The organism is Microbacterium sp. NPDC080005 (genome assembly GCF_040702445.1).
GTDB lineage: Bacteria > Actinomycetota > Actinomycetes > Actinomycetales > Microbacteriaceae > Microbacterium > Microbacterium oleivorans_D.
Window position 1 is genome coordinate 737,628 of the sequence record NZ_JBFBLD010000002.1, and the last position, 55,998, is coordinate 793,625.

Below are 55,998 nucleotides of genomic sequence, written 5' to 3' on the forward strand. Positions count from 1 at the left end.
AGACGCACCTCAACACCGTGTTCAACGGCAGCGGTGTGCAGGGCAGCGCCGAGGACGTCATCGCACGCCGGTTCCGACACCCGAACGCGCAGTGGCTCGCCGACAACTACTTCCACGATCCGCAGCAGTCGACCTGGTGGCAGGACGTCGAGCAGCTCGTCTCGCTGCGGCGCCGGGGTCTGCTGCCCCCACGCTTCGTGCCGACCGCGCGCGGAGGTGCACTCCACGAGGCGTGGCAGCGCAAGGCGGTGCTCGGTCGCGAGGACCGTTCGCTCGTGGGCGCCGTCGCACTCGTGGTCGGGGCTCCCCTGGTGTGGGGCATCCTCACCGCGCGCAAACTGCTCGGTCGCCGCGGTGCCGGCAGCTGGTTCGACGACCAGACCGACATCACCGTCACGCCGGCGCGCTACCAGGACCCCATCGTCCGGCCGCGGCGCGCAGCGCTCGTCGCGATCGACTGACGCGAGCGGCTCAGCCCGCCCGGCCGGCGAGCATGTCGGCGGCCGCGGCGGTCTCGTCGCGCAGCGCCTCGGCGAGGGCGGCGACGGCGGGGATCCGCAGCGACTCGGGCCGCACGATCATCCAGTACGGCAGCCGCTCGTCGAACCGGTCGGGCAGCAGGCGTACGAGGTCGTCGTGCCGGTCCGCGACGAAGCAGGGCAGCAGCCCGATCCCCGCACCGGCACGCGTGGCCTCGACGTGCACGAACACGTTCGTCGAACTCAGTCCGTCGCGCATCTCCGGCACGAGCCGTCGCGGCAGGTCGAGCGCGTCGACCTGCAGGATCGCGTCGACGAAGTAGACGAGCGGATGCCGCATGAGCTCGGCGGCGTCCCGCGGCATCCCCTCCCGTTCCAGGTACGCGCGCGAGGCGTACATCCCGAGTGTGTAGGCGCCGAGCTCGACGCCCTGCGTGCGCCGGGACTGCGGCGCGCCGACGACGACCTCGATGTCGAGTCCGGGGCGGTGGGCTGCGGCACGACGGGTGGCCGTGACGATCTCGACGCTCAGGCGCGGATGCCGGCGTCGCAGCCGGGCCACCGCGGGGGCGGCGATGAAGGCGCTGAAGCCGTCGGTCGCCGACATCCGCACCACCCCGGCGATGGGGTCGTGGTCCTCGCCGGCCCCGGCGAGCTGCGTCAGCGCGGACTCGATCCGCCCGGCCGTGTCGACCGCCTGGCGTCCGAGCGCCGTGAGCTCCCAGCCGCCGCCGGCCTGAGCGACCAGGCGCCCGCCGACGGCGTCCTCGAGGGCGGCGATGCGTCGCGCGACGGTGGTGTGGTCGACGCCGAGGGCGCTCGCGGCGGTGGTGTACCGACCGGACCGCGCAACGGCGAGCAGAACGAGCAGATCATCGGCGCGGAGGCGACCACGGGCATCCATGTGTGCAATTGTGCACATCCGAGGTGCAGGACTGGGCATTGATCTACATCGAGCCCGCTCCGCAGACTGTGGGGCGGACGCCACCGCGTCCCGTGTCAGAGCAGACCACCCCGGATGTCATCGACGACATCGATCGGAGAGACCATGTCAGCCCCCACCCGCGCCGCCGACCCCGCGGCATCCGCCACCCCGTCCGGCCTGCGCCGTGTCGTCGCCGCCTCGATGGCGGGCACCGTCGTCGAGTGGTACGAGTTCTTCCTGTACGCCACCGCGGCCAGCCTCGTCTTCGGCACCTACTTCTTCCCGCAGACCGGCTCATCGCTCGACGGGATCATCGCCGCCTTCGTCACCTACGCCGTCGGCTTCATCGCGCGGCCTCTCGGCGGCGTCGTCTTCGGCCAGATCGGCGACCGCTTCGGCCGCAAGCCCACGCTGCAGGCGACGATCATCATCGTCGGCGTCGCCACGTTCCTCATGGGTTGCCTCCCCGGCTTCGTCGAGATCGGCTACTGGGCGCCCGCGCTCCTGGTGGCGCTGCGCTTCCTGCAGGGCTTCGCCGTCGGCGGTGAGTGGGGCGGTGCCGTGCTCCTCGTCGCCGAGCAGAGCCCGAACCGCTCGCGCGCGTTCTGGTCGAGCTGGCCGCAGGCCGCCGTCCCCGTCGGCAACCTGCTCGCGACGCTCGTCCTGCTGATCACGTCGTGGGTCCTCAGCTCCGAGGACTTCCTCGGCTGGGGATGGCGTATCGCGTTCTGGCTGTCGGCCGTCATCGTCCTCGTCGGGTTCTACATCCGGCGTCACGTCGAGGAGGCGCCCATCTTCCTCGAGGCCAAGGCGCAGGTCGAGGCCGAGAAGGCCGTGTCGTACGGCGTCGTCGAGGTGCTGCGTCGTTACCCGGTCGGCGTGCTGCAGGCCATGGGTGTCCGCTTCGCGGAGAACATCGTCTACTACATCGTCGTCAGCTTCTCGATCGTCTACTTGAAGACCGTGCACGAGTACGACACCAGCCAGCTGCTGCTCGCGCTCCTGATCGCGCACGTCGTGCACTTCCTCGTCATCCCGCAGGTGGGACGCCTCGCCGACCGGTTCGGGCGACGGCCGGTCGCTCTGACCGGCGCGATCCTCAGCGCGACGTGGGCGTTCTTCGCCTTCCCGCTGTTCGACACCCTGAACCCCGTGCTCATCGTGCTCGCCGTGACCGTCGGCTTGACGTTCCACGCGTTCCTGTACGCACCGCAGCCCGCGATCATGGCCGAGCTGTTCCCCACCCGCATGCGGTACTCGGGCGTCTCGCTGGGCGCCCAGGTCACGGCGATCGCGGCCGGCTCGCTCGCCCCGATCCTCGCGACGCAGTGGCTGCGCGACTTCGGCTCGTGGACCCCGGTCTCGATCTACATCGCGATCGCCTGCCTCATCACCGGGACCACGATCGTCCTCATGCGCGAGACGAAGGGTGCCTCGCTGCAGGCGATCGACGACGCGGATGCCGCCCGTACAGCCGAACTGCTCCGCGAGAAGGAGCGCGCATGACCGATCTCACCGGTCGGACGGCTCTCGTCACGGGTGGCGCGAGCGGCATCGGGGCGGCGTGCGCCTCGGCGCTCGCCGCCGCCGGTGCCCGGGTGACCGTCGCAGACGTCGACGCCGACGGCGCGCAGCGGATCGCTGCCGCCGTCGGCGGTCAGGCGTGGGCCGTGGACCTGAGCGACACGGCCGCACTCGCCGACCTGCGGCTGGACGTCGACATCCTCGTCAACAACGCCGGCATCCAGCACGTGCGCCCCATCGAGGAGTTCGAGCCCGAGCGGTTCTCGTTCATGATGCGGCTCATGCTCGAGGCGCCGTTCCTCCTCATCCGCGCGGCGCTCCCCGCCATGTACGAACGCGGCTTCGGCCGCATCCTGAACATGTCGAGCGTGCACGGACTCGTGGCATCTCCTTACAAGTCGGCCTATGTCGCGGCCAAACACGGTCTCGAGGGACTGTCGAAGGCGACGGCGCTCGAGGGCGGCGCGCACGGCGTCACGAGCAACTGCATCAACCCGGGCTATGTGCGCTCGCCGCTGGTCAAGAAGCAGATCGCCGACCAGGCGAAGCTCCACGGCATCGGCGAGGACGAGGTGCTGTCGCAGGTGCTGCTGGCCGAAGCGGCGGTCAAGCGTCTCGTCGAACCGGAGGAGGTCGCCGCCCTCGCGGTCTGGCTCGCGGGACCGGATGCCGGCATGGTCAGCGGGGCGAGCTACACGATGGACGGCGGCTGGTCCGCGCGCTGACCCCGGTGCGTTCGCTCAGCGGAAGATGGCGTCGAGCAGTCCGCTCTGCATCGCGAAGACACCGAGGACGAAGAGGCCGCCGATGATGATCGCGGGCCACGAGACGCCCCCCTTGAGGCGGCGTCCCTGCGGCGCGACGCCGGGCGGCGGGCGCAGCGTGCCGCGCGGCGGCGCGAACGGCAGCGAGTCCGCCGTCGCACCGGGCGCCACTGCGGGCCGCGTCAGCCGATCGTCGCGCCAGCGCTCCCACTGCGCGAGCTTGTCGAGCAGGGCGCCGACGGCCGAGAACAGCCATGCCCACGTGTTCGGGTCGAGCGTGGACAGGTCACGCTTGGCGTAGAGGAACAGCCAGTCGTCCACGATCTCGACGTCGAGCTGTGCGGCGTGGTCGATGAAGCGGGCCATGATGTCGGGCGTGAAGAGGTAAAGCGCGTCCTGCTCGTAGCCCTCGGGGCAGTAGAGGGCGAAGTGCTGGTCGAAGTCGCCCTCGAGGCTGAGCCGCTGATCCTTGTCGAACGCCTGCGGCAGATTCGACCCGAACAGTCCGTTGTTGCCCGTCGCGTCGAGGACGATGTGCGGCAGCGGCGTCGCGAGGCGGATCGCGACGTAGCCCCAGCGGTGGGTGGTCTGGTTCTTGCCCGAGCCCGTCGTGTAGCGGTAATTCGCGAACTCGACGAACCGGGGGCGTTCGCCGCGCAGGATGTCGCTCGATCTGCGCGAGTGGCCGCGCGAGAAGATCATGCCCGGCAGCGGTGGAGCGGATGCCTGGGCGTACCAGGTCAGTCCGTTCGCCCGCGCGAAGCGGTCGAGCCGGTAGATCCGCTCGTGCGATCCTGCGAACCCGCGGATGATGAGGGCCACGATCCCGATCGCGAAGATCGCCACCACGACGACGAACCCGACCGCGAGCGGGTTGCGGTCGGAGCCGCTGAGGAACGCGCCGAACACCGTGGCGAAGACACTCGAGATGAAGAAGCCGACGAAGACGAACACCGCGACGGCGATGACGATGCCCCAGACGGTGCCGCCCGAGGGCAGCCGTCCGGCGGCGCGCAGCTCCTTGCGGTGCGCGGCGATGGCCGCACGCTCGACCGGCTCGGTCAGCGGCGTCGGATCGAAGGTCGATGTGCTCATCGGTTCACCTCGTCGGAGTGCATGACCGCCACGGTACCGGCCGGCGGCGCCGCCGAGCGGGACGGATGCGGCGACGCACCGGCATCCGTCCCTTCGGGCCTCAGGCCCGGCCGATCACGCCGGCTGCGGGGCGCGGACGTCGACGACCCAGGTCACTCCGAACCGGTCGGTGAGCATCCCGAAGCCCGCGCTCCACGCCGAGGCGGCGAGCGGTTCGACGACGGTCGCGCCCTCGGCGAGGGCGTCCCATCGCGCGGTGACCTCGTCGAGGCTGTCGCCCTGCAGCGAGACGAAGAAGGCGCGATCGGTGATCGTCACGCCGTTCTGACGCGTGGTCGTCCCGGAGACCGCTTCCGCGCCGGCGTCCTGCCCGGGGACGTCGTACGCCATGAGGCGGAACCCGTCGGCCCCGATGAGGATGCCGAAGACGATCCTGTCCGCGCCGGGTGCGTCGGCGGGCATTCCGAGGTCGGCGTAGGTGGTCGTCATCGCCTGGCCGTCGAAGACGCGGGCGTAGAACTCCAGGGCCTCGCGCGCGGTGCCGCGGAAGTTCAGGTGGGTGGTGGTGGTGAGGGTCATGATGCGTCCTTCGGTTTGGGGGTGGGTTTCGGTGTGATGACCACGCTCCTCTTCGTAGAGGTCGGATCCTGTCCTCTTCTCCCGCAGGATGGAACCATGACCTCGCCGTCGCATCGGATGCTGAACCTGCTGTCGGTCCTGCAGTCGCGACGAGACTGGGGCGGTCAGGAGCTCGCCGACCGGCTCGGCGTCACCGTCCGCACCGTTCGCCGCGACGTCGACCGGTTGCGTGAGCTCGGGTATGCGATCACGGCTGCCAAGGGCCCCTACGGCGGTTACCGCCTCGCGCCGGGCGAGGAGCTGCCGCCTCTCCTGTTCGACGACGAGCAGGCCGTCGCGATCGCGGTGGCGCTGCAGTCGGCATCCGGTGTCGACATCGCGGATGCCGCCGCCCGGGCCCTGGGCACGATGCGGCAGGTCATGCCGTCGCACCTGCGTCACCGGATCGACGCCATCCGGTTCGAGACCGAAGCGCCGGCTGATCAGGCCGCGCCGGATGTGCTCGAGGCGGTGAGCGCCGCTGCGCGCGGCCGCCGCACACTGCGCGTCGACTACGGCGCCGACGGCCGCAGTCGTCGGATCGAGCCGCATGCCGTCGTCGCGCGCGACGGGCGCTGGTACGCCGTCGCCTGGGACCTGGATGCCGAGGACTGGCGCATCCTGAGGCTCGACCGCGTGCGCCTCCGGCAGGGTGGCGGGGTCCCGTTCGAGCCGCGCGAGATCCCCAATGGCGATGCGCGTACGTACCTCGCGGCCCGATTCAAGGGTGCGTCGGACACGGATCGCTGGCCCGTCACGGCCGACCTCATCCTCTCCGTGCCCGCGCGACGGGTCGTCCCGTTCGCCGGAGACGCGGAGATCGAGGACCTGGGAGACGGACGGACGCGTGTGCAGGTGGGGTCCTGGTCGTGGGCGGGAGCGCTCGCCTGGGCGCTGCGGTTCGACGCGTCGTTCGAGGTGGTCGGGCCGCCGGAACTGGCGGATGCGGCGGCCGCGCTCGCGGTGCGACTGACCGATTCCGCGGCAGGGCCGGGCATCCGCTAGACTGTTGTGGTTGTCCGTCTGCGCTCGCGCGCGGAATCACCGGACACGTGCATCAACCCTCCTGATGCCGGGAAACGCCCGGCATCCGTTCTAGTCCGAAGGAGGTGGGTTAGTGACGCACATCCACCAGTACGAACTCATGGTGATTCTCGACCCCGAGGTCGACGAGCGCCAGGTCGCTCCCAAGCTCGACGGGTTCCTGAAGGTCATCACCGCTGATGGTGGCTCGATCGACAACGTCGACGTGTGGGGCAAGCGCCGTCTCGCCTACGAGATCCAGAAGAAGAACGAGGGCATCTACGCCGTCGTCAACTTCACCGCCACGAGCGAGGCCACGCAGGAGCTCGACCGTCAGCTCAAGCTGAACGAGCAGATCATGCGCACCAAGGTCCTCCGCGCCGAGGAGGCGATCGCTCAGGTCGCCGCCGAGAAGGAGCGCGCCGAGGCCAAGGCCGCCCGCAAGGCTGCGAAGGCCTGACGCTCATGGCCGGCGAGACCATCATCACGGTCGTGGGTAACCTCACGGCGGACCCCGAGCTGCGCTACACGCAGAACGGCCTTCCCGTCGCGAACTTCACGATCGCATCGACGCCGCGCAGCTTCGACCGCCAAGCCAACGAGTGGAAGGACGGCGAAGCGCTGTTCATGCGCGCGTCGGTCTGGCGCGAGTTCGCTGAGCACGTCGCAGGCTCGCTCACCAAGGGCATGCGGGTCGTCGCGACCGGCCGCCTGAAGCAGCGCTCCTACCAGGACCGCGAAGGCAACAACCGCACGGCGATCGAGCTGGAGGTCGACGAGATCGGCCCCTCGCTCCGCTACGCCACTGCCCAGGTCACCCGGGCCGCCTCCAACGGCGGCGGCGGTGGCGGCGGCAGCTTCGGCGGCGGTCAGCAGTCGCGTCCGCAGGTGCAGCAGGACGAGCCCTGGGCCACGCCCGGGTCCTCGGCTCCTGACGCCTGGAGCGCGCCCGGGACGAGCTACGGCGACGACACCCCGTTCTGATTCGAATTGCGGATGCCGCGGGTCGCGGCATCCATCTCTCTTAAGGAAGACACATGGCTGGAAAGGCAACCGGCGATCGCCGCAAGCCGCGGAAGGGCGCGAAGAACGCCGCTCCCGCGAAGGCGATCCGCGTCGGCGTCATCGACTACAAGGACGTCGCGACGCTTCGCAAGTTCATCTCGGAGCGTGGGAAGATCCGCGCCCGTCGTATCACCGGAGTCTCGGTGCAGGAGCAGCGTCTGATCGCTAAGGCGATCAAGAACGCCCGTGAAATGGCTCTCCTGCCCTACGCCGGCGCTGGCCGGTAAGGAGTACCGACATGGCAAAGCTGATTCTCACGAACGAGGTCGCCGGGCTCGGTAGCGCCGGTGACGTCATCGAGGTCAAGAACGGGTACGCCCGCAACTACCTCATCCCCCAGGGCTTCGCTGTGGCCTGGACCCGCGGTGGCGAGAAGCAGGTGGCGTCGATCCGCGCCGCTCGCGAGTCCCGCGCGATCCACGACCACGAAGAGGCCGTGGCGCTCAAGAACACGCTCGAGTCCAACACGGTCAAGCTGACCGTCAAGGCCGGTGCTGAGGGTCGCCTGTTCGGTTCGGTCAAGACCGCCGACGTGGCCGACGCCGTCAAGGCCGCCGGTCTGGGTGACCTCGACAAGCGCAAGATCCACATCACCTCGCCGATCAAGGCCGTGGGCGAGCACGAGGCGACCGTTCGCCTCGGCGACGAGCTCACCGCCGTGATCACCCTGCAGGTGGTCGCCGCCAAGTAATCCTGGCGTGCGGTTCGGATGCCGCGGTCCCTTCCCTCACGGGTCGAAACCGCGGCATCCGTCGTTTCCGGGTGGTATCGGTGTTCACGGATGCAATGGCTCGCGGCCGACACGCCGTGTCGTGGAGTGTGGATGCCGCGTGTCGCCGCACATCCATTGCATCGACGCACATCAAGGGAGGCCGCGCTTCATCGATTGGCGAAAATCCGTAGGAACCTGACGGAGACGTCACGGCTGTGTCCGCGGCCGGGGTGAACCCCGCGGACGCGATGCACCGCACCAATGGGGCGTTCGGGACGGCGCCGCCGTTCATCCTCGGCTGACACGTCTCGGGGACGGTGGCGGCGATCGGTCCGGGAGCGACCATCTGGGAGATCGGCGATGAGGTGTTCACGTTCCCCCGCGGGGCCGGTGCCTCTGCCGAGTTCGCCGTCGGTCCCGCTCGCGCCGTCGCCCGGAAGCCGCCGGCGCCGTCCCACCCCGAGACGGCCGCCCTGCCTCTGGCCGGACTCACGGCCTGGCAGGCGCGCTCTCTCTCGCAGGCTGCGTCGACGCACGCCGAGGGCGGATGCCGCAGGTGGGGGCCTGCGGCATCCGCCTTTCGGGGGAGGTGTCCGCGGATGCGACGGATCGCGGCCGGCGCGCCGGCACTGGGGATGGGGATCCGGCGTGTCGGGCCGGATCCGTCGCATCCGCGAGGGGGATGGGTGGATGCCACGGGTGGGGGCCTGGGGCATCCACCCCTTTGGGGGAGCGGGTCAGACGGTGCGGCGACGCAGCGTGAGCATGGCTCCGGCGGCGATCAGGGTGATCGCGGCCAGGGGAAGCCACGGGGTCGCCACGCCTCCGGTCTGGGCCAGTGCCTGCGGCATCTCGCCACCGCTGGCCTGGGGGGCCATCGGAGCGGGGCTGCCACCGGGGATCTGACCGTCCGTGCCGTCACCGGGGACCGTGGGCTCGACCGGGGTGGTCGGGTCCGTGGGGTCCGTGGGGTTCACCGGGGTGGTGGGGTCCGTCGGGTCGACCGGGGTGGTCGGGTCCGTCGGGTCCGTGGGGTCCACCGGGGTGGTCGGGTCCGTCGGGTCCGTGGGGTCCACCGGGGTGGTCGGGTCCGTGGGGTCCGTGGGGTCGACCGGGTCCGTGGGGTCGGTCGGGTCGACCGGGTCCGTGGGGTCCGTGGGATCCGTCGGGGTGCCCGGGTCGGTCACCTCGCTGTCGCCGATGATCGAGACCGCGGTGTCACCGACGGTGACCGGGATGTCGATGGGAAGCACGATCTGCGTCCCGCTTCCGACACCTCCCTCGCCCGAGGTGACGGGTCCCGCCGACGTTCCGGTTCCCGGCGTGCCGGCGGAGCCGCCGCCGATCACCGAGCTGTCCCCGATGACCGAGACCGCGGTGTCGTCGACCGTGACCGGGATGCCGATCGGGGCGACGACCTGCGTGCCCGAGCCGACACCGTCGGTGCCGTCGGTGGACGGACCGCCGGTGGTTCCGGTCGCCGGGGCGGCCGGGGCTCCGGCGTCGGTGGAGTCGCTTGAGCTGTCACCGATCACCGAGACCGCCGTGTCGTCGACCGTCACGGGGACCGTGATGGGAGCGACGACCTGGGTTCCGGAGCCGATGCCGTCCGAGCCGCCCGTGGTGGGGGCCGTGGAGGTGCCGCCCGAGACCGGCGCCGTGGATCCCGACGTGCTCTCGCTCGAGCTGTCGCCGATGACCGAGACGGCGGTGTCGCCGACGGTCACGGGGACCGTGATGGGAGCGACGACCTGCGTTCCGGAGCCGATGCCGTCCGAGCCGCCCGTGGTGGGGGCCGCGGAGGTGCCGCCCGAGACCGGCGCCGTGGATCCTGACGTGCTCTCACTCGAGCTGTCACCGATGACCGAGACGGCGGTGTCGTCGACGGTCACGGGGACCGTGATCGGAGCGACGACCTGCGTTCCGGAGCCGATGCCGTCCGAGCCGCCCGTCGTGGGGGCCGTGGAGGTGCCACCCGAGACCGGCGCTGTGGATCCCGACGTGCTCTCGGTCGAGCTGTCGCCGATCACCGAGACTGCCGCGTCGTCGACCGTGACCGGGATACCGATCGGGGCGACGACCTGCGTGCCGGAGCCGATGCCGTCGGTGCCGTCTGTGGACGGCGCCTCAGCGGGCTCGGTCGGCTGAGCCGGTGCGGTCGGAGCTGCGGCATCCGTCGACTCGGTCGAGCTGTCGCCGATGACCGAGACGGCGGTGTCGCCGACGGTGACCGGGGCGGTGACGGGGGCGACGACCTGCGTGCCGGAGCCGATGCCATCCGTGCCGTCGGTGGACGGTGCAGAGGCGGACTCGGCCGGCTCGGCGGGCGCTGCGGCATCCTCCGACTCGGTGGTGCTGTCGCCGACGACCGAGATCGCCGTGTCCTCGACCGTCACGGGGACGGTGATCGGGGCGACGACCTGAGTGCCGGATGCGGCGCCGTCGGTACCGTCGGTCGACGGTTCCGCGGCGGGCTCGGCCGGTTCGGCAGGCTCGGCGGGTGCCGCGGCATCCTCCGACTCGGTAGTGCTGTCGCCGACGACCGAGATCGCGGTGTCCTTCACCGTGATCGGGACGTTGACGTCGACCAGCGCCTGCGACCCGGATGCGGCGCCGTCGGCACCGCTCGTGGACGCGGACGAGGTCGTCGACGGCTTCGCCGGCTCGGCCTCATCCTTCGACGAGCTGGACGAGTCACCGACGACCGAGACGGCGGTGTCGCCGACGGTGATCGGGACGTCGACGTTCAGGACGGCCTGGGTGCCCGAAAGCAGCCCATCCTCCCCGGACGTCGTCGGTTCTGCGGCCTGCGCGGCCGCCGCGCCGAAGAGCGTGATGCCCCCGGCCACGAGCGTGCCCAGCAGGACACGCGACAACGTGGAATTCATTTCATCTCTCCTCAGAAATCGACAGGGAATGGCGCCGTGGCGCCGGCACGCAGGGCGTGCGGATGCATGCCGCGAGCAAGCGCGGCGCGATCCCCGTCAGTCGGGAGAGACGTCGGTGTCGAAGAAGGGCGCAGGGAGGCCCTGCTCGTCGGTCGGACGGCCCCGTCGCGCCCAGGCACGGTGCGCGGCGGGGATCCCGAGCGGGAGCAGGGCGATCAGCCCGGCAGCTCCTCCGGTGGAGGTGGAAGTCAGGGAACCGGACTCCGACGCGGGCGCACTCGGCGCGGGCACGAGGGGGTCGGTGAAGACGAGCGGATGCTGCGCGACCGCAGCGGCATCAGCGGCAGGAACCTGCGCCACGGCCGCCGAGAAGAGGGTCTCGATCTGCACGGGCGTGTGCTCGCGGAGCGGGTCCGGAGTGACCGAGGAGCGCGTCGGGGCGGTGACGATCTGTGCGTCGACGGCAGGCTCGGACGGGATCGACTCACCCTCGGACGCTGCCGGCCCGGACGGGGCGGGCACGCCGGGGTGCACGTTCGAACCGGGGACCTCGACCGGGCTGAGCGGGAGATCAGGGGCGATCGGATCCACAACCGGATCGACGGCGCCGACGATTGGCGGAATCGCCGGCGAGACCGCGTCCACCACCGGGTCGGTGACGGGGCTGACGGCGTCGATCACGGGCGGGACGACGGCCTCCACCACAGGGGTGACGACGGCGTCCGTCACGGGTGCGACCACCTCGACCACCGGGTCCACGACGGCGTCGGCGACGGGCGTCAGGGCGTCCGTCACGGGCTTCACGGCGTCGGTGACGGGCGTGACGACCGGCGCGATCACGGTCTCGGTGACCGGCTTGACGACCTTGTCGGTGACGGGGGTGACGATCGGGGCGACAACGGTCTCGGTGACGGGCTTGACGACCTTGTCGGCGACGGGCTTGACGACCTTGTCCGTGACCGGCTTCACGATCTTGTCCGTGACCGGCTTGACGGCCTTGTCGGTGACGGGCTTGAAGACCTTCTCGGTGACCGGCTTGACGACCTTCTCGGTGACGGGCTTGGCGACCTTGCCGGTGGGCTTGGCGACCTTCTCGACAGTCTTGGCCGCAGGCGCGACGACGTTCGCGACGGGCTCAGCGACCTTCTGCGCCGTCGGCTTGGCGATCTTTTCGGCGACAGGCTCGACGACCTTCTCGACAACCGGGTCGGTGATCTCTCCGACCGCCTTGGACACCCCGCTCAGCAGCCCGTCCTCTGCGCGGTCGGACGCGCGTGCGTCCGATGCGGAAAGAACGGCGGCGACGGCGACCCAGAGCAGCGCCATCCCGAGACCGATCGCGGCCAGGAGACCGAAGCGCGCGAAAGCGCGGAGCGTTGTGTGCACAGGTCACCTCCACGATGGATCATCGGGACGCATGCCGAGAAGGCCGCGTCTGCGGGGTGCCTGGACCCAACAACGTACGCCGTCCCTATGGATTGCGCAAGAGATTTCTGGGGCGCGAAATCGACCCGAAAACGGCCCGCTTTCTCATTTGACAAAAGGCCGATTCTGCACATGGGGTGGGGATAACGCCCAACCTTCAAGCGGCGCTTGAGGTCGGATATCCATCCACAACCTGTGGGGAAGGAAAGTCCAGGCCAAAGATAACTTCGCGCGACCGAATCTCTTGCGATCCCCCGGTTCTCCACAGGCTCTCTGCACAGGGTGGGCGGCGTTTCCCGCATCCTGTCCACACAGTTATCCACAGGCTGGTTTGCGTGTGTCCGAACCCCTCCCTAGCGTGTGCGAGGGCCTTCCAGCGGGCCCGGAAGAGGGGCGTGCATGTCGATCGCGGATCTGTCGGACGACCGAATCGGCGGCTCCCGCGGCCCCGAGCGGACTCCGCCGCACGACATGCTCGCGGAGCAGAGCACCCTCGGCGGAATGCTCCTGTCAGGTGACGCGGTCGCCGACGTCATCGAGGCGCTCCGCGGGACCGACTTCTACGTGCCCAAGCACGAGCTGATCTTCGAGGCCGTCCTCTCCCTGTATTCGCACGGCGAGCCGACCGACGTGGTCGCCGTCACCGATGAGCTCATCAAGACGGGTGACCTCCAGCGCGCCGGTGGTGCGGACTACCTCCACTCGCTGACCTCGATCGTCCCCACCGCGGCGAACGCTGCGTACTACGCGTCGATCGTCCGCGAGCGGGCCCTTCTGCGTCGCCTCGTCGAGGCCGGCACCCGGATCGTCCAGATGGGCTACAACGGCCAGGGCGAGGCGCTGGACCTCGTCAACAACGCCCAGGCAGAGATCTACTCGGTCACCGGCGCGGAGCAGTCCGAGGACTACGTCCCCCTCCAAGTCGCCGTCGACGCAGCCGTCGAGGAGATCGAGGCCGCCCGCGGTCGCGACGGTCAGATGACCGGCATCCCCACCGGGTTCGCCGGTCTCGACCAGCTCACCAACGGTCTTCACGGTGGGCAGATGATCGTCGTCGCCGCGCGACCTGCGATGGGTAAGTCCACCCTCGCGCTCGACTTCGCCCGCGCCGCCGCGATCAAGCACAACCGTCCGACGGTCTTCTTCTCGCTCGAGATGGGGCGCAGTGAGATCGCGATGCGCCTGATGAGCGCCGAGGGCTCGGTGCCGCTGCAGAGCATGCGCAAAGGCATGCTCGACAGCCGCGACTGGACGACCATCGCCTCGACCCGTGGTCGTATCAACGACGCACCCCTCTATATAGATGACAGCCCCAACATGACGCTCGTCGAGATCCGCGCGAAGTGCCGCAAGCTCAAGCAGCGCGTCGGTCTCGAGATGGTCGTGATCGACTATCTGCAGCTCATGACGAGCGGTAAGCGCGTCGAGTCGCGTCAGCAGGAGGTCTCAGAGTTCTCGCGTGCGCTCAAGCTCCTCGCGAAGGAACTGCAGGTGCCGGTCATCGCGCTGTCGCAGCTGAACCGTGGTCCCGAGCAGCGTGCCGACAAGAAGCCCGCGATCAGCGACCTGCGTGAGTCGGGCTCGATCGAGCAGGATGCCGACATGGTGATCCTGCTGCACCGCGAAGCCGCCTATGAGAAGGACAGCCCTCGCGCGGGTGAGGCCGACCTGATCGTCGCCAAGCATCGTAACGGTCCGACCGACACGGTCGTCGTCGCGTTCCAGGGACACTTCTCCCGATTCACCGACATGGCCGTCGGGATGGACTGAGTTCCTTCCGTGCGTAGTTCTACAGCGCTTCGACTGCCTCTCGGCATCTGTCGCTGCGGAGCATGGTGAGGGCACCGAGCAGCATGCCAGCCCCGTACTTCTCGTAGTCGAAGTCGACATCGCGCACGACTGAGTTGTACAGCGCCCAATGCCCCCATTTGACCAGGGTGCCGATGCCGGACAGGTAGAGCCGGGCGAGTTGCCCCTCCGTCGGTGTCGTGCCGGCGTACTGCTCGAACAGTGAGCTCTGGAGAGCATCCGGGATGCCCATGATCGTGAGATACGCGCCGAGCTCGTAGTAGCGGTCGGTGTTGGCGGCGTAGTCGAAGTCGATGAGCATCATCGGCGCTCCCGCCTTCACCATGAAATTGGGCGGGTTGGGGTCGTTGTGACCGGGAACGATCTCGAGCCCGGCGCCGATGTAACGCTCCTGAATCGGTTGCCACCGCTCCTGCACCTCCAGCTGATATGGCTGGAGGTCGCGTCCGACCTCAGCGATCTGCATCCGATGTTCGTCGATCATGTCGAACAGCGTCTTGGTGACGGACAGCTGCTGGCCGGCGTGAAGCCGACGGTACAGCCGCATGACCTCTGACATGCCCGTCGGGGAGAGCAGGTCCCCTGCGGTCGATGACCGGTACCCGGTCAGGAACGCGCAGACCTCGATGCCCGAAGAAGGATCGAGGTAGAGCACCTCGGGTCCGACGCCCGTGGACGCGGCGACGACGGCAGCCTCGTGTGCGACCGCGCGGTTCACGAACGCCTCAGCTCCGAGCCCCGGCACCTTGAGGAAGTAGACGCCGTCGGGCGTGATCATCCGCCAGTTGACATTGGTCGTCCCGGACGAGATCCGCTCCATGCGCAGCTCGTCTCCGAAGCGCCAGCCGGCCAGGGCGGGCAGAGCGGACGCCAACGCGTCGGCTCCGAGGCCGTGCCATCCGATCGTGCTCATTCCCAGCCCATCCCCGCCTGTGCGACAAGGATGTCGATCTCGCCGGTGAGCACCGGATGCTCGGCGTGCCAGGTGCGGAACATCAGGTACCCCACGTAGCCGACCTCAGACTCCGGGTCCAGCGCGTGGGCCCGCATCGCCCGCAGCAGCACCCAGAGGTCTGCGATCACTCCCCAGAGCCTGGCGCGAGCGAACGCCCCGGGGTGCGCGCTGTCCCACAGCACGGGAAACGCCTCCTCGGCAGGCAGGACCGTCGGAGACAGCTCAGTGAGCAGAGCGCCCACATCCGCGAGAGGGTCGGCGAAGCCGGCGGTCGTGCCACCCGTCAGGAGCACCTCCCCGCCGGGTCCGAGTTGGATGTCGGATGCCTCGGACGAGAGCCACGCGGGCACCGCATCCGGACCGTCAGCGACAGCGTCACGGAGACGAGGCAGGACGGCAGCCACCGCGACCACCGAGGAAGGCAGTGACGCGCCCGCGGCGGCGAATGCGTCGAGCATCGCCTGGGCCTCCGCGCCGAGATCACGAACGGGAAGCGTCGCGCCCGACGCGTGAAACGCCCGACGCGCGGCGGCCACGGCGTGGAGTGCGCCGGGGGTCCGCTGCAATCGCAGACCTGTCGCCACGCGCCATCCGTCGCCGAGGGCCGCTTCGACAGTCACCCCGGAGGCAAGGTCGAGGGCCAAGATTTCCGGGCCGACACCCGCATCCGCCGCTGCGGCTCGAGCAACAGCCGCTGCGCTCTCGACGGCGTGAGGCCGCGGCGCCTTCGCGATGACGCGGGTCCCATCGTCCGTCACGGCGTGCCAACTCTCGTGAGAGGCGCCCTGCCAGCTGAGCAGACCGGCGCCGATGCCCGTCGGCACCCAATCGAGGGCGGCCCAGTCAGCGGGCAGTCCGCGCAGTCGGTCGATCATTCTCCTGCTGTCTCCGGGAACGGAAAGGCGGGATCGAACGCGCGCTCCGTCTCGAGAAGCGCCAGGACGTCGAGCACACCCGCGTCGTCGAACCGTCGGCCTCCGACCTGCACACCGATGGGCATGCCCGACGCCGACATCGCGACGGGGACGGTGCCCGCCGGCATGCTCGTCAGGTTGTACGGCGACGTGAAGACCATGTGGTCGAGGGAGTAGTCGTTGCGGACCGGGGTCACGTTCTCCGCCGGGAACGACACGACCGGGGTGACCGGTGAAAGGACGTAGTCGTAGGCGGTGAGGATGCTGGAGATCTTCGCCCGTACGCTTTCGAGCCTCTTCTCGTTGGTCACGTGCTGCACCGCGGTGAGGTCGGTCCGGCTCAACAGCTGAGAGAGCAACTGGGGCGGCAGGAGCGGCCACATCTCCTCCGGCACCGCGAGCAGCTCCGGCAGTCCCCGCGTCGAAAGGACCGTCATGAAGCTCTCGCGCTCGGCGGCCGTCCAGAGCGGACCGTCGATGTCGACGACCGTTGCACCGTGGGCCGATAGGATCGCGGCCTGGGCGCGGACCGCATCGACCACCTCCTCGTCGACGCCGCCCGGAACATCCGTCTCGAGGAGGACACCGACGGTGACACCGACGAGGGAGGACACCGCGAAGCCGTCCATCTCGAAGGAGCCCGGGAGGCTGAGGTGATCGGTCGGATCGGGCTTGCCGACGACACGCAGGAGGGTGGCGATGTCAGCCACCGTTCGTCCCATCGGTCCGGCGCTGCCGATGAGCTTGGGCGGGTCGTACGCGATGCGTCCCTGGGTGGGCTTGAGCCCGGCGAGACCGCACAGGGCGGCGGGAAGCCGCACGGACCCGCCCATGTCCGTCCCGATCGACAGCGGACCCGCGCCGAGGGCGACGAGGGCGCCCGACCCGCTGGAGGAGCCCCCCGGGTTCATAGCCGGGTTCCACGGATTGCGGATGATCCCGAACTGGGAGCTCACGCCGGCCCCGATCAGCCCGAAGTCGGGCATCGAGGTCTTCGCGAAGAGGGTCGCGCCGGCCTCGCGAAGCCGTCGAACCGGTGCGCCGTCGTGCGCGGAGGCCGGCGCGGTGTCGTTGAGCTTGCTGCCGTGCCAGCGAGGCAGACCCGTCATCGGGAAGCTGTCCTTGACCGACACGGGGACGCCGTCGAGCTCGCTGAGGGGGGTGCCGGCGGCCCAGCGCTCGGCGCTCTCCGCCGCCACTTCGAGTGACTGCTCGACATTCATCACGGCTACCGCGTTGAGCTCCATGCCGGCAGTGGTGGCGACGTCGATCGCCGCCTGGGTCGCGTCGACGGGAGAGATGGTCCCGTCGCGATAGCCGGCGACGAGGTCAGCGGCGGTGGCGCTGAGGAGCGCGTGAGTCGAGATGGATGCGGTCATCGTTCCTCCGGGTATGAGGTGGTGGATGTGAGGTCGGCGGACTCCGGCCGGCTCATCGAGGCGCGACCTCGTCGAGGACGCCCCCGAGGGTGTCGAGCAGGAGGTCGGCTTCGGGCTCCGCGAACACCAGCGGCGGCCGGATCTTCAGCACGTTGTTCCCCGGGCCAGCGACGCTGATGAGCACGTTCCGCTGACGGAGCGCATTCACGAGCTCGAGCGCCGTCACGGAGTCGGGGGTCTTCGTCTCGGGGTCCGTCACGATGTCGACGCCGATGTAGAGACCGGAACCACGCACGTCGCCGATGAGGGGGCGCCCCGCCGCGAGCGAGCGGATGCCTTCACGGATGAGGGAGCCGGTGCGGTCGACCGATCGGATGAGATCCGTCGACTGGATCACGTCGAGGACAGCCTGGGCGGCGGCGATGGAGACGGAGTTGCCGCCGAAGGTGTTGAAGTAGGGCACTTCTTGGCCGAACCGGGCGAGGATGTCGGCGCGGCCGGCGAGCGCGGCGACCGGGATGCCGTTGCCCATCGGTTTGCCCATCGACACGAGGTCGGCCTCGACGCCGTGACGTTCGAAGCCCCAGAATGTCTGTCCGGTGCGGACGAAGCCCGGTTGCACTTCATCGGCGATGAAGAGCGCGCCGTACTCGTGGACCACATCGATGGCGGGGGCGAGGAACCCTCGCGGATCGGGGAAGATGCCGTCCGAAGAGAAGATCGAGTCGGCGAGCAATGCGGCGGGGCGGATGCCGTGGTTCAGCAGGTCGTCGAATGCTTCTCGCACGCGATCGGCGAACCATGCCCCGATGTCGTCGGTCTCCACGCGGTAGGAGTCCGGGGCGGGGATGATGCGCACTGCGGCGTCATCAGGGAAGCCACCGGAGATCGCCGGCGACATCCGGCTCAGGAGTTCGGTCGTCCCGTGGTACGCCTCCGCGGTGACGACGATGCCCTGCCCTCCGGTCCACAGGCGAGCGACCCGGATGGCGAGGTCGTTCGACTCCGATCCGGAGTTGGTGAACATGATGGACCCGATGTGGTCGGGAAGCGTGGCCAGCAGCTGCTCGGAATAGGAGACGATCCCGTCCTGGAGGTACCGCGTGTGGGTGTTCAGCGTGCGCATCTGGCTGGCGACGGCATCCGCCACTGCGGGATGGGCGTGACCGACGCTGGGGACATTGTTGTAGGCGTCGAGGATCCGGGTGCCGTCGGCGTCGTAGATGTAGGCACCCGACCCGGACACCGCGTGGACGGGTTGCCGGTAGAACAGCCGATAGCTCGGTCCGAGGCTCGCCTGCCGTCGAAGGACGAGCTGTCGGGAGGCGGGCGGAAGTCCGTCGAGGTCGGCGATGCGAAAGCTGTTGCCGTCCATGATCGAAGAGAGCGAGACGGGCGCGTCAGTGGTCATGGGGTGGGTCCTTGTGGTTCGCGGGGAGTGACGGCGGGGAGTGATCAGCTGCGGACGGGTTCGGCGGTCTCGGTAGGGGCCTCCTCTGTGAGAGGGGTTCGCTCCGCAGTGCGCTCTTTCGCCAAGCGGTTCCATGCCGACTTCAGGACGCGCTGCAGGGTCTCGTCCAGGGAGATCGCGACGACGAGCGTGAGGCCGACGATCATGGTCTGCAGGAACTGGCTGACCCCGAGGATGACGAGGCCGTTCCGCAGCACACCGACGAACAGCAGTCCGGCGATGACGCCACTGATGCGGCCGGCGCCGCCGGCGACGGCGACGCCGCCGAGGAGGACGACCGTCAGCGCGCTGAACTCGAGCCCTTGCCCGGTCGTGGGGGAGCCCGCCTGCAGCTTCAGAGTCATCAGCGCGCCGGCGAACGCCGCGGCGACACCCGTCAGCATGAACAGGCGGAGTCGGACCGACCGCACGTTGATGCCCATGAGGAAGGCAGCGCGCTGATTGCCACCCGACGCGAGCAGCTGTCGACCGAACGGGCGGTGGTTGAGAACCCACCACGCGGCGACGGTGACGATCAGGAGCAGGAGCATCGGCAGGGGCACGACGCCGAACAGGGCGAAGCCGGCGATGGACCGCGACTCGGTCGGAAGACCCGTGATCGTCCGACCGTTCGTGAGGAACAGGGCGAGGCCGGCCCACACGTTGAGCAGGCCCAGGGTCACGACGAGCGGGTTCAGTCGCAGGTACTCGACCAGCACCCCGGTGACGATGCCCGTGACGACACCCGCTGCAGTGCCCGCGAGGATGCCGAGCCAGATGCTCCCGCTCGTCGTGGCCACCAACCCGCACGCCACGGAGCCGAGGCTGGCGACTGATCCGACGGAGAGGTCGATGGAGCCGCTCATGACGAGGTAGGCGAGTGGGATGGCGATGATGCCTACCTCCGCCATCGACAGCACGATCGTGATCAGGTTGCCCGGCTGAACGAACCGCGGGTTGAGCATCGTGAAGACGAGCACCAACAGGATCAGCGCGACGATCGCGCCGTTCTTGGCGAGCAGGATCTTCAGCTGGGTGATGTTCATGCGAACGCGCCCTTCGTGGGGATGAGGTCGAGGAGGGTCTGGAGGAGTGCGGAGTCGAAGTCAGGCGTTCGCGGAAGCTCAGCCATGCCTGCGCCGGAGAGCACATAGCTGCGATCGCACAGCCCGGCGATCTCATCGCTCTCGGCGCTGGCGACCAGCACGGTCGCGCCGTCGGCCGCTGCTTGTCGCACAGCGCGGCGGATGTCTGCTTTCGCCCCCACGTCGACACCCTGGGTCGGCTGCGCCAGCAGCAGCACCTTGGGGGCCGCCGGGTACAGCCACGCCGCCAGCAGGTGCTTCTGGCGGTTGCCGCCCGAGAACGCGGCGATCGGCGAGTCGGCGCCGGGACCGACGATGCCCAGCTGTCGCCGGGCATCGGCATAGCCGGCATTGCGTGCGCGATGCGTTGGCGCAACCTTCCGACCGTTCGCGCGCCTTCCCTGCCAGGGGAGATACACGTTGTCGCGGGCGGAGAGGCCGGCGATGAGGCCGTCGCGGTCGCGGTCCGCGACGACGAGATGCACACCCTGACGAATCGCCTCGAGACGTGCGGGCGCGGTAGTCGGAACCATCCAGGATCGCGGTGACGCCGCCGGCACCATGGAGGGCGTTGAGCAGCTCGAACTGCTCTCCGGCCGCGACCCCGAAGAGTCCGACGACCTCGCCCGCGTGGAAGCTCATGCGGTGAGGGCTCGTGATCTCCAGGACGAGCTCACCGACTGCCGCCGGGACATGGTCGGCGGTCTGGAGATCGGGGACGAGCGCGGTCGCGAGGGCGTCGGCGGTGAGGCCGGTGACGGGGAGTTCTCCGGCGACCTTTCCCTCGCGGAGGATCGCGACGCGGTCGCAGACCTCGATGATGTCCGGGAGACGGTGCGAGACGTAGATGACGGTGGTCCCTGATGCCGCGAGTCGACGGATGAGCCCGTGGAGGGCGTCTGTTTCCGCCTGACCGAGGGCGGCCGTGGGCTCATCGAGAAGGAGCACCTTCATCGCCCCGTGAAGCAGTCCGCGAGCCAGATCGACGACCTGGCGCTGGCCGAGCTCGAGTGTCGAGACCATCCTGTCGAGTGTGAGGTCATCGCCGCCCACCTCAACAAGTGCCGCGCGTGCGGCATCGCGGTCGGCTCTGGATCGTCCCGTGCGCCCTCGTCCGAGGTAGAGGTTGTCGAGGACGGTCAGGTTGCCCACGAGTGCCGGGGTCTGGTGGATGACGGTGATCCCGAGCTCCGCCGCCTGTCGAGGGGTGTCGGCGGTGACGTGCTCGCCGTCGATCAGCATCCGACCGCCTGTGGCTCGAACGGCGCCGGTCGCCACGTTCACGAGCGTCGACTTTCCGGCGCCGTTATGTCCGAGCAGGCCGACGATCTCGCCGGGGGCGAAGGTCAGGTGGACGCTGTCGAGCGCGCGGGTGACGCCGAAATCGACGGTGACGTCGTCGAAGGCGAGACGTGGCGTGGTCATGCGGAGCTCCTCATCTGGAAAGGGACGGGGCGGGGGCGACGTGCGGCGCCGCCCCCGGGGCTCGAGGTCAGCCGACGTAGTAGTCGTCGGCGTCCTCGGCGGTCACGAGGACGCCGGGCACGACGATGTCGCCGGTGTCCTTGCCCTCCGCGCCGTCGATGAGCAGCTGTGCGTTCGCCTCTGCGAGGTCCTGCGCCGGGACGACGAGCGAGGTCCGGTAGATGGATCCGTCGATCTTGATGAGGTCGAGCGTCTCGTTGGTGGCGTCTCGGCTCGCGAGGTAGAAGTCCGGATCGTCCGGCGAGACTCCGTCCTCGATCAGTGCCTGGTAGACCCCGAGGATCGTGTCATTGGACGCGCCCAGCCACACGTGGCTCTCCGGGTCGGCCGTCATCTGCGCTTTGGTGATGTTGTAGCCCTCTTCACGCGTGATCGCGGTCTGCTCGACGATCGAGGCGTCCGGTAGGACGGAGGTGAAGCCCTCGGACAGCCCGTCCATCGCCTCGGCCGAGAAGTCGCTGTCGCGGCTGCCGACCAGGACGACGGTGAGGTCGTCGTCGGCGCCGGCATCCTTCAGCTCGGTCGCGGCGTTGGCGGCGAGCTGGTATCCGCCGTCGTAGGAGTCGACGACCGTCGTGCCGGCGGTGCCCTCCCATCCGACGAGGTAGCCGAACACCGGGATGCCGGCTGCGGCGGCCTGCTGAGTGACCGGCACCATGGCGTCCGGCGTGACGGGGTAGCCCGCGATCGCCTTCACGTCTCCACGGTTGATCCATGCTTGCCAGCTCGAGACCTGTCGGTTCACGTCCCACTGGGGATCGTCTGTGAGGAACTCGTATCCGGCCGCTTCCACGATCGGGCGCATGATCTCCAGCTGGTCGTTCCAGATGGTGATGTCGGCTCCGGCGAACCCCATCGCGACGGCGCCTTTCGTCTCGGCCGCGCCACTGCCGGCGGCGGCGTCGGCGGTAGTGCTGCAGGCGGTCAGGCCCAGCGCGGCGATGGCGACGCCGGTTGCCAGGATCCGCTTGGTGACAGTGCTGTTCACGCGAAACTCCTCGGGAGGGATGGGGCTGCTCGGGTGTGCAGCCGGGAGTGGCTCTTCGAGGTCAAGGTTCGACGAGGACCATTTCTGGTCCGGCGGGGGGCTGTGAACGCCGTGTTAACGATGTCGCGGCCGGAGCGGCGACCATTTCTGGTCGTCGCTCAACGGAGCGGATCAGCGATCGCCGACGGCCGTTCGCACGATGAGACGCGTGAGTTCCGGGCGGAACAGATCGATGGATGCCTCGACCGGTGAACCGTCCGCGCGTCGGCTGACGCGGCGGAGTGCGAGCACGGGCGCCCACGGTTTGACGTCGAGGAGGTCGGCGACCTGCCGGGACGCCTGGACGACCTCGACCTGTTCTTCGGCGGTCGTCACTGTCACGCCGTAACGCGCGGCGAGGAGGGCGTACAGCGAGCCGATCGGGCTGTGCGAGAGCAGATCGGGGAACAGTTCCGCGTCGAGGAACATGCGCTCCAAGGACAGCGGCCGCGCGTCTGCCAATCGCAATCGAAGGAGGGATATCACGGGAGCGCCCGGGGCGAGGCTCAGTGCTGCGGCGATGCCGGGGGTCGCCTCCTCGACGGACTCGGAGAGGACGCGCGTGCTCGCCTCGAAACCTTGCTCGGCGAGCATCTGCGGGATCCCCTTGATGGCGTTGAGGTCCCGCTCGAGCTTGCGCTCATGCGCATCGAACAGTGTGGAGGACACAGGCGCGGACTCGGTCACGGCGGTGATGAAGGCCCCGCCGCTGCGCCCTTGGGACCGGACTACGGCGCCCTCCTTCTCGAGGACCTCGAGCGCGCGCCGCACCATGTTGCGGGAGATGCCCAATCGGTCAGCCAGCACCCGCTCGGCGGGGAGCTTTTCGAGACCCTGGGTGACGGCCGTGTCGACGAGGGCTCGCAGCGAATCGGCGGCTCTGACGAGCTCGGGGGTCTGCATCTGGTGGACTCACCCCCGGCCGGTCTCTTCCTGTCCTGCCTCGACGCTAATCGGTCGGCGTTTCGCTCGTGTTTCTCCCTGCCTGAGTGAACCTGTGGCGGGCAGGAATACGCCATGACCTCGCGCTCTTATGGTTGACTGAGCACAACTTTCTCCGCCGGTTCATCGGCGTCTCCCGCTGCGCGGGCCCTTCGGCGCGGCATCCCCATCGGCCTCTTCTGCCCTCCGAGGAATCGTGACCACTGCCACCTTGTCGACCCCGACCACCCGAAGCACGCCGGTCATGACCCACCGCCAGATCCTGTTCGTCATCTTCGGGCTCATGGCGGGCATGTTCCTGTCCGCGCTCGATCAGACCGTCGTCGGCACGGCGATCCGCACGATCGGCGACGACCTCAATGGTCTGAGTCAGCAGGCCTGGGTGACGACGGCCTACCTGATCGTGTCGACGATCTCGACTCCCATCTACGGGAAGCTCTCCGACATCTTCGGTCGACGGCCCCTCTTCCTCATCGCGATCGCCATCTTCATCGTCGGCTCCGTCGCCGCGAGCTTCTCGACGTCGATGGCCGAGCTCTCGGCTTTCCGTGCCATCCAGGGTCTCGGCGCCGGCGGCCTCATGTCGATGCCGCTCGCGATCATGGGCGACATCCTCGCCCCGCGGGAGCGCGCCAAGTATCAGGGGTACTTCCTCGCGGTCTTCGGCATCTCCTCGGTCATCGGACCGCTTGTCGGCGGTCTGTTCGCCGGCTCGGGCGAGATCCTCTTCATCGCAGGGTGGCGTTGGGTCTTCCTGATCAACGTCCCGATCGGTCTCATCGCGCTCGCGGTCGTCCTACGGTTCCTGCACATCCCGCGCCACCCGCACGGCGCGGTGCGGATCGACTGGTTCGGGGCTGCTGCGGTCATCATCGCCCTCGTTCCGCTGCTGCTCATCGCGGAACAGGGTCGCGAGTGGGGCTGGACCTCGCCCATCGCCATCGCCTGCTACGTCATCGGGGTGATCGGCATCATCGCCTTCATCCTCATCGAACGCGGCATGAAGGATGACGCGCTCATCCCGCTGAAGCTCTTCCGGTCGTCGACGTTCTCGATGGCGACCGTGATCGGCGTGTTCGTCGGCTTCGCGATGTTCGGCGCGATGCTCACGCTGCCGCTCTACCTGCAGCTCGTACTCGGCTCGACACCGACGGAGAGCGGCATCCAGCTGCTGCCGATGATCCTGGGCCTCATGATCTCGTCCATCGTCAGCGGTCAGATCATCGCCCGCACGGGGCACTACCGGATCTTCCCGACCATCGGCACCGCCCTCATGGCGCTCGGGTTCCTCACGCTGACCTTCGTCCGATTCGACACGTCGTACTGGCAGATCGCCGGATCGATGCTGCTGATCGGCCTCGGTCTCGGCCAGCTCATGCAGACGCTGACGATCGCCTCGCAGAACTCGGTCGGCCCGCGGGACATCGGCGTCGCGACCTCGGGTTCGACGTTCTTCCGTCAGATCGGCGGAACGCTCGGAACGGCCGTGCTCCTGTCGCTCCTGTTCACGCTCGTGCCACTCAACCTGCAGACCACCTTCAAGGATCAGCAGTCGCTCGCCGACGCGCTCGACGCGGCCCTCGACCCGACCGTCGCGACCGCCCCGGCCAACGCGGGCATCATGTCAAAGGTGTACGACCCGTTCGTGACTCAGATCTCCGACGCGGCGCTCTCGGGAGCGCAGCAGGGTGTCGACCAGGCGAAGGACGCGGCGGCCGACGCTGTGGCTGCACAGGTCTCGTCCGGCGCGATCCCCGCCGCCGCGCAACAGCAAGCGACGGCCGAAGCCCAGAAACAGGCGATCGAGCAGGCCGCGGCGAAGATCACCGAGCAGGTACCGGTCGCGCAGGTCGCCGCGGACGGGACGGTCACGCTGGACTTCACGGATGCCACGGCTCGCCGCGCATTCGTCGACCAGGCGGTCCCGCAGATCATCGACGGCATGTCGGGATCGTCCGACTCGTCCTTCGATGACAGCACGATGGACGACACGTCCTTCCTCAACGGCGCCGACCCGCGTCTGACGAAGCCGCTGCTCGTGTCGTTCAACGAGTCCACCGTCAGCGTCTACTGGGTCGCGCTGGGGGTGGCGCTCATCGCCTTCGTGCTGACGCTCTTCTTCCGCACCCCGCCGCTGCGTCAGAAGTCGGCGCTGCAGGAGTCGGCCGACGCCGCGCGTCAGCCCGAGGCGGTGGCACTCGGCTGACGGCCATCGCCGGTCCCCGGAGCGCGGGCCGGCTCAGACCGGATGCCGCCGCAGCAGCTCCGCGGCGACCATCATCGCCCCGCCGAGCACGGCCGGGATGCCGCCGCCGGGATGCACGGATGCGCCCACGCGCCAGAGCCACGGCGTGCGCGGGTCGTGATGCGCGGGCCGGTGCAGCGGACCGCTCATCCACAGCGGACGCGCGGCTCCGTACAGGGCGCCGTGGCGCTCGCCGAAGGTCCCGAAGTAGCGCGGGTCGAGGACCGCGGCATCCGTCATCGTGTCGGTGAGCAGCTGGTCGAGGCTCATCGTCCGCGAGATCCGCTCGACCTCGCGCCGCACGAACGGGTGCTCGAGGTCGTACCCCGACCCGTCGGCGGGGGCGGTCAGCAGGACGGCGACCGTGCTGCGCTCGTTCGGGTAGATCTCGCCCGCCCGGTACAGGTTCACGAACGCCATCGTGTCGGCCGGCTCGTCACCCGCGGCGAGGCTGCGGAACAGCGCATCGGGCTTGGTGGGGAGGATGACGCTGTGCGCCGCTATGCGCTCGGGCAGGGGCTCGCGCAGCGGGCCGTAGATCGCGACCGCCGAGCATGACAGGGCACGCGCACGTCGCGGCCGTCGGCCGAGCAGCGCGTCGACCCGGTCCGCATCGAGGGCGCTGACGACGACATCGGCCGGGAACGATCCACCGGCCGTGGTCACGCGTCCGCGTTCGATGCGCGTCACGGTCTCACCGGTGCGGATGTCGACGCCCGCGGCATCCGCCATCCGAGCCAGCGCGAGCGGGATCTCGTACACGCCGCCGCGGGGCACCCACACTCCGGACGCCGCCATGATCGCCGGCATGCTCGCGTAGAGCGCGGGCGTCTGCGACGGTGACACTCCGGCGTTGAGCGTGTGGATCGCGATGATCTCGCGCAGGCCCTCGGGCATCCACGTGAGGCCGTCGAGGTACGACCGCGTGCTGAGCCGCGGACCGTACACCGCGAGCAGCCGGCGCAGAGCCGGGAGCGAGCGCCGGTCGAGCGGGGCGGCCACGAGGAGCGCCGTCACGTCACCCGCCAGCGGAGCGTGCAGGTCGCTGAACCGCTTCCACGCCGGGTACCAGCGGTGATCGGGCGGTACCGGGAGCGTGACCTCTTCGCCGTCGTAGTAGTAGCGCCCCACCTCGGGCAGCCGCTCCAGCGCGAGGGAGCCGGCGTCCGCACCGAGGCGGCGGCACAGCTCGTCCCAGACTCCTGGGAAGGTCACGAGCGACGGCCCCGAGTCGATGCGCTCGCCGTCGACCTCGAGTCGTCGGCTCTTGCCGCCGACCCGGTCCGCGGCCTCGAGCAGGGTCACGTCGTGCCCGGCGCGAGCGAGAAGAGCGGATGCCGCCAGCCCGCCGAGCCCGGCACCGACCACCACGATGCGGCTCATCCGTACGCCTCGAAGAACATCTTCGCGAGCTGCAATCCGCTCGCGAGCGACCCTGCGACGTAGGGGAACGCGATCGACACCGGATACAGCCTCCGCCCGGTCGCGGGTGTCGGGCGCACCAGCATCCACACGACGAGGACACCGGCGATCGCGAGATTGAGGGCGGCGACCGGGATGCTGACGAACGCGAACAGCACGCTCGACGCCAGCCACCAGACGCCGCTCCACACCGCGGTGCCGCGCGGGCCGAGCAGCACCGCGGTGGTGCGGATGCCGGCCTCGCGATCCTCGTCGATGTCCTGCACGGCGTCGTAGGCATGCTTCGCGACGCTCCACACGAGCAGCCCCGCCACCGCCGGCCACAGCGGCGGGGCGCCCAGCGCCACCGGCACGATCAGGAGCGGCAGCCCGTAGGCGGCGTTGCTCAGCGAGTCGAGGAACGGTCGCTGCTTGAAGCGCAGCGGCGGCGCCGAGTAGAAGACGAACACCGCGGTGTAGAGCAGGATCAGCGCCACCGCGGGGGGCGGATATGCGATCACGAACCACAGGAGGAAGGGCACGTTGGTGATCGCGACCGCCCAGACGATGAGTCGCACCTCGCGCGGCTCGATCCGGGCGCCCTCGATGGATCCCTTCCGCGGGTTCAGCGCGTCGGTCTCCTGATCGAAGATGTCGTTCACGCCGTAGATCAGCAGGTTGAACGGCAGCGTCAACCACACGAGCAGGGGAATCGCCGCCGGATCGAGCAGCGCGCCCGTGAGCCACATGCCGAGCACGCCGGTGCCGATCGTGTTGATCCAGAGGACCGGGCGCGAGATGTGCACCAGGCGGCCGAGGGTCGACCAGGCGGAGACGCGGGATGCCGGTGCGCGGTGGTCGTCGATGGCGGGACTCCTCGGGTGGCGACGGCGCGGACGACCGTGTCCCGCGATTGTATGCGGCGTGGGTGCGTTGTGACGGGGGAAGCCCGCAGTCTCAGGCTGCGGGCGACCCGGTGCCGGCGAGCCACGGCTGCAGGATGTCGCGGGCTGTCGTCCAGGTCTGACGCCCGTAGCGGTCGTTGTCGATGTGGCGCAGTTCGCCCTCTCCGCTGAACATGCTCACGAAGTACTGCATCCCCTGCCAGGCGGGGAACGTCTCGTCGGGGTCGCGCGAGAGTCGTCGCCCTACCGCGGCCATGGCCGAGAGCGTCCCCGTCGTGCCCGCCCACTGCAGCGTGAACGTGCCGCCGCTGAGCTCGGTCGCGAGCTCCGCGACCTGCCGGGCGGTGACCCGGTCGCCGGCGACCTCGACGACGCGCGGAGCATCGGCGTCGAGGGCGACCAGCGCGACGGTCCGCGCGGTGTCGTCCTTCGTCGTGACGTCGAGCACCTGATCCGCCGACGACCAGTAGAGGACGCGTTTGCGGTCGCGGAGGATCAAGGGCGCCTGGCCCGCGAGCAGCTCGGTGAACATGCCGTTCAGCACCGATGCCGCCTGGATCGGGGCCGCATCGAGGTCGGCGGCGAACTCCCGGCGCAGTTCGAGGTTGCGGTTGGTCCCCGGGGTCAGGCGCCGATGATCGGCGGAGTAGTCCGACGGGAGGAAGCGGGGCACGCCGGCTGCGACCGCCGCGGCGAGGAGTGCGCGTTGCGCGTCGACGATGACCGGTCGCGTCCCGCTGACCGCCGAGACGACGACGTCGACACCGGATGCCGCGGCGACCAGTGCGTCGTGGTCCGCGTAGTCGGCGGTCACGATGTCTACCCGCGGGTCGTCGCCGAAGCGGTCGACGGCGGTCGAGGTGCCCGGCCGGGTCAGCACCCGGAGTCGGGTGTCGTGCGAGAGGAGCTCGCGGGAGATGCGGCTGCCGAGGTCGCCGGTTGCTCCGGCGACGAGAACGGTGGTGGTCACGAGAGCAGTCTGCGGGCGGCTGGAGGATCCGGGCGAGGGGTTGCGCTCCGCTGACGCCTCAGCCTCAGCCCGCGGGCTCAGTCCAGCGCGATGCGCGCCTGCCGTGCGACGTCGAGGATGCGTCCGACGTTCTCGACGGCGACGCCCGGCTCGTCGGCTTCGAGGTGCTCGAGGGTCGAGAGCTGCGAGGCGAGGAGCGCCGGCGGCATGAAGTGCTGACGCGACCGCATCCGACGGTCGAGTTCCTCAGACGAGACCAGCAGCTCCACGAAGCGGACGTCGGGCGCCGCGGCCCGGATGCGGTCGCGGTACCGGCGGGCGAGAGCCGAGCACGCGACGACGAGACCCGGGGCGTCGGCGAGAGTCCGGCCGACGACGTCGAGCCACGGTGTGCGGTCGTCGTCGTCGAGCGGGTGCCCGGCCTCCATCTTCGCCACGTTCGCGGCCGGATGCAGGTCGTCGGCGTCGACGAAGTCCACGCCCAGGTCGACCGCGAGCGCGGCTCCGACCGCGGTCTTGCCCGACCCGCTCGGTCCCATGACGACGACGCGGGGCGCAGAGGGGATGCCGGGTGTCATGCGTCCACCGTCGCAGATCCCAGCGTGACGATCACCTTGCTGCTGTCGGCGGGTCGTCGTGCCGTCTCGAACGCCTCGACGGCGTCGGCTGCGCCGAACTCGTGCGTGATCACCGCCTCGATCTCGGGTCGGCGAGCGAGGATCTCGATCGCCTCGTCGATCTCGTCCAGGAACCGGAACGCACCGGTGATGGTCGCCTCTTTCGAGATGAGCGGAGCGACGTTCACCCCCACCGGCTGATTCGGCAGCATCCCGATCTGTACGACGGTGCCGCGCCGTCGCACGGCGGCGATCGCCGACGACACCGCGGGTGCGGCACCGGAGCACTCCAGGACGACGTCGTAGGCGTCGGCAGGGATCTCATCCTCGCCCACGCGGTGCACCCCGTCGGCACCGAGGGCGAGGGCGCGCTCGAGCGGCTGGGGCAGCAGGTCGGTGATCTCGACGCTCGCAGCACCCGCCTCCTTCGCGGCGACGAGGGCGAGCAGGCCGATGGGACCGGCGCCACTGACGAGCACCCGCGCGCCCGCCAGCGAGCCGGCACGGCGCGCGCCGTGCACCGCGACCGCGAGCGGCTCGGCGAGCACCGCACGCCGCACCGGGAGCTCGGCGGGCAGCGCCCGGATCATCCCGGCATCCACGACGAGGTAGTCGCTCATCGCGCCCTGCGTGTGCGGCGTGGTCGCGGCACTGCCGAGGTAGCTGCCGCCGGGACGCAGGTGCGGCTCGACGGGAGTCGACCCTTCGGGGCCAAATCGTGCCGGATGCACGGTCACCGGCGTGCCGGGCTGCAGGCGCTCGGCAGGGTCGAGATCGACCCAGCCCGACAGCTCGTGCCCGGGCACGAGCGGTTCGGTGACGACGAAGGCACCGTTCGCGCCTTCCGCGTAGTAGTGCAGGTCCGATCCGCAGATCCCCACATAGCCCACGCGCACGCGGACCTGGCCCTCGCCGGGGACCGGAACGGGGTACTCGGTGACGGTGAGATCGAGTTTGCCGCCGATGACGACTGCGTCCATGTCAGTGCTCCTCGGGTCAGACGACGGCGGTCATGCCGCCGTCGACGAACAGGTTCTGGCCGTTCACGAAATCGCTCGCGGCCGACGCCAGGAAGACCAGGGGTCCCCGCAGCTCCTCGACGTCGCCCCACCGTCCGGCGGGGGTGCGCTGGGCGATCCAGTCCGAGAAGTCCGTGTCGGCGACGAGCGCCGCGTTCATCTCGGTCGCGAAGTAGCCCGGCGAGAGGGTGTTGACCTGGATGCCGTGGCGCGCCAGGTCTGCGGCCATCCCCCGGCTGAGCTGGGCGATGCCGCCCTTGCTCGCCGCGTACGGTGCGATGGTCTGACGTCCCAGCAGCGACTGCACGGACGCGATGTTGATGATCTTGCCGCTGCCCCGCGCGATCATGCCGGGCGCGACGAAGCGCGACACGTAGAAGGCGCTCGACAGGTTGCTCGAGATGACGGCATCCCAGTCCGCGACGGGGAACTCCGCGAACGGCGCGCGCCGCTGGATGCCGGCGTTGTTGACGAGGATGTCGGGGGTCCCGACCCGCTCGCTCAGTTCCGCGACGGCCGCCTCGACGGCGCTCGCGTCGGTGACGTCGAAGATCGTGGTGTCGGGACGGACGCCGGTGCGCTCGCCGATCACGTCGGCGCTGCGCGCGACCGCCGCGGCATCCCGTCCGTGAACGACCACCCGTGCGCCCGCGTCCACCAACCCGATCGCGAGGCTCTGGCCGAGCCCTCGGGACGATCCCGTCACGAGGGCCAGCCGATTGCTGAGGTCGAACGCGTCAGACAAGGGACACCGCGCCGAAGATCACGAGGACGAAGGCGAAGCCGACGACGGACTCGATCGCCTGCTGGACGGTCCACGTGCGCAGTGTGGTCTTCACGTCCATACCCATGAGGCGGCCGACCAGCCAGAACCCGGAGTCGTTGACGTGCCCGGCGAACACCGAGCCGGCCGCGGTGGCGAGGACGATACACGCGATCTGCAGCGGGCTGAACCCGCCCGAGACGACCGCCGGGGCGATGAGGCCCGCGGCGGTCACGAGGGCGACGGTCGCCGATCCCTGCGCCACGCGCAGGAGGAGGGCGATGAGGTACGCGGCGAAGATGACGGGCACGCCGAGGGAGGCGAGCGAGTCGGAGAGCGCGTCGCCGATGCCCGAGGCACGCAGGACGCCGCCGAACATGCCGCCGGCTCCCGTGATGAGGACCACCGAGCAGATCGGACCGAGCGCGGACTCGACGATCTTCTCCATCGCGCTGCCGCCGACACCGCGCCGGGTGCCGAGGACGAGCATGGCCACGAGCACCGAGATGAGGAGCGCGATCTGGCTCGTGCCGATCAGGCGCAGCGCCTGCACCCAGATCGCGTCGCCGTCGACGGCGCCGCCCGACACGAGCGCGGCCGTGCCGGTGTTGAGCAGGATGAGGACGAGCGGGATCGCGATGACGCCGATGACCGTGCCGGCCTTGGGCGGGTTGGCGGGCTGAACGTCCTCGCTGCCGAAGAGGTTCGGGATGGCGAGGGGGAAGCGGCGGTCGGTGAACTTCGCCCACAGGTAACCGCTGACGTACCAGGTGGGGAGGGCGACGACCAGACCGATGAGCAGGACGAGGCCGAGGTTGGCGCCGTAGGTCTCGCTCGCCGTGATGGGGCCGGGGTGCGGCGGCACGAAGACGTGCATCACCGAGAAGGCCGCGGCGGCGGAGATGCCGTAGAGCAGCATGTGCTTGCCGCCGATGCGGCGGGCCACGGCGAAGATGATCGGCAGCATGACGATCAGGCCGGCGTCGAAGAACATCGGGAAGCCCATGATGAGCGACGCGACGCTGAGGGCGAGGGCGGCGCGCTTCTCACCGAAGACCGAGACCATCTTCTCTGCGAGCACGCGCGCTCCGCCGGAGCTCTCGACGAGGGCGCCGAGGATGGCACCGAAACCGACGAGCAGCGCGACCGTTCCCACCGTGGAGCTGAAGCTCTCGATCAGGACGGTGCCGATGCTGTCGACGGGGATGCCGGTGGCCAGCGCCGTCAGCAGCGAGACCAGCACGAGCACCAGGAACGCGTGCAGACGCACCTTGATGATCAGGAAAAGGATCAACGCGACGGCTCCGGCCGCGATCAGCAGGAGCGGAACCGCTCCGAGTGTCTGAGTCCACTCATCCATGGGTTGTGTTCTCCAGTGAATCGTCCCCGTGCCGGGTCCGTTCCCGACAGCGGACCCACGGTGCCACATAAGTAGTACTTTTCGCAAGCGAATGATCCTACTTTTCGCGATAGCGTGAGCCAGCGAGGAAGGACACCGATGCCCACGCCCGTCACCACCGCATCCCATGCCCACATCGTCGAGACCTTGGGTCGACGCATCGTCGGGGGCGAGTTGCCCGCGGGCACCGGGCTCACGCTCGCGGGCCTCGAGGAGACCTTCGCGGCGTCGCGGACGGTCGTCCGTGAAGCGGTGCGCGTCCTCGAGACGCACGGACTCCTCACGTCTCGGCGCCGGGTGGGGATCGTCGTCCGCCCCCTCTCGGAGTGGGACGTCCTCAACGCCGAGATCATCGAGTGGTCGCTCGACAGCCCGCGCCGGCGCGACGTCCTCATCGAGCTCACCGAGCTGCGCGTCGCCGTCGAACCCGTCGCGGCGCGGCTCGCCGCGGGGCGTGCGAGCGCGGCCGAGCGTGAGGAGCTGCTGCGATGGGCGACCCTGCTCAGCGATCTGGGCGGCCGGGGGCACGGCGACTCCGAGGAGTACCTCGACGCCGACATCGCCTACCACCGGCTGCTGTTGCGCACCTCGGGCAACCCGCTCTTCCTGCGACTGAGCGAACCGATCGCCGAGATCCTCCGCGGACGCGCCGTCCGAGGACTGACGCCCGGGATGCCGCGGGTCGGGACCCTCGAGGCGCACCTCGCGACGGCGCAGGCCATCTTCGACGGCCGGGGAGCGGATGCCGAGGCGTCGGCGCGGGAGCACCTGACGCTCGTGTCGGGCGAGGTCGAGGAGGTCTGACCGCGCGGCGCGGAGAGGCATCCGCTCCGTTGACGAAGATACCCTAGGGGGGTACCGTATCTTTCGTGAACGGATACGACGCCCACAAGGACGACCTGCAGAAGCGACTGCGTCGGGTAGAGGGCCAGGTGCGCGGCATCGCGCGCATGGTCGACGAGGACAAGTACTGCATCGACATCCTCACGCAGGTGTCTGCGGCGACGAAGGCCCTCGAGACCGTCGCGCTGTCACTGCTCGCCGACCACCTCAGCCACTGCGTCGCCGAGGCGAGCGCCGAGGGCGGCCAGGTCGCCGCCGACAAGATCCGCGAGGCGAACGACGCGATCGCGCGCCTCGTCCGCTCCTGACCCGCCGACACCCGGAGGAACGACATGACCGAACGCATCCAGCTCGGACTCACCGACGTGTCGACGTCGACGAGCGCCCCGGCATCCGCGGTGAACGAGAAGATCCTCGTCACCGGCATGACGTGCGCGCACTGCGTCGCGAGCGTCCGCGAGGAGCTGTCCGAGATCGAAGGGGTCGAGGGCGTCTCCGTCGATCTCGTCGCCGGCGGCACCTCGCACGTCACAGTGCACAGCGCGAGCCCCATCGATGACGCCGCACTGACAGCCGCCGTCGAGGAGGCCGGCTACACCCGGGTGTCGGCGTGACCCTCACCGACGTCGAGCTCGACATCTCCGGGATGACGTGCGCGTCGTGCGCCACCCGGATCGAGCGCAAGCTCAACAAGCTGCCCGGCGTCGAGGCATCCGTCAACTACGCGACCGAGAAGGCGCGCGTGAGGGCCGACGGCGTCGACACCGCCCAACTCATCGCGACCGTCGAGGCCGCGGGGTATGCGGCGACGGTCCCGGTGCCCGAGCCGGGGGTGACCGAGCCGGATGACGAGACGAAGCCGCTCCGCAACCGTCTGCTGATCAGCGCCGCACTGTCGCTGCCCGTCGCGGTGCTGTCGATGGTCCCCGCGCTGCAGTTCGAGTACTGGCAGTGGCTTTCGCTGACCCTCGCGGCTCCCGTCGCGGTGTGGGGTGCGTGGCCGTTCCACCGTGCGGCGGCCGTCAACCTCCGCCACGGCGCCGCGACGATGGACACCCTCATCAGCCTCGGCGTCATCGCCTCGTTCGGCTGGTCGCTGTACGCGCTGTTCTTCGGCGGCGCGGGCATGCCGGGCATGACCATGACCTTCACGCTGATCGGTGCGCCGCGCGCGGGCGGGCACGAGATCTACCTCGAGGTCGCCGCGCTCGTCACCGTCTTCATCCTCGCCGGGCGCTACATCGAGGCCGGTGCGAAGCGGGCGTCATCCGAGGCGCTGCGCGCGCTGCTCGAACTCGGAGCGACGGATGCCGCGAAGCTGCAGAACGGCGCGGAGGTGCGGGTCCCCGTGTCGCAGCTCGTCGTCGGCGACACGGTCGTCGTGCGTCCGGGCGAGAAGATCCCGTCGGACGGCCTCGTCACCGCGGGCATGAGCAGTGTCGACGCGAGCATGCTCACCGGTGAGTCGATGCCCGTCGAGGTCGCCGAGGGGTCCCGTGTCGTCGGCGCGACCATCAACGTCGGCGGTCGTCTCGAGGTGCAGATCACACGTGTCGGCGCCGACACCGAGCTCGCGCGGATGCGGCGGCTCATGGAGGAGGCGCAGACCGGGAAGGCCGAGGTCCAGCGCCTCGCCGACCGCGTCTCGGCCGTCTTCGTGCCCGTCGTGATCGGGCTCGCACTGGTCGCGCTCATCGGGTGGACGCTCGCCGGAGCATCGTGGGAGCTCGCCTTCACCGCGGCGGTCGCGACGCTCATCATCGCCTGCCCGTGTGCGCTGGGTCTGGCGACCCCGACCGCGCTGCTGGTCGGCACCGGACGCGGGTCGCAGCTGGGCATCCTCATCCGCGGGCCGCAGGTGCTCGAGCAGACGCGCACCGTCGATACGATCGTCCTCGACAAGACCGGCACCGTCACGACGGGGCGCATGAGTGTGACCGAGGTGCTGCCTCTCGGCGTGTCCCGGGAGTCGCTGCTGGCCGTCGCGGCGGCGGTGGAGTCGGGGTCGGAGCACCCGGTCGCGCAGGCAATCGCCGCCGCGTCCGCACCCGGCAGCGTCGAGTCCTTCCAGTCGCACGCCGGTTTCGGTGTGCAGGGGATCGTCGACGGCGCTGCGGTCGTCGCGGGTCGCCCGTCGTGGCTCGCGGAGCAGTGGGCCGTGGCGGTGCCCGCGGATCTGCCCGAGGGCACGGTCGTCGCCGTCGCGCGTGACGGCGCGTACCTCGGCGCGATCGTCGTCGCCGACACCGTCAAGCCCTCGAGCGCCGCCGCAGTCGCACGGTTCCGCGAGCTCGGACTCGAGCCGATCCTGCTGACGGGCGACACTGCCTCATCCGCCGCGCGGGTCGCCGCCGAGGTCGGCATCGAGCGCATCGAAGCCGGCGTCACGCCGTCAGGCAAGCTCGAGACCATACGGCGTCTGCAGGGCGAGGGGCGGGTCGTGGCGATGGTCGGCGACGGGGTCAACGACGCCGCGGCGCTCGCCGCCGCCGACCTCGGGATCGCGATGGGGGGCGGAACGGATGCCGCGATCGCCGCATCCGACATCACCGTCGTCTCGGGCGACCCTCTTGTCGTCGCCGACGCGGTGCGCCTGGCCCGCCGCACCCTCGGGATCATCAAGGGCAACCTGTTCTGGGCGTTCGCCTACAACGTCGCCGCCATCCCGCTCGCGATGGCGGCCCTGCTGAATCCGCTCGTGGCCGCTGCGGCGATGGCGCTGTCGTCGGTATTCGTGGTGACGAACAGCCTGCGCTTGCGCGGGTTGCAGGCGGTGGGGCGGGGCTGAGGGGGACCGTTCGCGGATGCGATAGTTCGCACGCGACACGCCGAGGCGCGGCATCCATCACCCGCGTGTCGCCTCGAATCCATTGCATCGGCGTGCAGCAGGAGCCGAGCCCACGGCGAGGTCGGCCGTGCGCGGGGTGGTTCGCGGATGCAATAGATCGGGCACGACGCGCCGAGGCCTGGCATCCGTTACTCGCGTGTCGGCCCAGATCTATCGCAGCGGTCTACGCCGGGGACTGCCAGCTCGCCGCGCCCTCGACGGCGTGACACCATCGGACCATAACTGACGCCGTCTACGCCGAGCTCGACCGGCTGCTGGCCGAACGCGATCGAGACGACATGGCACCCGGTGACGGATGCAATGGATCCGGCGCGACATGCGGGTGGGGGATGCCGGTGCGCGGCGCGTCGCGCGGCATCCCTTGGATCGGCGTACAGAGCACCGCGGTCAGCCCAAACCGGTCGCCTCGGATAGGGTCCCGGAGTGTCCACAAACCCTTTCGGCGAGGTCCCCGTCCTGCCAGTGGCGATCCCGCTCGGCGTCGCACTGTTCGTGCTCTCGATCGCGGTGCTGGCGCGGAGCACGAAGCTCACGTGGGCTCGGGCCGCGACGGCCGCCGTCGTCGCCGTCTACGCCGCCGGAATCTTCGCGAACACGATCTTCCCGATCTACCTGTCTCCCGTCGACAGCGGCGAGCCGTGGACCCCGAAGCTCGCGCTGGTGCCGTTCTACGACTACGAGGTCGACGACGCGCTCATGAACATCGCGGTCTTCGTGCCGCTGGGAGTCCTGATCCCGCTCCTCTTGCGTCGCTCGTCATGGGTGAAGGTCGTCCTGACCGCCGTGTCGGTCAGTCTGGGGATCGAGCTCGCGCAGCTGGCGGCGCAAGCCTTCTTCGCCGGCGGTCACATCGCCGACGTCAACGACCTGATGTGGAACACGGTGGGCGGCGTCGTCGGCTACGCGGTCTACCTCCTTGCCCTGCGGATCCCGGGCCTGTCCTCGCTCGTCCGGATGTTCCGCTGGCATGACGACTCGTCTGCGCCCGATGCTTCGCAACGCCGGCGTGAGGCGAGAACGGCGGCATGACGATCACCGAACCGAGCTGGGCGCACCCGGACCCGGCGACCTCCGGCATCCGACTCGACCTCATCCCGAGCGGGGTCTTGCACGCGCTGGCACGAGGCGAGACCGACGCGATCGGCTCGCCGTACCTCGCCGGACCCGTGTGCGCCAGCCTGTGGCGTGTGCGCAGTGAGCAGATCCTCGCGACACCGGCAGACCACCCGTGGGTGACGCGGCTCATCGTCGACCCCGCCGTCCCGATGCCCGTCGGCGTCGCCGGCTTCCACGGAGCGCCGGACGAGAGGGGCATGGTCGAGGTCGGGTACCGCGTCGACCCCGCATGGCGTCGTCGCGGCTACGCCCGGCGCGCTCTCGAGATCCTCATCGCCGAGGCGCAGCAGCATCCCGACGCGAAGATCATCCGGGCGACCATCAGCCCTGACAACGCTCCGTCGATCTCGCTCGTCACCGATTACGGGTTCGCGCAGAACGGCGAACAGTGGGATGACGAGGACGGACTCGAGATCATCTACGAAACGGCGGCCTCGTAGCGCCGCCGCACGAGCGAGGGGCCCCACCGGCTGACCGGCGGGGCCCCTCGCGCATTCTCGGGCTGGCTTACTTGAACGCGTCCTTGACGTTCTCGCCGGCCTTCTTGAGGTTCGCTTCACGCTGGTCGGCTTCGCCCTCGCGGCGAAGGTCCTCGTCACCGCGGTGCTCGCCCAGGGCTTCCTTCGCCTTGCCGGCAATGTCCTGCGCAGCGTTCTTGATCTTGTCGTCGAGACCCATCTCACACTCCTCAGTTCGTGGGATCCCAGAATCCGGCTGGGGACGATTCCGCTCAACCGCTTGATTTCGGCGCCGATCGGTGGATGCCGGATCCCGCGACCCGCCCCGCACCTAGGGTGAGGACATGTTCACCGTCACCGAGTCCGTCACCATCGACCGTCCGGTGGATGAGGTGTTCGCCTTCTTCACCGAGGGCCGCGCGCGCTGGGATGAGTCCGTCATCTCCGAGGAGCTCACCTCCCCGCCGCCGGTCGGCGTCGGCTCGACCCTGCACACCCGGATGCGGGCGGTCGGGCGTGAGTTCGCCTTCGACTGGCGGGTCACGGACTACGAACCGGGGTCGCGCATGGCAGTGACCAGCACGAGTGGGATCATGCCGACCTCGTCGGAGCTGGTGTTCGCCGACGCGAACGGGGCGACGCTCGTGACCGTGCGCATCGAAGCTGAGCCGACCGGGATGATGCGCCTCGCGCAGGGGATGATCGCCGGCGAGGTGCGCTCGACGCTCGAGACCTCGCTCAGCAAGGCGAAGCGGATCCTCGAGCAGGGCTGAGCCGACGTCATCCCCCCGTCGGACACGGATGCCTCGCGAGGCCGATGAGCTCGGCGCGGCATCCCCGTAGACAGGAGGCATGAACCGCGCGCTCGCCGTCCTGTCCCTCGCCGCCCTCGCCACCGGTCTGACGACCGCCTGCGCGCCCACATCGAGCGACGTCGAGGAGCATGTGCTCGACGCGGTCGCCGACCAGTCGAGCCTGCCCGTCGCCGACCTGCTCCCCGAGGACGGCGCAAAGCGATTCACCATCGCCTGCCCATACGAGAGCGCGGCGGACGTCGCCGCCCGACTCGACGTCGACGCGAAGGCCGTCCCCGACCTCTCGAGCCGCGACGGCGTGCAGGCCCTGATCGTGGTGACGGCCACGGGAATCGACGCGGGCGAGTTCGAACGCGATCGCGTCGACCTGTGCTCGCTCGGCGACGCATGGCCCGCCTACCCCGGCGATGTCGATACCGTGCTCACGGTCACCCGGGAGGACGACGTCTACGTCGTGACCCGTTGACCTACTTCACGAACGGGCGGATGGTAGTGAACCCGCCGTCGACGGGGACCACCTGACCTGTGATGCGGGCGGCATCCGTCGACAGCAGCCAGTCCATGACCGCCGCCACCTCGTCGGCGGACTGCACCCCGCCCAGCGGATACTGCTTCTCGGCGCCTTCACGCTGCATCGGAACCGACAGCATGCCGGCTGTCATCGGGGTGTCGGTCATCCCCGGCGCGACGGCGTTCACTCGGATGCCGCGGCTCGCATACGTCGCGGCGGCGCTCCGAACGAGGGCCTCGACGCCGCCCTTCGCCGCGGCGATCGCCTCGTGATTCGCGACGCCGATGCGCGCGACGACCGAGCTCGCGAACACCGCAGCTCCGGGTTCCTTGCCGGTCGCCTCGAGCCAGGCCTGCAGGATCCAGATGCTGCTCTCGAGGTTGACCCGCAGGATGTCGCGCGCGGCATCCGCTTTTGTCCGATGCAGCGGCGTGATGAGCGTGCTGCCGACGGCGTGCGCCAACCATGCGGGCGCGTCGCCCAGCTCGGTCCGGCATCCGTCGAGCGCTGCTGCGGCGCCCTCGGGCGTCGTCACGTCGGCCTCGATGTGCGCGTCCGCGTCGGTGGAAGCCAGGGAGGCGGCATCCCGCCCGACGGCGGCGACGCGGAGGCCGCGAGCGCGCAGGCGCGCGACGAGGGCGCTCCCCACTCCGCCACGCGCGCCGGTCACGAAGGCGATGTCGGTCGAGGTCATGGTTCTCTCCTTCGTCAGTCGTGCGGCACGGGGATGTCGCCGGCACGGATCGCGTCCGCGCGCTGCCGGATGGCCGAGACCTCGTCGTCGTCCAGCCGCGCCACGTTCTTCACCTGCAGCGACATGCGGTGGTTGGCGGCGAGCGGCTCCTCGTGTCGGATCAGGTAGTCCCAATAGAGGGTCGTGAACGGGCAGGCGTCCTCGCCGATGCGCTTCGCCGGGTCGAACGGACAGGTCTTGCAGTACGGACTCATGCGGTCGATGTACTTGCCGGTCGCGGCATACGGCTTGCTGCCCATCAGCCCGCCGTCGGCGTACTGGCTCATCCCGAGGGTGTTCGGCAGCTCGGCCCACTCGACCGCGTCGACGTAGACCGAGAGGTACCAGGCGTGCACTTCCTGGGGATCGACGCCGACGAGCATGGCGTACAGCCCCGTTATCATGAGCCGCTGGATGTGGTGCGCGTAGCCGTTCTCCAACGTCGTGCCGATGGCGTCCTTCAGACACGCCATGGGTGTGTCGCCCGTCCAGTAGAAGTCGGGAAGCGGCTCGAACGCCTCGAATGCATTCCGATTCAGGTATCCGGGCATCTGGGTCCAATAGATCCCGCGAACGTACTCCCTCCAGCCCAGGATCTGGCGGATGAACCCTTCGGTCGACGCGAGCGGTGCCTTCTTGGCGCGATAGGCCGCCTCGGCCGCGGCGACGACCTCGCGGGGCGTGAGCATTTTCAGGTTCATGGACGACGAGAGGTGCGCGTGCCACAGCCACGGCTCGCCCGGCCACATCGCGTCCTGCGTCTCGCCGAATCCGGGCAGCCGCTCCTCGATGAACAGATCGAGTGCCTCGAGTGCCTGCGCCCGGGTGACCGGCCAGGCGAAGGAGCCGAGCGAACCGGGGTGGTCGCTGAATCGCTTCTCGACCAGAGCGATGACCTCGCGCGTGATCTCGTCCGGTTCGAATCGCGCGCGCGGCGGGACGAGCCCCGGCCCCTGCTTCGGGAACGCCTTGCGATTGTCGGCGTCGTAGTTCCACTGCCCGCCGAGAGGCTGTCCGCGGGTGGTCATCAAGACGTCGTGCTTCTTGCGCATCTCGCGGTAGAAGTACTCCATCCGCAGCGACTTCCGCCCTTGGGCGTGCTCGGCGAACTCCGCGACGGTGCTGAAGAAGTGACGATCCTCGCGGACCTCGAGCGGGATGCCGCCGGTCTCGGCCACCTCCCGCAGGGCTTCGCGGACACGCCACTCACCCGGCTCCGCCACGACGAGCCCCTCGGGCTTCAGCTTCTTCAGATCGGCGGCGAGCTGGTCGGCGAGAGACCCCTTCGTCCCGCGGGAGTCGAGCTTCGCGTAGTGGAGGGGGCGCCCGGCATCCGTCAGCTCTGCGGCGAAGTGTCGCATGGCAGCGAGGAAGACGGCGGTGCGCTGCTTCGTGCTCCATACGTGCTCGGATTCCTCGGTGACCTCGGCCATCCACACGGCATCCAGCCCGGGTTCGAAGTCGTCGAAGGCGCTCGACTCGTGATCGAGCTGATCGCCCAGCACGATGACGAGGTTTCGCAGCATGGCGTCAGCGTAGGAACGGCTCGGACCGATCCCCAGCGCTTGTGCGCGGTGGGGCCCTGCGCTAGCGGCCCACATGACCTGGCATCCTGGGGGCATGCCCGCGACCGAGGATGCCCCCGACGTCGACGTCGAGCACGTCGGCCACGGCGATCGCCGCACGCGCGTCACGCGTGTCGAGACGACGGCGGGCGCCGGCGGCCGGCCGTTCGTCCTCGTCGCAGGAGTGGGTGTCGCGGCGACGTACTTCGAGTTCCTCGCGCCCTCGCTCGCCGAGCACGGCGACGTGTTCGCCCTCGATCTGCCGGGGTTCGCCGGCATGCCGCGCCCCGGCGATCAGCCGACGGCCGAGTTCTTCGCCGACCGGGTCGAAGAGGTGCTCGACCATTACGGCCTCGACGACCCGGTGATCATCGGGCACTCGATGGGCACACAGGTGGTGACCGAGGTGCTGATCCGTCGACCGCAGCTGCGGCACGCCGTGCTCGTCAGCCCCGTCGTGAACGATCAGGAGTCGTCGCTGCCGATCGTCGCGCTGCGGTTCGCGCAGTCGGCCACCCGCGAGACGCTCCATCTCGCGATGACCGCGCTGTCGGCGTACGTCCTCTGCGGCTTCGTGTACTTCGTGCAGGTCCTCCCGCACATGCTGCGGTATCGGTTGATCGAGCGGATGCCGCGGGTCGAGGCATCCGTCCTGCTCATCCGCGGCGAGTTCGACGCGACGTCTCCGCGCCGCTTCCACTCGCGGCTCGTCGCCGTCGCTCCGCGCGCGCGGCGCTGGGAGATCCGGGGCGCGGCGCACTCGATCATCAACGCGCACGCGGTCGGCGCGGCCGATCTCATCGTGAAGCACGCGAACGATGCCCTCGCCCCGAAGGGGCGGATGCCGGCCGAGAGGGCCATCGTTCCGCCGCCACCGCACGCGGGCCTCGGGGTCGTGTGGAGCGCGATGCGCGAGCGTGCGTCGGAGTGGTGGTCCGCGGCCCGCGGCGACGAAGCGGGCGTCGAGCGCGCGAAGGAACGTCACGCCCGCATCCTCTGGCGCGCGTACACCCGCTCCGGTCAGGATCCCCGCCGCGGAGTGCGCTGACTCAGTCGGCTGCGCCCCACACGTCCAGCACCCGTTCGCGCGCCGAGGCCACGGCGGCGGCGACCGCCCCGATGACGACCACCTCACCGCCGAGGGTCGAGGCGACGAGCTCGGGGGCGGGCAGGTCGAGGTCGGTGGGCAGTGAGCGCCGGGCGGCGGCGACCACTTCGTCCACGCCGTCGGCGATCGCGCCCGACACGACGACGCGCTCGGGGTCGAACATGCTCCCCAGGACGCTGACGATGCGGGCGAGGGTCAGGCCCACCCGGTCGACGATGCGGCGTGCGTCGGCATCCCCCTGTGCGGCTATCCCCAGGACGGTCCGCGCATCCAGCGCCTCCAGCGCGACGCCGCGGAGGCCGGCGGTCGCCTCGCCGGAACGGACGAGCTCCCGCGCCAGGTCCGATGCGCGGGAGCCGAGGCCCTCGGCCCCGTGCACGCCGTCGACGTGGTCGAACGCGACCATCTCGCCGACGCCGCCGTGGCTGCCGCGCAGCAGGTGGCCGTCGACGACCACCCCGGCGCCCAGGCGCGACCCCGCCAGCAGGGCGATGTAATCGCGGCATCCGACCGCCGCGCCGACCGAGCCCTCCGCGACGGCGGCGAGTGACGCGTCGTTCTCGATCCGCACCACGGGTGCCCACGACAAAACGTCGACGAGGTCGGGGTTCATCCGTTCCCAGAAGCGGGTCGGATGCCGCGGCGACCGTCCCGTGCGATCGACCGGCGCCGGCACGCCGGCGCACACGGCCAGTACGTCGCTGCGCGAGAGGCCCGCGGCGGCGAGGGCGCGGTCGATCGTGTCGGAGACGACGGCGGCGCGGGCGGCGGCGTCGTCACGATCCATGACGAGGCGCGCGTCGGCATCCGCGATCTGCTTTCCCCGCAGGTCGGCGACGGCGACGGATAAGTGCTCGTGGCCCGCGTCGACACCGATGACGACGGCCGCGTCGTCGCGGAGCGCGAACCGACGGGCGGGTCGCCCTTTGCGGTAGTCCCCCGCGAGCCGAGCGTTCGGCAGTTCGCGCAAGAGGCCCCGCGCGACGAGCGCATCGGTCGCCTCGATCGTGGTGGAGCGCGTCAACCCCGTGGACTGCAGCGCTTCGGTCGCGGTGAACTCGGACGAGTCCCACGCGAAAGCGAGCACGGCGTCCTGGCTGGCCGGCCGTGCCGGGGAGGAGGCGAGTGTCGACATCGGAGTCTTGACCTTTCGGAATCCGCCCTGCAATATTGCCTGCATCGCATTGATTTGGCGACTAAATATAATCGCCGGATCTCTGCTCGAGTGAGAACTTCGTCCGCAACGACGCGATCGGATACACATGTCATCGACCACCACCCGCAGGCGGCGGGTTGCCGCCGCGCTCGCCGTGGCCGCCCTCGGCGGCGCCAGCCTGGCCGGCTGCTCCGCCGACGGCCGCGAGACCATCCGCTTCACCTTCAGCAAACGCGAGGCGCTGACGTTCATGCAGGACGTCGTGAAGGAGTACAACGCCTCGCAGGATGCCGTCACCGTCGAGATGGACACCTCGGGTGTGGACGTCGTCTCGGCGAGCTTCGTGCGTGGCAACCCGCCCGACATCATGCTGGCGAACTACAACTACGAAGTCGCCCGCTTCGTCCAGCGCTGCGCGCTCAGCGACCTCGGCGACACGGATGCCGCAGCCACCGTCCGCGACGATCTGCAGCCGCTCATGGAGCAGTACGGCAGCTGCGAGGGCCGCACGAGCGCACTGCCGTACTCCGTGATGGCCTCGTCGGTGATCTACAACACGCAGATCTTCGAGGAGAACGGGCTCGAGGTGCCCACGACGTGGGATGAGCTCATCGCCGTCTGCGACGCGCTCGAGGAGGCCGGCGTCACCCCGTTCTACGGCACGTTCAAGGATGACTGGACCGTCGCGCAGGGCTGGTACGACTACGCCATCGGCGGCTCGATCGACGTCATCGACTTCTTCGACGGCCTCGCCGCCGAGGGTGCCGACGTCGACGGCTCCTCCGAGGTCTCGTTCGAGAAGGACTTCACGGAGCCTGCCGAGAAGATGCTGCAGCTGGCCACCGAGTACACGAACGGGGATGCCGACAGCAGGGCATACGGCGACGGCAACCTCGCGTTCGGCGAGGGCGAGGCGGCGATGTACCTGCAGGGGCCGTGGGCGTTCAGCGAGATCGCGAAGACCGCGCCCGACGCGCCCCTCGGCACCTTCCCGCTCCCGATGACCGATGACCCGGACGACCGCGCGATCCGCGTGAACATGGACCTCGCCGCGATGATCCCCGACGCGTCGACGAAGAAGGACGCGGCGCGGGACTTCCTCGAGTACCTCTATCAGCCCGAGATCATCGAGGCCTACAACGAGTCCCAGCTCGGCTTCTCGCCGACGACGGATGCCGCGCCGCCCGAGGATCCGCGCGTCCAGGGGATGCAGGAGTTCTACGAAGCGGGGGCGATCTACCAGGGTCCGTCCGTGCTGGTGCCGAAGACGATCCCCGTCTTCGCCTACGCCCAGGCGCTGATGTTCGGTCAGGACCCGGCGCAGACGTTCGCCACCATGGACAATGACTGGTCGCGGCTCGCGTTCCGCCAGCCCGTCCTCACCGACGAGGCTGAGGAGGCCGCGCGATGACCACCACGACGGGGTCGACGACGACCCTCCTGACGCAGGGCGACCGCACGCGTCGACGCAGCAGCAAGCGCGTCGAACCGATCTACTATCTGTTCCTCTTGCCGACCGTGCTGCTGTTCACCCTGGCGATCACCGTCCCGGGCATCATCGGCATCTTCTTCAGCCTGACCGACTCCATCGGGCTGGGGGAGTGGAACTTCATCGGTTTCACGAACTACGTCGCGCTGTTCAGCGACCCGGCGATCCTGCAGAGCTACCTCTTCACCGCCGGCTTCGCGGTGGCGACGGTGATCGTCGTGAACATCGCGGCGTTCCTGCTGGCGGTCGGGCTGACCTCCCGCATCCGGTTCAAGACGGGCCTCCGGACGATCTTCGTGATCCCCATGGTCATCTCGGGCATCATCATCGCCTACGTCTTCAACTTCCTGTTCTCGAACTCGCTGCCTTCGGCAGGGTCATCGCTCGGGGTTCCGTGGCTGCAGGAGAGTCTGCTCGCGAACCCCGACCTCGCGTGGATCGCGATCGTCATCGTCACCGCGTGGCAGGCGATCCCCGGCACACTCCTCATCTACATCGCCGGGCTCCTGTCCGTGCCGGGAGATGTGTACGAGGCGGCAGACATCGACGGCGCCTCGAAGCGCCAGCAGCTCCTGCGCATCACCGTGCCCCTCGTCGCCGGCTACGTCGTCATCAACGTGATCCTGGGATTCAAGGGCTTCCTGAACGCCTACGACATCATCGTCGGCCTCACCGGCGGCGGTCCCGGAACGGCCACCCGCAGCGTCGCGATGACCATCATCGCGGGCTTCAACGGAGGCGACTACGCCTACCAGATGGCCAACGCGACGATCTTCTTCATCGTCGCGGTCCTCATCTCTCTCCTGCAGCTCTCGCTCACGCGGGGAAGGAACAAGGTCTGATGTCCACCACGCAGCCCGCGCTCGCCTTCGAACAGGCTGACGCCGTCACCGCCCCCGACCGCCCCACCGAGCCGCCGCGCCGTCGCCGGAAGACGGGCGCCGAACGGCCCAACTGGTCGGGGACCGTCATCCTCTTCCTCTGCTCCGTCACCGTGCTCCTGCCGCTCTACGTCACCATCTCGATGTCGCTCAAGACGACCGGGCAGGCCGTCGACGGCAACGCCTTCTCGCTCCCCGCGCCGTTCAGCTTCGACGGGTTCGTGCAGGCGTGGAACCTCACGCAGTTCCCCGTCGGCGCCGCGATCTCGTTCTTCGTGACCGCGGGCACGGTGGTGGCGACCATCATCCTGGCCGCGTTCGCCTCGTACGCGATCGTGCGCAACTGGGACCGCAAGCTCTTCCGCTACTCGTTCTTCTACCTGCTCGCGGCGATGTTCATCCCGTTCCCGGTGGTCGCGCTGCCGCAGATCCAGCTGACCGGGCGGCTCGGGCTCGACAACCCCGTGGGTGTCATCCTGCTCGCGACGATGTTCCAGCTGAGCTTCAGCGTGCTGCTGTTCACCGCGTTCCTGCGCTCGATCCCGCTCGAGCTCGAGGAGAGCGCGCGCATCGACGGCGCGACGACGTGGCAGACCTTCTGGAAGCTGATCTTCCCGCTGCTCGCCCCGATGAGCGCGACGGTCGGCATCTTCGCCTTCCTCTACGCCTGGAACGACTTCATGCTGCCGTCGCTCATCATCTCGGACCCGTCGATGCAGACGCTGCCCGTGCGGCAGAACCTGTTCCAGACGCAGTTCAGCAACAACTACAACGTCGCCTTCGCGTCGTACCTCATGGCCATGGCCCCCGCGATCCTCGCCTACCTCTTCACCCAGCGCTGGGTGATGGAAGGCGTGACGCAGGGCGCCGTCAAGGGCTGATCGACCACCGACCCCGAAAGGACCCCCGTGACCTCCGACGTGCAGACCGCGCCCGAGACCACCGATCTGACCGACGCCGAACTGCCCGAATGGTGGCGGCAGGCGGTCGTCTACCAGGTGTACCCCCGCAGCTTCGCGGATGCCGACGGCGACGGCATCGGCGACCTGCGCGGCATCCGCTCCCGTGTGCCCTACCTGAAGGAACTCGGTGTCGACGCCATCTGGATGAGCCCGTTCTACCCGTCCGAGCTCGCCGACGGCGGCTACGACGTGGCGGACTACCGTGACGTCGACCCGCGCCTGGGCACGCTCGACGACGCGGACGCGTTGATCGCCGCGCTGCACGAGGTGGGGATCAAGGTCGTCATCGACATCGTGCCGAACCACACGTCCGACCAGCACGCGTGGTTCCAGGAGGCGCTCGCGTCGGAGCGCGGATCGGCAGCCCGGGCGCGCTACATCTTCCGCGACGGGAAGGGCGAGAACGGCGAGGAGCCGCCCGCCGACTGGCAGTCCGTGTTCGGCGGACCGGCCTGGGAGCCCGTGGGCGACGGCCAGTGGTACTTCCACAACTTCGCCGTCGAGCAGCCCGACCTCGACTGGTTGAACCCGGAGGTGCGCGCCGACTTCGTGCGCACGCTGCGCTTCTGGTCGGACCGGGGCGTCGACGGGTTCCGCATCGACGTCGCGCACATGCTGACGAAGGACCTCCCGGAGGAGCTGCCGACGCAGGCGGAGCTCGACGCGATGCCGCGGGACGGGCAGCATCCGATGATCGACCGTGACGACGTGCACGAGGTGTACGCCGAGTGGCGAGCGGTGTTCAACTCGTACGACCCGCCACGCACCGCCGTCGCCGAAGCGTGGGTCGATCCGTCGCGCATCCCGCTGTACGCGAGCGCCGAGAGCCTGGGCCAGGCGTTCAACTTCGACCTGCTCGAGGCCGACTTCGACGCCGGCCAGTTCCAGCGGATCGTCGCCGACAACCTTGCGCTCGCCGCCTCGTCGGGGTCGTCGACGACGTGGGTGCTGTCGAACCACGACGTCGTCCGGCATGCGACGCGGTACGGGCTGCCGCATCCTGAGCGGGATGCCTCGGGTCGCCCCTCGCGCAAGCACGGCAACGCGTGGCTGCTCTCGGGTGGTGCTGAGCCGGCGCTCGACGCCGAGGCAGGGCTGCGGCGTGCGCGCGCGGCGAGCACGTTCGTGCTGGGACTCCCGGGCTCGGCCTACGTCTACCAGGGTGAGGAGCTCGGGCTGCAGGAGGTCGCGGACATCCCCGAGGACGAACGGCAGGACCCGACCTTCTTCCGCAGCCCCGGTGAGGACATGGGTCGCGACGGATGCCGGGTGCCGATCCCCTGGACCGCATCCGGCTCGTCGTTCGGCTTCGGTGAGGGCGGATCGCACCTGCCGCAGCCCCGGTGGTTCGGCGCGGTGTCGGTCGAGGCGCAGGACGACGACCCGGCGTCGACCCTGAACCTGTACCGCCGGGCGCTGGAGCTGCGGCACGAGTTGCAGACGGCCGAGGCGCTCACCTGGCTCGAGACCGGCCGCGACGACGTCCTCGCCTTCGCCCGTCCGAACGGCTGGACCGTCGTCACGAACTTCGGGGACGAGCCGGCCGAGGTGCCGGCGGGGGAGATCCTGCTCGCAAGCGCCGAGCTCTCGGGCGACCGGCTGCCCGGGGCGACCACGGTCTGGCTGCGCGCGGCGCGCTGACCCGCTCCCGCGGGGTCCGCAAGCCGGCGACGGACGGTTGCGGATCCCGCTACGGTCGTCCGACGGAGGTGAGCGGATGCCGGAGGGCGACAGTGTGTTCCGGCTGCGGCAGCGGCTGGCCGCGGCATCCGCCGGTCACACGATCGCGTCAGGTGAGTTGCGCTCAGGCGGCGCGGCGGGTACGCCGCTCGCCGGTGCCCGGATCGTCGGTTACGACACCCACGGCAAGCACCTGCTGACCCGGTTCGACACGGGGCACACGCTGCACACGCACCTGCGGATGCGGGGGAGTTGGACGGTCACGCGCCCGGGTCGCCGCATCCCCTCGCGCGAGGAGCATCGTGTGCGCGTGCGGATGCGTCTCGACGACGGATCGACGCTCTGGGGCGTCGATCTGCCGGTGGTCGAGCTCGTGGCGACGGCGGACGAGGGCGGGCTGCTCGCGTACCTCGGTCCGGATCCGCTGCGCGAGGACTGGGATGCCGCCGAGGCGGTGCGCCGGCTCGCCTCACGGCCCGAGCGTCCTCTCGTCGCGGCTCTCCTCGACCAGCGCAACCTGGCAGGGCTCGGCAACCTGTGGGTCAACGAGACCGCGTTCCTCTCCGGCGCGCATCCGTTCGCCCCGATCGGATCGGTCGACCTCGCACCGCTCGTCGAGAGGGCGGCGCGGATGCTGCGGATCTCGGCGACCGTGCCGGGGATGTACCAGGTGACCACCGGGTCGACGCGGAAGGGCGACTCCCACTGGGTCGTCGGCCGCGCGGGTCGACCGTGCCTGCGGTGCGGCACCCGCATTCTGGTCCGGGACGAGGTCGCGGACGACCCCGAGCGTCGCCGCACCTGGTGGTGCCCGCGCTGCCAGCCCGAGGTGTGAGGCCGTCATGTGAAGGCGCGCCGGCCGCCGAGACAGGTAGGGTCCCGGCATGGAACTCGAGGAGATCTGGCCGCTGTTCGAACTCTCGATCGGCACGCCGAATCTGACCCTGCGCCCCGTCCGTGACGTCGACCTGCCGGGATTGGTTCAGGCGGCGGCGGACGGGGTGCACGACCCGGAGCGAATGCCGTTCGGCGTCCCCTGGACCGATGCGGATCCCGCTGATCTTCCCCGGAACCTGGCCGAGTACCAATGGAGTCTTCGCACCAGAGTGAACCCTGCACACTGGACAGTCGCGTTCGCCGTCCACGCGAACGGCCGTGTTGTGGGTTCGCAAGACCTGTCTGCGTATACCTTCGCCGACCGGCGAACCGTCAACACGGGCTCCTGGCTCACCAGGTCTGCTCAGGGCCGGGGCTGGGGAACCGAGATGCGGGCGGCGCTGCTGATGTTCGCGTTCGACGTTCTCGGGGCGGAATGGGCGGAATCCAGCGCAGCGTCCTGGAACGAGGCGTCCCTCGCCGTGTCCCGCAAGCTCGGGTACGAACTCAACGGCGTGACGCGCGTCGTCCCTCGGCAGGGTGAGCCCGTAGATGAACAGCGGGTTCGGTTGCATCGGGACGCCTTCATCCGACCTGACTGGTCCATCGCCGTCTCCGGCGCGGAGTCCGTCCGCGCCCATCTCGGCGTCCTGACCTGACAGGCGGAACTCGGACGGCGCAACCCCTTCGCACCCGCCGCCGCGCCACGTAGCGTCGCGGCATGGCTTCCACCCCGGCACCCAAGACGTGCGCCTCGTGCGGGCGCGAGATCCAGTGGCGCAAGAAGTGGGAGAAGAACTGGGACGACGTGAAGTACTGCTCCGACGCGTGCCGGAAGCGCGGCATCCGTCCCGTCGACGAGAAGCTCACGCGAGCGATCGTCGAGCTGCTGGACGCGCGGGCGGCGTCGGCGACCATCTGCCCGTCCGAAGCGGCCAGGGCGGTCGGCGGCGAGGACTGGCGCGACCTCATGGAACCCGCTCGCCGCGCCGCGAGGCGCCTGGTCGCGGCGGGAGAGGTGGAGATCACCCAGCGCGGGCAGGTCGTCGACCCGTCGACCGCGAAGGGCCCCATTCGCATCCGGAAGGTGCGCTGACGTGCAGACCTTCGTCCCCTATGCCGACCTCGCCCGCGGCATGGCCGCGCTCGATACGAAGCGCCTCGGCAAGCAGCGCGTCGAGACCTTGCAGGTGATGCGGGCGCTGACCATTCCGGACTACGGCTGGCGCCACCACCCTGCGGTCGCGATGTGGCGCGGCCACCGCGCCGCGCTCATGGTCTACCAGGACCTCACGGTCGACGAGTGGGTGCGCCGCGGCTTCGCCGACACGACGCGTCAGTCCACACTCGCCACCCTCGACGAGATTCCCGAGGACGGGGCCGAGTACCGGTCCGGGACCGTGCGGATGCCGGGATGGTTCGGCCGCGAGGACGTCCACCGCTCGCACCGGTCCAACCTGCTGCGCAAAGACCTCGAGTACTACCGCGCGCAGGGTTTCGACGATCCCGACGACCTGCCCTACGTGTGGCCGAAAACCGACACCGAGTGATTCAGGCGGAGGCCGCGCGCTCAGCCGTCGGCGGGCGACCCTCGGCGAACGCGGCGAGCTTGGCGAGGAAGTCTTCGATCAGATACCTCGTGTCGACTCTCTCGCAGACCCGGACGTCGGGTCCGCGGGAGTGCCCGATCGCCGGCGTCATCTCCGCGGCAGCGGTGAAGCGCGTGCGAGGGCGCCGTCGCCACACCGCCCCGAAAGGGTTCAGCGTCACCGAGATGGCCGGTGAGTCGCCGAGTGAGCGGAAGTCCGCCGCGCGGCCGACGTTGTACCGGCGCACCGTCTCGGCGAGGTACGCGCCCAGCTCTCCCTGCGGGCGGACCCGTCGGTCGAGCTCGGCCTGACCGACGCCGACGTGCGTGTAGACCGGCATCGGCACCTGCCAGAGCTCGACGCCCGATGCGAAGACCACGTTCGCGGCGGCGACGTCGTTGATCAGGTTGAACTCGGGGCCGTAGACGGCCTCCACGCCGTCGTAGGGCGGACCGCCGATCCACACCACGGTGACCTCGCGCTCGACGAAACCAGGGTCGGCGAGGATCGCGGAGGCGACATCCGTCAACGGACCGAGCACGCACACCGTCAAAGGACCGGCGACGCTCGCCTCGCGCAGCAGAGCGGATGCCGCCGACTCGTGCGCCGTCGACTCGTCGACGAGCGCGCGGTCAGCGCCGTCGGCGACCACGACGTCGTCGCGTCCGAGGAGCGCGAGCAGCCGGTCGACCTCGGCTCGGCTCGCCTGCAGCGATCCGGGTCGCCCGAAGTGCGCGGGCGCGACACCGACGACATCGAGGACCGGCGACAGCAGCGCATGGACGATCGCGAACTGGTCGTCCGCCTCGTTCGCCGCATCCGTGCTGACGACGACTCTCTTGCGAGGTGTGGTCGGGTCATCGCCCTGCGCACTCATGCCGCAGCCGTCCGGGCGCGCACCACGAGATCGTTGGCCGAGCGCAGGACCCGATCCCCGAGGAAGGCCTCGGGGTCCACTCCCTCCGGGGCGGTCACTCGGAAGACGTGCTCCTCACCTGCAAGGAGGGTGACCATGCTCGAGTCGACTCGGGCTGAGGAATCCACTCGGTCCGCGAGGAGGGTGATGTCCTTCGTCAGCTCCCGGGCCGTGACGGTCACCTCGTAACCGCCCGGTACGGCGCGAGCTCGAGCGTCGAGCGCGTCGCCGAGACCTAGCCCGGTGTCGTCGGCGAAGAACCACAGCGCGCGCTCGCCGGTCGAGGAGCGGGCCACGAGCACCTCCCGCGCGGGGTCGCCGGGAGTGGCCAGCAGCGGATCCACGGCAACGGAGCCTGCGGACCGAGCGGCCACGACGAGATCCACGATCGAAGACTCGAGGACCTCCCCGTCGAGGGTTTCGCGGCGCAGCTCGAGGGTGCCGTCGGCGGCGCCATCGGTGTCGTTGTGGAACACCACCCGCAGCCCCTGGCCCTCCAGCGAGGGTTGGACGGTCAGCAGCCGCGGCGCCGAGACTCGTCGCAACTCGTACCAGAGCGGTTTGCGATGGCGGTGCCCGTCGACGGCTGCCCAGGACACCACGGGCCAGCAGTCATTGAGCTGCCACATGATCCACCCGCGATTCAAGGGGAACAGCGAACGGAACCACTCGATGCCGAACGCGACGGCCCGTGCCTGATTCAGCTGCATCGTCCAGTGCCAGTCGTCGTAGTCTCCGGGCTCCGGCAGGTGCGAACCGAGTCCGCGCTCGAGCTTGACGTTGCCCTGATCGGCCTTCTGATGCGCGAGCATCTCGGCACCGAATGCGCTGCGCGGCTCGTCTCGCACCACGCTCTCGAGAGTGGAGAACGCCGGCGGTCCCTGATACCCGAACTCCGACACGAAGCGGGGGCGGTGGGTGCGGTAGGCGTCGTAGTCACGGGCGTTCCACACGTCCCAGATGTGCATGGTGCCGTGCGCGGCGTCGTTGGGATGCGCGTAGCGGCTGAACGAGAACGGGCTGCCCTCCGAGTAGAAGGTCGTCGGTGCCAGCTCGGCCACGATGCGGGGGAAGAGGTCCGTGTAGTAGCCCTCGCCCCACGTCCGCTCCCCCAGGCGCGGACGCCACTTCCAGTCCACGTAGCCCCAGATGTTCTCGTTGCCGCCGTTCCAGATGATCAGACTCGGGTGACTCGTCAGTCGGGTGACCGCCTCGCGGGCCTCGGCCTCGAACTCGTCCCAGAGCTCGCCATCCTCCGAGTACGCCGCGCAGGCGAGGAGGAAGTCCTGCCAGACCAGCACGCCCTCGCGGTCGCAGATGTCGTAGAAGTCGTCGCTCTCGTAGAGCCCGCCGCCCCAGACGCGGAGAAGGTTCATACCCGCATCGGTGGCGTCAGCGATCGATGCAGCCAGGCTCTCCCGGGTGATGCGGGTGACGAAGACGTCATCGGGGATCCAGTTCGCGCCATGGACGTAGATGTCTCGACCGTTCACGCGGACGGTGAAGGGGCTCCCATCCTGGTCGGGCGCGAGGTCCACATCGACGCTGCGGAAACCGATGGAGCGTGACGATCGGGTGTGCTCCTCGTCGCCCCCGTCGACCGTGACCACCAGCTCGTAGAGATTCGCGTCCCCGTAGCCGCGCGGCCACCACGGGTCAGCCCCTGGGACATCGAGCGATACGGCAAGCGGACGGCCGCGGCGGGCCGTCGTCTGCGCGGACGCTCCCGCCACCGACACGACGACCGCGGCTTCGTCGCGGGTGTCGTCCTCCCATTCGAGCTCGACGTGCACGTCGACGTGCGGGATCCCGTCGACGAGATCGACCACGGGACGGATCGACGCGATGCGCACGCCGGACCACTCCTCGATGCCCAGCGGGCGCCAGACGCCGGACGTGGCGAAGTCCGGCCCCCAATCCCATCCGAAGTTGCAGGCGCTCTTGCGGATCGCGTTGAACGGGTGGACGTAGGCGTGCGGGCGCGCGCCGAGCACCGCCTCGCGTTCCCGTGCCCACTCCACCGGAGATCGGAAGTCGACCTCGATGTCGTTGCGGCCGCGGCGGAGCACGTCGGCCAGATCGACGCGGTGGCTGCGATGCTGGTTCGCCGCCTCGAGCACCACCTGGCCGTTCACCCGCACCGTCGCCACCGTGTCGAGTCCTCCGACGACGAGGTCGACACGCGAGTCGTCCGCCGACGGCGTCCACGTGAATTCGGAGCGATACCGCCAATCCGACTCTCCGATCCAGGCGAGCTCGGCTTCCTGGTCGCCGATGAAGGGATCGCCGAGCAATCCGGCCGCCATGAGGTCGGTGTGCACGACGCCCGGCACCGTAGCCGGGATGCCGCCGTCGACGGCGGCACAGTGCTCCGGGCGATCGCCGCGGAGCAGCGTCAGCGTCCAGCCTGAGTCGAGCGGATGGTACATGGGTCGTCCTCTCGGAAGTGGGTTCTCTCTTGAACCAACTGAATTAAGCCGACGCGCGAGATCTGAGGCGCGGATTGTCGGGGGACTGCTTCTGATTTCAGGTGTTGCGAGGTAGCGGACGATCCGATCAGCGTCGAAAGGATGCGGCTCTTGCACGCCCGTCGGAGAAACCTTATAAAGGAACTTAAATTGTCCGCAACAGGGCGGAGAGAGGAACGACGATGTTTCTGAGCAGCACCAGTAGGAGGGCGCGCGCCGGTCGTGCGGCCGCCACCCTCGCGGCGGCCACAGGGCTGCTGCTATCCGTGAGCGCCTGCCAGGCGGGCGATCGCCGCGACGAGGGCGGCATCACGGTGTCGACCGGGATCATCGGCGACATCACGCGCAACTTCAATCCCTTCTCACCCTCCGTGCTCCAGCCGACGCTCGGGGTCATCTACGAGCCGCTGTTCTTCTACAATCCGTTGAGCACGACCGGGGAGCCGGTGCCCATGCTCGGCACGGAGTTCTCGTGGAACGAGGACGGCACCGAGCTCACGATCGCCGTGCGTGACGGCGTCACCTTCACCGACGGCGAGCCGCTCACCGCCGCCGACGTCGAGTACACCTTCGACCTCCTCGCCGACACCCCCGAGATCAACGCGATCGGTTACACGGGCGACGCCACCGCGACGGATGACTCGACGGTGGTGGTCACCTTCCCCGAGTCCTCCCTGCCGCTCGGACCCGACCTGCTGGGGCGCACATCCATCCTGCCCGAGCACATCTGGGGTGAGATCGACGACGTCGTGAACACGATCAACGAGGACCCGGTGGGAACCGGGCCCTTCAAGCTGAAGACGTTCACTCCGCAGAGCTTCGTACTCGAGGCCAACTCCGACTACTGGCAGGACGGGAAGCCGGGCCTGCAGACCCTGCGTTTCGTGTCGTTCGCGAGTGGCGACTCGGCGACGACGGCACTCCTCGACGGCCAGCTCGACTGGAACACGGGGCAGCTGCCCGACTTCGACGATGACGTCGAGGCCGATCCCGACCTGAACCAGATCGACACCCCGGTGAACCAGACGGCCTTCATCGCGTGCGCTGACGCCGACCGCGGCTGCACCGGGCCTCAGACCGACCCTGCCGTGCGACTGGCCA

General features: G+C 69.5%; 55 protein-coding genes and 1 pseudogene (2 of these 56 running past the window's edge). 29 read left to right on the plus strand and 27 right to left on the minus strand.

Annotated elements, in window-relative coordinates:
• A protein-coding gene (locus tag AB0259_RS10365; protein WP_366221854.1) for a DUF6716 putative glycosyltransferase crosses the window boundary here: on the plus strand, window positions 1-461 show its 3' portion. The gene continues 880 nt to the left of window position 1, outside the view; 461 of the gene's 1,341 nt are visible here — the last part of the coding sequence; the start codon falls outside the window, past its left edge; its stop codon occupies window positions 459-461.
• Between the two features lie 10 nt (window positions 462-471).
• On the opposite strand, the gene AB0259_RS10370 is transcribed toward AB0259_RS10365, so the two are convergent.
• Window positions 472-1,383, minus strand: coding sequence for a LysR family transcriptional regulator (locus AB0259_RS10370; RefSeq protein WP_251577309.1), 912 nt, complete (start codon window positions 1,381-1,383; stop codon window positions 472-474).
• A gap of 144 nt (window positions 1,384-1,527) precedes the next feature.
• On the opposite strand from AB0259_RS10370, the gene AB0259_RS10375 reads away from it, so the two are divergent.
• On the plus strand, window positions 1,528-2,910 hold the full coding sequence (locus AB0259_RS10375; RefSeq protein WP_251577307.1) for an MFS transporter: 1,383 nt from the start codon (window positions 1,528-1,530) through the stop codon (window positions 2,908-2,910).
• On the plus strand, window positions 2,907-3,653 hold the full coding sequence (locus AB0259_RS10380; protein ID WP_366221851.1) for a 3-hydroxybutyrate dehydrogenase: 747 nt from the start codon (window positions 2,907-2,909) through the stop codon (window positions 3,651-3,653). The genes AB0259_RS10375 and AB0259_RS10380 overlap by 4 nt, the downstream gene beginning before the upstream one ends.
• Window positions 3,654-3,668: 15 nt before the next feature.
• Here AB0259_RS10380 and AB0259_RS10385 read toward each other — a convergent pair whose 3' ends face one another.
• Window positions 3,669-4,787 (minus strand): hypothetical protein, encoded by a 1,119-nt coding sequence (locus tag AB0259_RS10385; RefSeq protein WP_251577303.1) that lies wholly within the window; start codon window positions 4,785-4,787, stop codon window positions 3,669-3,671.
• Window positions 4,788-4,901: 114 nt separating this feature from the next.
• Complete coding sequence (locus AB0259_RS10390; protein ID WP_366221848.1) at window positions 4,902-5,366, minus strand: VOC family protein; 465 nt, start codon at window positions 5,364-5,366, stop codon at window positions 4,902-4,904.
• Between the two features lie 96 nt (window positions 5,367-5,462).
• Between AB0259_RS10390 and AB0259_RS10395 the strand changes: the two genes are divergently transcribed.
• From AB0259_RS10395 to rplI, 5 genes are all read left to right on the plus strand, one after another.
• Complete coding sequence (locus AB0259_RS10395) at window positions 5,463-6,410, plus strand: WYL domain-containing protein (protein WP_366221846.1); 948 nt, start codon at window positions 5,463-5,465, stop codon at window positions 6,408-6,410.
• 112 nt (window positions 6,411-6,522) lie between these two features.
• The gene (gene rpsF, locus AB0259_RS10400) at window positions 6,523-6,888 is read left to right on the plus strand and encodes a 30S ribosomal protein S6 (protein WP_308222226.1); all 366 of its coding nucleotides are present in this window, start codon (window positions 6,523-6,525) and stop codon (window positions 6,886-6,888) included.
• Window positions 6,889-6,893: 5 nt separating this feature from the next.
• Entirely contained in the window at window positions 6,894-7,412 is a 519-nt protein-coding gene (locus AB0259_RS10405; protein ID WP_251577297.1) for a single-stranded DNA-binding protein, read from the plus strand.
• A gap of 53 nt (window positions 7,413-7,465) precedes the next feature.
• A complete protein-coding gene (gene rpsR, locus AB0259_RS10410; protein WP_005054609.1) occupies window positions 7,466-7,720 on the plus strand; it encodes a 30S ribosomal protein S18 in 255 nt (84 codons plus the stop codon).
• Window positions 7,721-7,731: 11 nt separating this feature from the next.
• Window positions 7,732-8,184 carry a 50S ribosomal protein L9 gene (gene rplI, locus AB0259_RS10415; protein WP_064002775.1) on the plus strand — a complete coding sequence of 151 codons (453 nt, stop codon included), beginning with the start codon at window positions 7,732-7,734 and terminating at the stop codon, window positions 8,182-8,184.
• Window positions 8,185-8,942: 758 nt separating this feature from the next.
• Here rplI and AB0259_RS10420 read toward each other — a convergent pair.
• Both AB0259_RS10420 and AB0259_RS10425 read right to left on the minus strand, forming a co-directional pair.
• On the minus strand, window positions 8,943-11,093 hold the full coding sequence (locus AB0259_RS10420; protein ID WP_366221843.1) for an LPXTG cell wall anchor domain-containing protein: 2,151 nt from the start codon (window positions 11,091-11,093) through the stop codon (window positions 8,943-8,945).
• A 96-nt stretch (window positions 11,094-11,189) separates the two neighbouring features.
• Window positions 11,190-12,479: a hypothetical protein gene (locus tag AB0259_RS10425; protein WP_366221841.1), complete on the minus strand. Its 1,290-nt coding sequence runs from the start codon at window positions 12,477-12,479 to the stop codon at window positions 11,190-11,192.
• Between the two features lie 438 nt (window positions 12,480-12,917).
• Here AB0259_RS10425 and dnaB point away from each other — a divergent pair, with 438 nt between their 5' ends.
• Window positions 12,918-14,288: a replicative DNA helicase gene (gene dnaB / locus AB0259_RS10430; protein WP_064002773.1), complete on the plus strand. Its 1,371-nt coding sequence runs from the start codon at window positions 12,918-12,920 to the stop codon at window positions 14,286-14,288.
• Window positions 14,289-14,307: 19 nt separating this feature from the next.
• On the opposite strand, the gene AB0259_RS10435 is transcribed toward dnaB, so the two are convergent.
• Genes AB0259_RS10435 through AB0259_RS10460 form a run of 6 tightly spaced genes read right to left on the minus strand, consistent with a single transcriptional unit; the run spans window position 14,308 to window position 20,643 of the window.
• Window positions 14,308-15,240: a choline/ethanolamine kinase family protein gene (locus AB0259_RS10435; RefSeq protein ID WP_366221839.1), complete on the minus strand. Its 933-nt coding sequence runs from the start codon at window positions 15,238-15,240 to the stop codon at window positions 14,308-14,310.
• Complete coding sequence (locus tag AB0259_RS10440) at window positions 15,237-16,157, minus strand: hypothetical protein (protein ID WP_366221837.1); 921 nt, start codon at window positions 16,155-16,157, stop codon at window positions 15,237-15,239. Before AB0259_RS10440 ends, AB0259_RS10435 begins: the two co-directional genes overlap by 4 nt.
• Window positions 16,154-17,575, minus strand: a complete 1,422-nt coding sequence (locus tag AB0259_RS10445) for an amidase family protein (protein ID WP_366221835.1) — start codon at window positions 17,573-17,575, stop codon at window positions 16,154-16,156. The genes AB0259_RS10440 and AB0259_RS10445 overlap by 4 nt, the downstream gene beginning before the upstream one ends.
• A gap of 52 nt (window positions 17,576-17,627) precedes the next feature.
• Complete coding sequence (locus tag AB0259_RS10450; protein WP_366221833.1) at window positions 17,628-18,986, minus strand: aspartate aminotransferase family protein; 1,359 nt, start codon at window positions 18,984-18,986, stop codon at window positions 17,628-17,630.
• Between the two features lie 44 nt (window positions 18,987-19,030).
• Window positions 19,031-20,071: an ABC transporter permease gene (locus AB0259_RS10455; RefSeq protein WP_366221831.1), complete on the minus strand. Its 1,041-nt coding sequence runs from the start codon at window positions 20,069-20,071 to the stop codon at window positions 19,031-19,033.
• Window positions 20,068-20,643, minus strand: coding sequence for a hypothetical protein (locus AB0259_RS10460; RefSeq protein WP_366222728.1), 576 nt, complete (start codon window positions 20,641-20,643; stop codon window positions 20,068-20,070). Before AB0259_RS10460 ends, AB0259_RS10455 begins: the two co-directional genes overlap by 4 nt.
• 28 nt (window positions 20,644-20,671) lie before the next feature.
• Here AB0259_RS10460 and AB0259_RS10465 point away from each other — a divergent pair, with 28 nt between their 5' ends.
• Entirely contained in the window at window positions 20,672-20,974 is a 303-nt protein-coding gene (locus AB0259_RS10465; protein ID WP_366222726.1) for a hypothetical protein, read from the plus strand.
• 117 nt (window positions 20,975-21,091) lie between these two features.
• On the opposite strand, the pseudogene AB0259_RS10470 reads toward AB0259_RS10465, so the two are convergent.
• The 3 genes and pseudogenes from AB0259_RS10470 to AB0259_RS10480 all read right to left on the minus strand — a co-directional run.
• A pseudogene (locus tag AB0259_RS10470) lies at window positions 21,092-21,535 on the minus strand (ATP-binding cassette domain-containing protein); the annotation flags it as partial.
• A 67-nt stretch (window positions 21,536-21,602) separates the two neighbouring features.
• Entirely contained in the window at window positions 21,603-22,583 is a 981-nt protein-coding gene (locus AB0259_RS10475; protein ID WP_366221829.1) for a substrate-binding domain-containing protein, read from the minus strand.
• 171 nt (window positions 22,584-22,754) lie between these two features.
• Window positions 22,755-23,525, minus strand: a complete 771-nt coding sequence (locus AB0259_RS10480) for a GntR family transcriptional regulator (protein ID WP_366221827.1) — start codon at window positions 23,523-23,525, stop codon at window positions 22,755-22,757.
• A 283-nt stretch (window positions 23,526-23,808) separates the two neighbouring features.
• On the opposite strand from AB0259_RS10480, the gene AB0259_RS10485 reads away from it, so the two are divergent.
• Window positions 23,809-25,770: an MDR family MFS transporter gene (locus AB0259_RS10485; RefSeq protein ID WP_366222704.1), complete on the plus strand. Its 1,962-nt coding sequence runs from the start codon at window positions 23,809-23,811 to the stop codon at window positions 25,768-25,770.
• 33 nt (window positions 25,771-25,803) lie between these two features.
• Here the strand turns inward: AB0259_RS10485 and AB0259_RS10490 are convergent, their stop codons facing one another.
• From AB0259_RS10490 to AB0259_RS10520, 7 genes are all read right to left on the minus strand, one after another.
• Window positions 25,804-27,192 (minus strand): NAD(P)/FAD-dependent oxidoreductase, encoded by a 1,389-nt coding sequence (locus AB0259_RS10490; RefSeq protein ID WP_366221822.1) that lies wholly within the window; start codon window positions 27,190-27,192, stop codon window positions 25,804-25,806.
• A complete protein-coding gene (locus AB0259_RS10495; protein ID WP_366222702.1) occupies window positions 27,189-28,076 on the minus strand; it encodes a UbiA family prenyltransferase in 888 nt (295 codons plus the stop codon). The genes AB0259_RS10490 and AB0259_RS10495 overlap by 4 nt, the downstream gene beginning before the upstream one ends.
• 91 nt (window positions 28,077-28,167) lie before the next feature.
• A complete protein-coding gene (locus AB0259_RS10500; RefSeq protein ID WP_366221820.1) occupies window positions 28,168-29,085 on the minus strand; it encodes an NmrA family NAD(P)-binding protein in 918 nt (305 codons plus the stop codon).
• Window positions 29,086-29,162: 77 nt separating this feature from the next.
• Entirely contained in the window at window positions 29,163-29,663 is a 501-nt protein-coding gene (locus AB0259_RS10505; protein WP_366221818.1) for a gluconokinase, GntK/IdnK-type, read from the minus strand.
• Complete coding sequence (locus tag AB0259_RS10510; RefSeq protein WP_366221814.1) at window positions 29,660-30,682, minus strand: L-idonate 5-dehydrogenase; 1,023 nt, start codon at window positions 30,680-30,682, stop codon at window positions 29,660-29,662. The genes AB0259_RS10505 and AB0259_RS10510 overlap by 4 nt, the downstream gene beginning before the upstream one ends.
• A gap of 16 nt (window positions 30,683-30,698) precedes the next feature.
• Complete coding sequence (locus tag AB0259_RS10515) at window positions 30,699-31,466, minus strand: SDR family oxidoreductase (protein WP_366221811.1); 768 nt, start codon at window positions 31,464-31,466, stop codon at window positions 30,699-30,701.
• A complete protein-coding gene (locus tag AB0259_RS10520; RefSeq protein WP_251577271.1) occupies window positions 31,459-32,844 on the minus strand; it encodes a GntP family permease in 1,386 nt (461 codons plus the stop codon). The genes AB0259_RS10515 and AB0259_RS10520 overlap by 8 nt, the downstream gene beginning before the upstream one ends.
• Before the next feature lie 138 nt (window positions 32,845-32,982).
• Here AB0259_RS10520 and AB0259_RS10525 point away from each other — a divergent pair, with 138 nt between their 5' ends.
• The 6 genes from AB0259_RS10525 (at window position 32,983) to AB0259_RS10550 (ending at window position 38,130) form a co-directional block, all read left to right on the plus strand.
• Entirely contained in the window at window positions 32,983-33,687 is a 705-nt protein-coding gene (locus AB0259_RS10525; protein ID WP_366221808.1) for an FCD domain-containing protein, read from the plus strand.
• A gap of 65 nt (window positions 33,688-33,752) precedes the next feature.
• Window positions 33,753-34,034 carry a metal-sensitive transcriptional regulator gene (locus AB0259_RS10530; RefSeq protein WP_251577267.1) on the plus strand — a complete coding sequence of 94 codons (282 nt, stop codon included), beginning with the start codon at window positions 33,753-33,755 and terminating at the stop codon, window positions 34,032-34,034.
• Window positions 34,035-34,058: 24 nt separating this feature from the next.
• Complete coding sequence (locus tag AB0259_RS10535; protein WP_366221806.1) at window positions 34,059-34,340, plus strand: heavy metal-associated domain-containing protein; 282 nt, start codon at window positions 34,059-34,061, stop codon at window positions 34,338-34,340.
• Window positions 34,337-36,514, plus strand: a complete 2,178-nt coding sequence (locus tag AB0259_RS10540; RefSeq protein ID WP_366221805.1) for a heavy metal translocating P-type ATPase — start codon at window positions 34,337-34,339, stop codon at window positions 36,512-36,514. Before AB0259_RS10535 ends, AB0259_RS10540 begins: the two co-directional genes overlap by 4 nt.
• A gap of 483 nt (window positions 36,515-36,997) precedes the next feature.
• Window positions 36,998-37,603 (plus strand): VanZ family protein, encoded by a 606-nt coding sequence (locus AB0259_RS10545; RefSeq protein ID WP_366221804.1) that lies wholly within the window; start codon window positions 36,998-37,000, stop codon window positions 37,601-37,603.
• A complete protein-coding gene (locus AB0259_RS10550; RefSeq protein WP_366221802.1) occupies window positions 37,600-38,130 on the plus strand; it encodes a GNAT family N-acetyltransferase in 531 nt (176 codons plus the stop codon). The genes AB0259_RS10545 and AB0259_RS10550 overlap by 4 nt, the downstream gene beginning before the upstream one ends.
• 67 nt (window positions 38,131-38,197) lie before the next feature.
• Here the strand turns inward: AB0259_RS10550 and AB0259_RS10555 are convergent, their stop codons facing one another.
• On the minus strand, window positions 38,198-38,368 hold the full coding sequence (locus AB0259_RS10555) for a CsbD family protein (RefSeq protein ID WP_251577255.1): 171 nt from the start codon (window positions 38,366-38,368) through the stop codon (window positions 38,198-38,200).
• Between the two features lie 124 nt (window positions 38,369-38,492).
• Here AB0259_RS10555 and AB0259_RS10560 point away from each other — a divergent pair, with 124 nt between their 5' ends.
• Entirely contained in the window at window positions 38,493-38,921 is a 429-nt protein-coding gene (locus tag AB0259_RS10560; RefSeq protein WP_366221801.1) for an SRPBCC family protein, read from the plus strand.
• Window positions 38,922-39,000: 79 nt separating this feature from the next.
• Complete coding sequence (locus AB0259_RS10565; RefSeq protein WP_366221799.1) at window positions 39,001-39,429, plus strand: hypothetical protein; 429 nt, start codon at window positions 39,001-39,003, stop codon at window positions 39,427-39,429.
• 1 nt (window position 39,430) lies between these two features.
• On the opposite strand, the gene AB0259_RS10570 is transcribed toward AB0259_RS10565, so the two are convergent.
• A complete protein-coding gene (locus AB0259_RS10570; RefSeq protein WP_366221798.1) occupies window positions 39,431-40,168 on the minus strand; it encodes an SDR family oxidoreductase in 738 nt (245 codons plus the stop codon).
• Window positions 40,169-40,182: 14 nt separating this feature from the next.
• Window positions 40,183-41,733, minus strand: a complete 1,551-nt coding sequence (locus tag AB0259_RS10575; protein WP_366221797.1) for a cryptochrome/photolyase family protein — start codon at window positions 41,731-41,733, stop codon at window positions 40,183-40,185.
• Between the two features lie 94 nt (window positions 41,734-41,827).
• Between AB0259_RS10575 and AB0259_RS10580 the strand changes: the two genes are divergently transcribed.
• On the plus strand, window positions 41,828-42,820 hold the full coding sequence (locus tag AB0259_RS10580) for an alpha/beta hydrolase (RefSeq protein ID WP_366221795.1): 993 nt from the start codon (window positions 41,828-41,830) through the stop codon (window positions 42,818-42,820).
• A 1-nt stretch (window position 42,821) separates the two neighbouring features.
• Here AB0259_RS10580 and AB0259_RS10585 read toward each other — a convergent pair whose 3' ends face one another.
• On the minus strand, window positions 42,822-44,015 hold the full coding sequence (locus tag AB0259_RS10585; RefSeq protein WP_366221793.1) for an ROK family protein: 1,194 nt from the start codon (window positions 44,013-44,015) through the stop codon (window positions 42,822-42,824).
• Between the two features lie 127 nt (window positions 44,016-44,142).
• Between AB0259_RS10585 and AB0259_RS10590 the strand changes: the two genes are divergently transcribed.
• From AB0259_RS10590 to AB0259_RS10625, 8 genes are all read left to right on the plus strand, one after another.
• Window positions 44,143-45,447, plus strand: a complete 1,305-nt coding sequence (locus tag AB0259_RS10590; protein WP_366221791.1) for an ABC transporter substrate-binding protein — start codon at window positions 44,143-44,145, stop codon at window positions 45,445-45,447.
• Window positions 45,444-46,367 carry a sugar ABC transporter permease gene (locus AB0259_RS10595; protein WP_251577239.1) on the plus strand — a complete coding sequence of 308 codons (924 nt, stop codon included), beginning with the start codon at window positions 45,444-45,446 and terminating at the stop codon, window positions 46,365-46,367. The genes AB0259_RS10590 and AB0259_RS10595 overlap by 4 nt, the downstream gene beginning before the upstream one ends.
• On the plus strand, window positions 46,367-47,287 hold the full coding sequence (locus AB0259_RS10600; RefSeq protein ID WP_253034655.1) for a carbohydrate ABC transporter permease: 921 nt from the start codon (window positions 46,367-46,369) through the stop codon (window positions 47,285-47,287). Before AB0259_RS10595 ends, AB0259_RS10600 begins: the two co-directional genes overlap by 1 nt.
• A 39-nt stretch (window positions 47,288-47,326) precedes the next feature.
• Window positions 47,327-49,009, plus strand: coding sequence for a glycoside hydrolase family 13 protein (locus AB0259_RS10605; RefSeq protein WP_366222701.1), 1,683 nt, complete (start codon window positions 47,327-47,329; stop codon window positions 49,007-49,009).
• A 76-nt stretch (window positions 49,010-49,085) separates the two neighbouring features.
• The gene (locus AB0259_RS10610) at window positions 49,086-49,883 is read left to right on the plus strand and encodes a DNA-formamidopyrimidine glycosylase family protein (RefSeq protein ID WP_366221789.1); all 798 of its coding nucleotides are present in this window, start codon (window positions 49,086-49,088) and stop codon (window positions 49,881-49,883) included.
• A gap of 49 nt (window positions 49,884-49,932) precedes the next feature.
• The gene (locus AB0259_RS10615; protein WP_311286441.1) at window positions 49,933-50,583 is read left to right on the plus strand and encodes a GNAT family N-acetyltransferase; all 651 of its coding nucleotides are present in this window, start codon (window positions 49,933-49,935) and stop codon (window positions 50,581-50,583) included.
• A 62-nt stretch (window positions 50,584-50,645) separates the two neighbouring features.
• A complete protein-coding gene (locus AB0259_RS10620; protein ID WP_366221786.1) occupies window positions 50,646-51,020 on the plus strand; it encodes a DUF2256 and DUF3253 domain-containing protein in 375 nt (124 codons plus the stop codon).
• Between the two features lies 1 nt (window position 51,021).
• Entirely contained in the window at window positions 51,022-51,474 is a 453-nt protein-coding gene (locus AB0259_RS10625) for an MSMEG_6728 family protein (protein ID WP_251577229.1), read from the plus strand.
• A gap of 1 nt (window position 51,475) precedes the next feature.
• Here AB0259_RS10625 and AB0259_RS10630 read toward each other — a convergent pair whose 3' ends face one another.
• A complete protein-coding gene (locus tag AB0259_RS10630) occupies window positions 51,476-52,390 on the minus strand; it encodes a nucleoside hydrolase (RefSeq protein ID WP_366221784.1) in 915 nt (304 codons plus the stop codon).
• On the minus strand, window positions 52,387-54,858 hold the full coding sequence (locus AB0259_RS10635) for a glycoside hydrolase family 2 protein (protein ID WP_366221782.1): 2,472 nt from the start codon (window positions 54,856-54,858) through the stop codon (window positions 52,387-52,389). Before AB0259_RS10635 ends, AB0259_RS10630 begins: the two co-directional genes overlap by 4 nt.
• A gap of 221 nt (window positions 54,859-55,079) precedes the next feature.
• Between AB0259_RS10635 and AB0259_RS10640 the strand changes: the two genes are divergently transcribed.
• Window positions 55,080-55,998: the 5' portion of an ABC transporter substrate-binding protein gene (locus AB0259_RS10640; protein ID WP_366221780.1), read on the plus strand. The gene runs 770 nt beyond the window's last position; the window shows 919 of its 1,689 coding nt (coding positions 1-919); the start codon lies at window positions 55,080-55,082; its stop codon lies beyond the right edge, outside the window.

What these genes read in the sequence shown, in the direction of transcription:
- AB0259_RS10490 (WP_366221822.1), bottom strand. Translation starts at nt 27,192, where the DNA reads ATGAGCCGCATCGTGGTGGTCGGTGCCGGGCTCGGCGGGCTGGCGGCA.
- AB0259_RS10595 (WP_251577239.1), top strand. Translation starts at nt 45,444, where the DNA reads ATGACCACCACGACGGGGTCGACGACGACCCTCCTGACGCAGGGCGAC.
- AB0259_RS10445 (WP_366221835.1), bottom strand. Translation starts at nt 17,575, where the DNA reads ATGACCGCATCCATCTCGACTCACGCGCTCCTCAGCGCCACCGCCGCT.
- AB0259_RS10505 (WP_366221818.1), bottom strand. Translation starts at nt 29,663, where the DNA reads ATGACACCCGGCATCCCCTCTGCGCCCCGCGTCGTCGTCATGGGACCG.
- AB0259_RS10440 (WP_366221837.1), bottom strand. Translation starts at nt 16,157, where the DNA reads ATGATCGACCGACTGCGCGGACTGCCCGCTGACTGGGCCGCCCTCGAT.
- AB0259_RS10450 (WP_366221833.1), bottom strand. Translation starts at nt 18,986, where the DNA reads ATGACCACTGACGCGCCCGTCTCGCTCTCTTCGATCATGGACGGCAAC.
- AB0259_RS10570 (WP_366221798.1), bottom strand. Translation starts at nt 40,168, where the DNA reads ATGACCTCGACCGACATCGCCTTCGTGACCGGCGCGCGTGGCGGAGTG.
- AB0259_RS10435 (WP_366221839.1), bottom strand. Translation starts at nt 15,240, where the DNA reads ATGAGCACGATCGGATGGCACGGCCTCGGAGCCGACGCGTTGGCGTCC.
- AB0259_RS10480 (WP_366221827.1), bottom strand. Translation starts at nt 23,525, where the DNA reads ATGCAGACCCCCGAGCTCGTCAGAGCCGCCGATTCGCTGCGAGCCCTC.
- AB0259_RS10635 (WP_366221782.1), bottom strand. Translation starts at nt 54,858, where the DNA reads ATGTACCATCCGCTCGACTCAGGCTGGACGCTGACGCTGCTCCGCGGC.
- AB0259_RS10420 (WP_366221843.1), bottom strand. Translation starts at nt 11,093, where the DNA reads ATGAATTCCACGTTGTCGCGTGTCCTGCTGGGCACGCTCGTGGCCGGG.
- AB0259_RS10525 (WP_366221808.1), top strand. Translation starts at nt 32,983, where the DNA reads ATGCCCACGCCCGTCACCACCGCATCCCATGCCCACATCGTCGAGACC.
- rplI (WP_064002775.1), top strand. Translation starts at nt 7,732, where the DNA reads ATGGCAAAGCTGATTCTCACGAACGAGGTCGCCGGGCTCGGTAGCGCC.
- AB0259_RS10395 (WP_366221846.1), top strand. Translation starts at nt 5,463, where the DNA reads ATGACCTCGCCGTCGCATCGGATGCTGAACCTGCTGTCGGTCCTGCAG.
- AB0259_RS10375 (WP_251577307.1), top strand. Translation starts at nt 1,528, where the DNA reads ATGTCAGCCCCCACCCGCGCCGCCGACCCCGCGGCATCCGCCACCCCG.
- AB0259_RS10560 (WP_366221801.1), top strand. Translation starts at nt 38,493, where the DNA reads ATGTTCACCGTCACCGAGTCCGTCACCATCGACCGTCCGGTGGATGAG.
- AB0259_RS10520 (WP_251577271.1), bottom strand. Translation starts at nt 32,844, where the DNA reads ATGGATGAGTGGACTCAGACACTCGGAGCGGTTCCGCTCCTGCTGATC.
- AB0259_RS10405 (WP_251577297.1), top strand. Translation starts at nt 6,894, where the DNA reads ATGGCCGGCGAGACCATCATCACGGTCGTGGGTAACCTCACGGCGGAC.
- AB0259_RS10385 (WP_251577303.1), bottom strand. Translation starts at nt 4,787, where the DNA reads ATGAGCACATCGACCTTCGATCCGACGCCGCTGACCGAGCCGGTCGAG.
- AB0259_RS10615 (WP_311286441.1), top strand. Translation starts at nt 49,933, where the DNA reads ATGGAACTCGAGGAGATCTGGCCGCTGTTCGAACTCTCGATCGGCACG.
- AB0259_RS10565 (WP_366221799.1), top strand. Translation starts at nt 39,001, where the DNA reads ATGAACCGCGCGCTCGCCGTCCTGTCCCTCGCCGCCCTCGCCACCGGT.
- AB0259_RS10485 (WP_366222704.1), top strand. Translation starts at nt 23,809, where the DNA reads ATGACCCACCGCCAGATCCTGTTCGTCATCTTCGGGCTCATGGCGGGC.
- AB0259_RS10370 (WP_251577309.1), bottom strand. Translation starts at nt 1,383, where the DNA reads ATGGATGCCCGTGGTCGCCTCCGCGCCGATGATCTGCTCGTTCTGCTC.
- rpsR (WP_005054609.1), top strand. Translation starts at nt 7,466, where the DNA reads ATGGCTGGAAAGGCAACCGGCGATCGCCGCAAGCCGCGGAAGGGCGCG.
- AB0259_RS10465 (WP_366222726.1), top strand. Translation starts at nt 20,672, where the DNA reads ATGGAGGGCGTTGAGCAGCTCGAACTGCTCTCCGGCCGCGACCCCGAA.
- AB0259_RS10535 (WP_366221806.1), top strand. Translation starts at nt 34,059, where the DNA reads ATGACCGAACGCATCCAGCTCGGACTCACCGACGTGTCGACGTCGACG.
- dnaB (WP_064002773.1), top strand. Translation starts at nt 12,918, where the DNA reads ATGTCGATCGCGGATCTGTCGGACGACCGAATCGGCGGCTCCCGCGGC.
- AB0259_RS10585 (WP_366221793.1), bottom strand. Translation starts at nt 44,015, where the DNA reads ATGTCGACACTCGCCTCCTCCCCGGCACGGCCGGCCAGCCAGGACGCC.
- AB0259_RS10390 (WP_366221848.1), bottom strand. Translation starts at nt 5,366, where the DNA reads ATGACCCTCACCACCACCACCCACCTGAACTTCCGCGGCACCGCGCGC.
- AB0259_RS10590 (WP_366221791.1), top strand. Translation starts at nt 44,143, where the DNA reads ATGTCATCGACCACCACCCGCAGGCGGCGGGTTGCCGCCGCGCTCGCC.
- AB0259_RS10455 (WP_366221831.1), bottom strand. Translation starts at nt 20,071, where the DNA reads ATGAACATCACCCAGCTGAAGATCCTGCTCGCCAAGAACGGCGCGATC.
- AB0259_RS10510 (WP_366221814.1), bottom strand. Translation starts at nt 30,682, where the DNA reads ATGGACGCAGTCGTCATCGGCGGCAAACTCGATCTCACCGTCACCGAG.
- AB0259_RS10630 (WP_366221784.1), bottom strand. Translation starts at nt 52,390, where the DNA reads ATGAGTGCGCAGGGCGATGACCCGACCACACCTCGCAAGAGAGTCGTC.
- AB0259_RS10600 (WP_253034655.1), top strand. Translation starts at nt 46,367, where the DNA reads ATGTCCACCACGCAGCCCGCGCTCGCCTTCGAACAGGCTGACGCCGTC.
- AB0259_RS10575 (WP_366221797.1), bottom strand. Translation starts at nt 41,733, where the DNA reads ATGCTGCGAAACCTCGTCATCGTGCTGGGCGATCAGCTCGATCACGAG.
- AB0259_RS10620 (WP_366221786.1), top strand. Translation starts at nt 50,646, where the DNA reads ATGGCTTCCACCCCGGCACCCAAGACGTGCGCCTCGTGCGGGCGCGAG.
- AB0259_RS10550 (WP_366221802.1), top strand. Translation starts at nt 37,600, where the DNA reads ATGACGATCACCGAACCGAGCTGGGCGCACCCGGACCCGGCGACCTCC.
- AB0259_RS10610 (WP_366221789.1), top strand. Translation starts at nt 49,086, where the DNA reads ATGCCGGAGGGCGACAGTGTGTTCCGGCTGCGGCAGCGGCTGGCCGCG.
- AB0259_RS10460 (WP_366222728.1), bottom strand. Translation starts at nt 20,643, where the DNA reads ATGGTTCCGACTACCGCGCCCGCACGTCTCGAGGCGATTCGTCAGGGT.
- AB0259_RS10580 (WP_366221795.1), top strand. Translation starts at nt 41,828, where the DNA reads ATGCCCGCGACCGAGGATGCCCCCGACGTCGACGTCGAGCACGTCGGC.
- AB0259_RS10380 (WP_366221851.1), top strand. Translation starts at nt 2,907, where the DNA reads ATGACCGATCTCACCGGTCGGACGGCTCTCGTCACGGGTGGCGCGAGC.
- AB0259_RS10555 (WP_251577255.1), bottom strand. Translation starts at nt 38,368, where the DNA reads ATGGGTCTCGACGACAAGATCAAGAACGCTGCGCAGGACATTGCCGGC.